Raw genomic sequence first — 57,671 nt, 5'->3', positions numbered from 1 at the left:
TCGAAGCAGGAATATGAAACGACCGAAGCTTCCTATTCGAATGCAAAGGCTGCATTCGAATATGCACAGAATCAGCTGGAACAAACGAAACTGCGTGCTCCGTTCGATGGATTTATCCAGAAGAAATATGTCGAGAATTATCAGAAGGTACAGGCCGGGCAAGGGATCGTTTGCCTGATTAACCCGAACAAGTTGCAGATCCAGTATACGATGCCTGAAACGAACATTACCTATTTCTCGACTCCTTATCAGATCTATGTGGAGTTTGATAACTACAAGGGAATCCGTTTCAAAGCGAAAGTGAAGGAATATGTGGAAGCGTCTCCCGATGGTTCCGGCGTTCCCGTTTTCCTATATATCGACGATCCCGAATTTAATCTGAACAAATACAAAGTGGCTGTCGGCTTCTCCTGTCGCGTGGTGCTGCATATCGAGAGTGCAAGCTTTAACGAGGGAGCGGTGTTGGCGCCTCTTTCCGCTATTGTAGCGAGTGAAGAAAATAACGACAAATTTGTCTTTGTCTATAATGCCCAGTCGCAAAAGGTGGAACGTCGCCAGATCGAAGAATCCGGACTGGTAGGAAAAGACAATGTTATAATAACCAAAGGGCTGAAAGCCGGTGACCAGGTCGTTTCCGCCGGGGCTACCCGCCTGGTTGAAGGACAACAGGTAAAAGTATTAACAGATTAAGCTGATAAATAATGAATCTTCCAGTATATTCTTTAGAGAATAAGAAGATTATATATTTCTTTTTGGCTATCATGCTGATAGGAGGTATATATTCTTTCTTTAAATTGCCGAAGAAGGAGGACTCGCCTTTCGTAATCAAGCAGGCTGTTTTGGTTACGCAATATCCGGGTGCTACTCCTCAGGAGGTAGAAAAATTGATAACGGAACCTATCGAGAGGGAAATTCAGTCCATGTCGGATGTTTTTCAGATCAAGTCTGAATCTTATTTCGGCATGTCGAAGATCTCGATTGAGTTGCAGCCGACTTTGGCCCCGGATTATATGCCGGTCAAGTGGGACGAATTGCGTCGTAAGGTGGCTAACATACAGCCTCGCCTTCCGAGTGGCGCCTCTGCCATCAATGTGAGTGATGATTTCGGGGACGTGTTCGGTATCTATTACGCCCTGACAGCCGACGAAGGTTTTACCTACGACGATATGCGCGATTGGGCGCAGAAGATCAAGACCGAGCTGACTCCTATTCAGGGTGTGCAGAAGGTCTATCTGTTTGCGGAACAGACGCAGGTCGTGAATGTGCGTATCTCGGTTCCCAAGCTGGCGAATTTGGGGATCGATCCGAATTCGATTCAGCAAGTCCTGCAAACCCAGAACCTGCTGGTCAATACGGGTGAGATCATGACCGGGACCTACCAGCTTCGTGTACGTGCCGAAGGTACTTATAAAAGTATAGAGGATATACGCGACCAGCTGATCGTGACAAAGGGTGGAGGCGAAGTACGCCTGGGTGATATCGCAACCATCGAACGAGGCTATATGGACCCGCCTTCCAACCTGATGCGTGTGGATGGCAAACGGGCCATCGGTATCGGTGTGGCTACGGGTGCGAAAGATGATGTGGTGGCTGTCGGTGACGCTGTTGCCGAACATTTGAAAGAGATGGAACAGCTTTTCCCGATCGGTATGGAACTGAAAACCATCTATCCGGAAAATCAGATTGCCAACGAGGCGAATAACGGATTTATCCTGAATCTGATCGAATCGTTGCTCATCGTTATCGTGATTATCTTCCTTGTGATGGGATCGCGTGCAGGTATGCTGGTGGGTAGTTCACTGCTATTCTCGGTTGGTGGAACGTTGCTGATTATGCTGATCTGGGGTGTCGGGCTGAACCGTACGTCTCTTGCTGCTTTCATCATTGCGATGGGTATGCTGGTGGATAACGCGATTGTGGTGACCGATAATGCGCAGGTCGGTATCAAGCGCGGTCTGTCACGCTATCAGGCGCTGGTCGATGGGGCCACCAAACCGCAGTGGGCGTTGTTGGGTGCGACCTTTATCGCTGTTTGTTCTTTCTTGCCGATGTATTTGGCGCCAGCTTCGGTGGCCGAAATTGTCAAGCCATTGTTTATCGTGCTTGGTGTATCCTTGGGGTTAAGTTGGATATTGGCTTTGACGCAAACGACGACTTTCGGGAATTTCATCTTGAAGGAGGCGAAACCGGGTGAATCCAAAGATCCCTATGACACCAAACTGTACCATAAGTTTGAAAATGTGCTGGGACGTCTGATCAAACGTCGTTATCTCACGCTTACTTCGGTGGTGGCAACCTTGTTCTTGTCTTTGTTCATCATGAGCATTATGCCGCAGAGCTTCTTCCCGATCATGAACAAGCCCTATTTTCGTGCCGACCTGATCTTCCCGGAAGGGTATGGGATCGACGATGTGGAAAGGAATGTGATCAAGATAGAAGAGTATCTCAAGAATAATGATAAGATCAAATCCTATTCGTTCACGCTGGGAGGTTCGCCGGTACGTTATTATCTGGCAAGTTCGTCTATCGGTCCGAAGCCGAACTTCGCCAATGTCCTGATCGAAACCAAGGACGCGAAAGATGCACAGAGCGAGGAAAACAAGTTCTATGAATATATGGTCGCCAACTATCCGGATATTTTGACTCGTTCAGCTTTGTTTGCTTTGTCTCCTGTGCCTGATGCGGCAATTGAAATCGGGTTTGTTGGCGATAATATCGATACGTTGGTGGCTCTGACACAGCGTGCACAAGAAATCGCCCGCAAGAACGACATGGTGATGGAAGTGCGCAACAGCTGGGGAAACAAGGTTCCGGTATGGAAGCCGTTGTACTCGCAGGAAAAAGGTCTCCGTTTAGGTATCACCCGTCAGCAGATGGCTTATTCGCTTCGTTCGGCAACCAATGGCGTGCCTTTAGGCGAATATCGCGAAGGAGATGTGTTTATGCCGATCCTGCTGAAAGATGCCGATCGCGATTCGATGAACCTGAACGATATCAAGACTTTGCCTGTCTACAGCGCCAAGGGGCGTTCTGTCAAAGTGGAGCAGGTGATCGACGACTTCTCGCTTGATTATGAGTACAGTGTCGTGAAGCGTTATAATCGTCAGCGTTATATGATGATGCAGTGCGAGCCGAAACGCGGAGCCAATACGATGGCTGCTTTCAGCCAGTTGTGGCAGGATATCCAGCAAGAGGTGCAGGTTCCCGAAGGATACAAACTGCAATACTTCGGCGAACAGTCTGAACAGGATAAAGGTAACAAGGCGATTGCTGCCAATATTCCGTTGATGTTCGGTCTGATCTATCTCACCCTGTTGTTCCTCTTCCCGAAATACTACCGGAAGCCGGTCTTGATTATGTGTATGTTGCCTCTGATCTTCATCGGTGTGGTATTGGGGTTGCTGGTGTTTGGCAAGTCGCTCGATTTCTTTGCCATGTTAGGTCTGTTAGGTCTGATCGGTATGAATATCAAGAATGCGATCGTGCTGGTGGACGAAATAGGATTGCAGCTTGACAGTGGCCTGGCGCCGGTCAATGCGGTGATCGAGGCAACCAAGACGCGTATCGTTCCGGTGACGATGGCATCGGGGACAACGATTTTGGGTATGTTGCCATTGTTGGGCGATGCCATGTTTGCCGGTATGGCGGCGACGATCATGGGAGGTCTGTTCGTTTCGACCATCCTGACCATCTTCGTGCTTCCGGTGACCTATTGTATATTCTTTAAGATTAAATCGGTATAATGAGTATGAGAAATAAAATAATTATCGGTTGTATGCTGTTGGGGGCTTTATCGGTGGGAGCACAGGAAAAGCCCGTCACGGCTGCGGACTACAAGCAGAAAGTGCTTGAATATAGCCGCCAGATCAAACAGAGTGCGGAAGAGCGTATTGCGATGCAGCATGCTATCAAGGCGGCCAAGACCGCTTTCTTCCCGGCTGTCGATTTCTCCGGCAGCTACCAGTACCGTATCAATAAGTACGATTTGGATTTCGGCCCCGGCATGGCTGTCGAAATGGATCATAACACCTATAGTTTGGGAGCTACCGTAAGTCAGCCGATCTATGCCGGCGGACAAATCTACAACAATTACAAGGCCGCCCAGATACAGGGACAGATCGCTTCCGAGGCGGAAGACCTGACGACGGATAATATCGTGTATGCCGCCGACCTGAACTACTGGTCTGCTGCTGCCCGTAAAGGCATGTACGATGTCATGTGCCAGTATGTCGATATTGTGCAGGAATTGGCAAACGTGCTGACAACCCGTTTCAATGACGGGCAGATCAGTAAGACCGACCTCTTGCAGGTACAGTCCCGTTTGAAAGAAGCGGAATTGAACAAAAGCGCTGCGTACAAAGATTATCAGATCGCCTTGCAGAACCTGAATGTGCTAATGGGTGTTCCTCCTATGACACCGGTGGAGATTGCCGATGCCATCACGACGGTGCAGCCGTTGCCGATGCACATAGGGGAAGAGGCCGCTTTGCAGAACCGGCCGGACTTTACGATCTCCCGATTGAATGTTGAATACCAGAAGCGGCAGATCAACTTGTCAAAAGCAAAGTATAATCCGACACTGGCTATCGGTTTTCAGGGAACCTGGGGCACTCCGATGTTGAACGTGAAAGGATCCGACCAGCTTTGGACACCTGCCGTGTTCGCCTCCCTGAAGATACCTTTGTTTCGTTGGGGAGCCCGTTTCAAAGAGGTGAATTCTCAGAAAGCTATCTTACGCAGTAAGGAATATGTTATGGATTACACCCGCGACCAGATTTCCCAGGAGGTAGCCAATTCCTGGACCAGCCTGACGGAAAACACGAAGCAGATCGATGTTGCCGAAGAAGCCTGCAAGATCGCTGAGGAAAATCTCGACCTGAATACGTTCAGCTATAAAGAGGGAAAACTTCCGATCCTCGATGTCCTTTCCGCCCAGCTTTCCTGGATTCAGTCCTATAGCAGCTTGATTCAGACTTGGTATCAGCAGAAAGCGTCTCTCGCCCAGTATAATAAGGCGGTGGGCATTCGTCGCTTGCAGTAATCGGAAAACACCTTTATCACAATCTTTTTAGGCACGGATTTCACGGATTTACACGGATGAATTTATTTTTTCCGTGTTTTCCGTGAAATCCGTGCCTAAATTATATCTATTAGTAAGCAAAATTTTGCTTCGACACAGCTCCCTGCCAAGAGCAGAAACAAATGCAAATATTATTGAAACTCCTTTTTCAGTTTCGCCACCCATTTCAGTATCCGTTCCTCCGTTTGTTCGGACTGATTCTCGATATCGAGGGGAAGTCCCAGGAAATGCCCTTCCTTAACGGCCCGTGATTGGGTGAAATGGTAGTCGTTGACAGGCATGAAACCGATCAGTTCCGCATTGCTTTTGGTAAAGGCTTCCGCCAGAATGCCGATCCCATCGACGAAATTGTCGGGATAGCGTTCTTGGTCTCCGAGCCCGAATAGGGCGACTTTCTTGCCCGTCATGTCGATGGATTCTATTTCCGGCATGAACTCGTCCCAGTAAGTCGGCAGTTCTCCGTCGAACCAGGTGGAAGTTCCGGCAATAATATTGTCGAACGATTCGAACTCCTTGCGTGTCGCCCCTTCTATCGGGATCAGGACGACTTCGTTTTCTGCGAATGCTTCTTGTATTTTCAAGGCGACTACGGCTGTTTTAGCGGTTGTGCCACCATAGAATAAACCTATTTTCTTCATTTTGTATGTTGTTTATAGAAGGTGTGTCAAAACTATCCTGTTCCCGCGCCCCTCGCGGGATCGCATTAAAACCGGCCCTATAAAATCTGATTGATAAGGTCTGTCCTTTTGCAGCCCCGCATCAAGTGCGGGGACAAGGAGATTTTGACATACCCTCTTCATTAATATTCCAATAATGCTTTTGCTGCGTTGTAGATCCGTTCTTCTCCGGGCAGGATCGCCTTTTCGAGGACCGGATGGAAACCGACAGGCGTAAAGGTAGAACCGACGCGTTGGATCGGAGCATCCAGGTATCGGAACATTTCCGTGCCGACGATACCGGCTATTTCCGCTCCGAAACCTGAGAACACTTTGTCTTCATGTACGATCAGCACCTTGCCGGTTTTTTTCACGGAAGCGAAGATCGTTTCCGTATCGAGTGGGATCAGCGAGCGGATGTCGATGACTTCCACGTCCCAGTTATGCTCTTTCTTCAGCTTCTCGGCGACACTGAGGCAGAAATGCGTGGTATTGCCATATGTGATCATGCTCAGGTCGCTGCCCGGCCGGCGGATACGGGCTTTCCCGAAAGGAACTTCGAAGTCTTCCGGCACAAAACCGGCTGCTTCGACCGAGTTATATTGCGCTTTCGGTTCGAGAAAGATGGTAAAGCCCTTCGAACGTATGCTGGTGCGCAACAGTCCTGCCGCATCATCGGCAAAAGAAGGATAGACGATGCGGGCTCCCGGAATGGAGGTCAGCGCCCCTTCGATCGTTTGCGAATGGTAGAGCCCTCCGCCGATATAACCGCCCGATGCCAGGCGGAGTGTCAGGTTAGGGGTGAACTGTCCGTTGCTTCGCCAGTATTCGTGTGTACATTCGACATATTGCTCGATGGCCGGCCAGAAGTAGTCGGCAAATTCGGCTCCTTCCACCACGACATGTATTTTCGGGTCGAAGCGGCACATGCCGTTGGCCGTGCCTACAATGTAGTCTTCGGCAATGGGAGCATTGAAGATACGCTTCGGCCCGAACTCCTGTTGCATGCCTTTGGTGACGTTGAACACGCCGCCTTTGTCTTTGTTGGCCACGTCCTGTCCCCACAGGAATGTATCCGGGTTATGGCGGAATTCTGCTTTCAGTGTTTCGTTGATTGCGGTTACCAGTGTTTTCTTTTCGCCATTTTCTTCTTTGTGTGTGCCGTCTGTATATTTCTGCGGCAGGTAAGGTTCGGGCAAGACATAGTCAAAGATCGTTGCAGGATCGGGTTCGGGAGCCGCCATCGCTTTGCGGTTGGCTGTGCTCAGGTCTTTTTTTGCCTGTGCTTCTATCTGCTTCAGTTCCTCTTCGGTCAAGCGGTTGTAACGGAGCAGCATACGGCGGAATTTTTGCAGCGGATCGGCTGCTTTCACGTAGGCAAGTTCGTTTTCATCGCGATACAAAGTCTGCTTGTCGGAGTTCGAATGGGAGCCGATGCGTACGCAATTTGCATGGACGATCACCGGATTATGCGTATTGATCGCATGTTCGCGGGCTTCGGTCATGGCGTTCATCGAGTCGAAAACGTCTTTTCCGTTGCAGTGGATGATGCGCAGGTTCTTGAAGCCTGAGAAGTTGTCGGCTACCTTGCGGTTGGCCGTCTGATCCTTTTTGGGGACGGAGATGCCGTAGCCGTTGTCCTGCAAGACAAAGATAACGGGGAGCTGCTCGTTGCTCGCCCCGTTGATGGCTTCGTAGACGTAGCCCTCGGAAGTGGCGGATTCACCGTGCGAGGTGATCGCAATGCCTTTATGGTCGTAATAAACCATTGCACGGGCGACACCTACGGCGTGCAGGTCGTGTGTCCCGGTCGCCGAGGATATGTTCTCGATATGCCACTCCGGCTTGGCGAAGTGGTTGGACATATGCCGTCCGCCGCTGGACGGATCGGTCGCTTTCGAGATGCCGTTCAGGATGATTTCTTCCGCCGTCATTCCGGCAGACAGGACGGTCAGCATATCGCGGTAGTAGGGAAAGAGGTAATCCTCTCCCCGGTGGAATACCTGCCCGATGGCGAGCTGGATGCCGTCATGCCCGGCATAAGGGGCATGATAGGACCAGCCTAAGGACTGGAGCAGGTAAGAAGGCGCCTTTTCATCGAGCGCCCTGCCGAGACTCATCAGGTAATACCATTTGCGGAGGGTCTCGGTATCGGTCGTTTTTATATCGTATCGTTTCATACTTGATTATTTTGTGTGTTGTTTTAATTGTTTTGTGATATGTTACTTTTGGCTTGACCCAAAAGTAACCAAAAAGTCAAGGCTTAACCGTCCGGTCTACTCCGGGCAAAGACTACGCTGTCGCCTGCGAAACTCGCTTCGCTCAAACAGGGCAGGCTCCGGACGCTTCGTCTTTACCCTCCGCTTGACGCCCGTCCGCTTAGGCCTTTCCAAGAAAGCTCCGCTTTCTTTTGGGATTGCCGATACTGATCGTTCTTTTGCGGCCCCGTGCGGGGCACGGGGACAAGCCTGTTCCCGCACTTGATGCGGGATCACAAAGGAGCAGGCAGCATTGGCAATCCCTGAAGAGCCGTCAGGCTCTATTTCCGGCCTAAGCTGGTGAGCGTAAAGCGCAGAGACCGCAGTGAGCGTCCGGAGCGTCTGCTGTTTGAGCGAAGCGAGTTTCAGACGCGACAGCGAACGGAGGGAACGAAGTAGCGAAGCAGCTTAAGCCTTGATCTTTTGGTTACTTTTGGATCAAGCCAAAAGTAACAGATAAATCATCATTTATCCCAGTTCTCCAGATAATCCGCTACGCGTCGCAGGAACTCTCCACCCAGTGCTCCGTTGATGATCCGGTGGTCGTACGACAGGGACAGGTACATCTTGTGGCGAATTGCGATTGTATCTCCTTCGGGTGTCTCCACGACGGCCGGTTTCTTTTCGATGAAGCCGACGCCTAAGATGGCTACCTGTGGCTGGTTGATGATCGGCGTACCGAACAGGCTCTTGAACGAACCGAAGTTGGTGATCGTGAAAGTTCCGCCTTGTATATCGTCTGGCATCAGCTTACCCGTGCGTGCTTTGGCGGCAAGAGTGTCGATGTTGGCAGCAAGGCCGTTCAGATTCAACTTGTCTGCATCATGAATAACCGGTACGATCAGGTTACCGTCGGGTAGCGACACGGCGATACCCAGGTTAATATGCTTTTTCAGAATGACTTTGTAGCCGTCGACCGAAGCGTTCACGTGCGGGAATTCAGCCAGTGCCTTTGCTGTAGCTTCCGCTATGGCAGGCATGAAAGTGAGTGCTACACCTTCACGTTTGAAAAATGCGTCTTTCGTGCGGTTGCGCCATTTTACCAGACGGGTGACGTCGGCTTCGACAACAGTTGTAACGTGGGGAGACACTTTTTTCGACATGACCATATGGTCTGATATGATACGGGCAACGCGGTCCATTTCGACCGTTTCGTCTTCGGTGACAGATGCCGGGTTGCGTCGATCGTCGATGGTGGGCTGCGTCGGTTGGTGATGGTGGACACCATCGACCGGAGATGGTGGGTTACGTCGATCGGAGATGGTGGGCTGCGTCGACGGTTGACGCAAGTTTTCGGTATCACTTTGTGGGGTGATGCCACTTTTCTTGGTCGTGATATAATCTTTAATATCTTTTTTACTGAGTCGTCCTTCATAGCCGGTTCCCGGAATCGCGTCCAGTTCGGCTTGCGATATTTTGGCTTCCTGTGCTAATTTCAGCACGATGGGAGAATACCATCTTCCGTCTTCTTCCTTGGATGATTTGACGGGCTGGGCGGGTTCTGCCGGTACAGACTGTACCATTGTGCTTTCGTCGCTTTTAGCTGCGGCAGGAGTGGTACTTTCGGGTGCTTCTCCCTCTTCGCCTTCCAGCTGGATCAGGGCGACGGTTGTACCGACGGCCACCGTATCGCCTTCGGAAAACAGCAGTTCGAGCACCTTTCCTGCAACCGGAGAGGGTATTTCCGCACTGACTTTGGCGGTGCTCACTTCAAAGAGGACATCGTCTTCTTGAACAGCGTCGCCTACTTTGACGGACCAGGAGACAATCGTCCCTTCCGTGATGCTTTCGCCCAGTTTGGGCATTTTTATTTCAAATGTCGACATAGTTTAAATGTGTATTTTATGTTCTGATATTGAAGTTCCAGGCCGACGTCGCGTATTTGTTGTCACGTAGGGACCGGATGGCGTTCAAATCGTCTTCAGTGAATGAATAGGGACGGGTGTCCGTCTTGTTTTCTGTAAAATAGTTCAGGAGTGCGTCTCTGAATTCTCCGATAGATACCGCTTTACGGGTATAGGTGCATATGTTGGTGACCGGGCTTCTTACGGATTTGACATAAAAAGGAGCGGGCTTCATTTCTTTTCTTTCCGGTCTCCGTTCTGTACTTTTGAGGGCGGTCGTCAGGCGATACAGGTCGGTGGAGAAAAGGAGGGTGGCGTGGTGCAAGATCCTTCCTTTGTGGATGGATTGCGCACTGCCCGATATTTTCAACCCGTCGATCGTGAGTGCCTGCCGTTCGTCAGCCTCTGCCCGGATGCCGAATGTGGCAAGGAAGGCGATCAGCCGGGCTGTGAATGTGCCGGATGCGAGTTCCTTGCTGTTTTGTATAAAAGTGATATTCAGGTTGCCGGAATCGTGATAGACGGCTCCGCCACCGGAATAACGGCGTACGACTTTGATATGCTTCTCCTGAATATAGTTTCGGTTTATCTCGTCCCATACGTTCTGGTGCTTACCGATGATGACGGACGGTTCGTTCTGCCACAACATGAAGATGTCGTCCGAAAAGTTCTTGAGCAGATACTCCTCGGCTGCCAGGTTGAACCAGGCATCCGTGTATGGATTGTTGATATAAAGCATTATCAGAGGTAGAGACTTTCATGTATCGCCTCTCCGACAGTCGGATGGGGAAATACGGTTTTCTTGAATTCATCGACCGTATAACCGTGCTCGACGGCGATACCGGCAATGACGATGATCTCCGATGCCGGATTTCCCACCAGATGGCAACCGATGATCTGGCCGTTCACGTTTGTCAGGAGCTTGCATAGCCCGTTGCCGGTTTCGTTTTCGGCGACAAAGCGGCCGGAATAGGTCATCGGTATCTTGACAAGGTTGTAATATTCTCCACTTGCCTTCAATACCTCTTCCGTCTTGCCCACACCGGCCACTTCCGGATTGGTGTAGACGACGGCGGGAATAGCCCTGTAGTCCATCCGTTCCTCATTCCCCAGGATATGGTTGACAGCAACCTCACCTTCCCGATAGGCCGTGTGGGCCAGTTGCGAGAACCCTGTGATATCTCCGGCTGCATAAACGTGCGGATGGGAGGTCTGCATATATTCGTTCACTCGGACGCCCCGGCGGTCCGTCTCGATGGAAAGGCTTTCCAGACCTAAATTTTTGGTAATTGCCCGACGGCCTACGCTGACCAGGATTTTGTCTGCGGGGATCGCATTCGTCTTGCCGTCTTTTTCGACAATGACCTCTTTCGGGTTGACTTCGGTCACTTTTGTGTTCAGATGAAATTCCACCCCTTTCTTGGCGTATTCGCTCCGGAGCATGGCGGAAGCCTCTTTGTCCATCGCGCCGAGTATTTCCGGCATCATCTCGATCACCTTTACTTTTACTCCCATGCTGGTAAAGAATGAAGCAAACTCGATCCCGATGACACCGCCGCCTATGATGGCAAGTTCTTTGGGAAGTTCTTTGCTGTCGAGCGCTTCCCGCGAAGTCCAGTAATCTGTATCCGAAAGTCCCTTGATTGGAGGAATTACCGTTTCGGAGCCGGTACAGAGGAGGACGTTTTTGACGGTGAAAAGGGCGTTTCCGCATTGTATACGGATCATTCCATCCGTTTCCCCGTTCAAAACGGCTGTCCCTTCGACAATCGTGATTCCACTTGAAGTGAGCCGCATCTTCACACCGGATGTTAGCTTTTTGACAGTCCGGTTCTTCCGCCTGATGATCTTGTCCATGTCGAAAGACGGTGTTCCTTCCGGTGAAATGCCATATTTGAAGGATGTTTTGAAACTGTCCAATATCTTGGCGGAGTATAATAACGTTTTTGTGGGAATACAGCCTTCGTTCAGGCAGACGCCTCCAATGGCGTTCTTTTCAAAGAGGACGGTTTTCAGGCCTCCTTCGGCTGCCCGTTCGGCTGCGGTATAGCCGGCCGGTCCTCCTCCTATGATTGCAATATCGTAATTCATGCTTGTGTTCTTTTACTTGAAAACCAGGACTCTTTTGTCTAACGGTTTGATCTCTTTCGGTCCGGGTCCCTCCGTCGGCGTTCCGAAAGGCATCTGTGCCACCAGTTCCCATTTCGGGTCGAGTTTCCATTCTGCATATACCGTTTCGTCGATCAACGGATTATAATGTTGAAGGGACACGCCTAAGCCGGCATCTTCCAACATTGTCCAGATCGCCAGCTGGTGCATGGCAGATGTTTGCTGTGCCCAAACCGGAAATTTGTCGTAATAAGTAGGGAAGGAGTCTTGCAGCTGTTCAACTACCGTTTTGTCTTCGAAGAACAGGATCGTTCCGTAGCCGGCAGCCAGACTTCCGTCTATTTTAGCTTCCGTCCCTTTGAAGACTTCCGCTGAAACAAGCCTCTTCAATGTCTCTTTCGTTATCTCCCAAAGCTTTTTATGATTCTTGCCTAACAGCAATACGATGCGGGTAGATTGCGAGTTGAAGGCAGAAGGGACGTTCATGACTGCGAAGTCTATGATTTCTTTGATCTGTTCGTCTGATATCGGAGAACTGTTCGTGATGTGGTAATAAGTTCTGCGGTGTCTCAATGCTTCTTTAAAATCTCGTGTCATATTAAATGCGTTTTTATTTTATGTTTCTTTAAAAATGAAACCATCCCAAGTTTGATTTTGTTGCAAATACGTCCCGTTGTTTCTCGAATGAACAGATAGAATTAATTTATCACGGGCGGATTACCGGTGAAAAGGCTGTATCTTTGTCTCCCAAAAAGAGCAAAAGAAATGATAGGGAAAAAAATACCGGTCGTTTTTCGGATCATGTTTGTCATATGGGTGATCCTACAGGTTTGCCTGGTAATAAAATACTGGGATATGCCCAACCACGATGATGCCCAGGCTTATGTGAAACTGGCTTCGGAATGCATCGCGAGGGGCACTTGGTATCCGGACGTGCATAACCAATATGAGGATTTTATTTTCGGTCCGGGGTATGTAAACCTTTTGATCGGGATCTATCATCTTTGCGGATCTTTCTCCTTTGTCCGATTGCTGAATTTATTGATGAATATTGCAATGGTATTTGAAATACGGAAGTTGGCCGGACGGATGTTTTCGAATAAAACGGGGTATTACGCTGCTATTTTATATATGTTGATTTTTTCGAACCTATATGCTCCGATAGCTGTATTGACTGATTTGCCTTTTACTTTCCTACTATTGACAGCCCTGCTGCTATGCAACGTTCGCCGGCTGTTTCCTGTGGCTGTCGCCGGCGTGCTGATCGCTGTGGCTAACTGGTTCCGTCCTCTGGCAATTGTCTTTTTATTCGTGATTTTGCTCCTTTTCATCGTGCAAAAGCGCCGGTGGCAGTCTTATGCAGCATTGGCCTTGCCGCTTGTCTTGACTGTTTTCCTGATCGGGCGAAGTGCGAAGGAGAGAACCGGCCATTTTGTCTATCAAGCGGTGTCCGGAGGCTATAACTTAGCGATGAGTTCTTTTGATGAAGCAAACGGTTTAGTCAATTTTAACGGCTTCGATGATCCGGACAATTATATTTGCCTTCCTCCCGGAGATTATACCTACATGGAGCGGGACAGCCTGCTGAAGCGTGCGTCAGTCCGCTGGATATCGGAGCATCCGTTTAAGTATGTTTCCCAACTGCCCTTCAAGTTGGCTGCTTTGTATTGTGAAGATACCTGGACGGAGCGTGTAAAGCCGGATATGGGATTTAGAGTAGTTCTTTCAAAGGCGGAGGGTAATAATATGAAGATGATGGAGTTAATCGTTTCCCTGGCGTTGAAAAGCATTGTCTATTACACGGTGCTTTTACTATTCTTTTATTACGTTTGGACGAACCGGCGCGATCTGTTACGAGAGCGGAATATCTATCTTCTGATCCCTGTTTTAGGCACAGCAGTAACGGTTTTGTTCGTGATCACTTCCCGTTATCATTATCCTTATTTGTTTGCGATAACAATCTATGCGGCAGCGGGTCTTGACGCCTTTATACAGAATAAATTAAGGAAAAATAGCAGAAAGTGTTGATTTATTTGTAGATTTCTTGTGTGTGAATCAAAATAATTTGTACCTTTGTGCCCCGTAAAAGAAGAGAAACTCTATTAGAATCTTTGTTTTTGTTCGTGATGCAGTTCAAAAAGGGAAGACACATAGCAGGAGTTGACTTAATTTCGTAATATTAAAAAGTAAAATTAGCAATGTCGAAAATTTGTCAAATTACCGGAAAAAAAGCAATGGTTGGCAACAACGTTTCTCACTCTAAGAGAAGAACGAAACGTAAGTTTGATGTGAACCTGTTTACTAAAAAGTTCTACTGGGTAGAACAGGATTGTTGGGTTAGCCTGAATATTTCAGCCGCTGGCTTGCGTACTATCAATAAACTTGGTTTGGATGCAGCAATTAAGAAAGCTGCTGAAAAAGGTTATTTAAACGCTTAATTTGAGGAGGAAATAAGAAATGGCAAAGAAAGCAAAAGGTAACAGAGTTCAGGTGATTCTTGAATGCACCGAGCACAAAGACAGTGGTATGCCGGGTACATCTCGTTATATTACAACAAAGAACAGAAAGAATACAACTCAGAGATTGGAGCTGATGAAGTATAATCCTATCCTGAAGAAGATGACGTTACACAAAGAAATTAAGTAAGAGGAGATTAAACAATGGCAAAAAAAGCGGTTGCAACATTTAAGAAAGGTGACGGTCGTACCTACTCTAAAGTAATCAAGATGGTTAAGTCCCCGAAGACCGGTGCTTACATCTTCCAGGAAGAAATGATTCCTAACGAAGCTGTTAAAGATTATTTCGCTAAATAACGGAGCGTAATATCAAGATATGAAGAGAGGTCCTTTTCCATAGTGGGAAGGACCTCTTTTTTTGTCTTCATTCGGGTGGTTATATGGAATATTTTCATACTTTTGTGTGGGCGAATCTGCAGCTATCCGATTGGGAGCAGTCTGTGAATCGAACCTACAACACGTTGATAAATAATAAATAGAAACAAATTAATAATTAAGAACCATGAGATTTGATGTATCCAGCACAGCGTTGTTATCACGTTTGCAATCTATTAGCAAAGTTATTGCTTCTAAGAATTCATTACCGATCCTGGACAGTTTCCTTTTCAACCTGGAAGGTAATAAACTTACTATAACAGCTTCGGATGCTGAAACACGTCTGGTTACATCCGTTGACGTGATGAATGCACAAGGAAGCGGACTTTTCGCGGTTTCGGCAAAAATCTTGCTCGACCCGTTGAAGGAGTTGCCCGAACAGCCGCTGACTTTTGATATTAACGACGATAACCTGGAAATCTTTATCCATTTCCAGAATGGTAAATATAATTTTATCGGACAGAAGGGAGATACATATCCGCAGCAGAAACCTCTGAATGAGAATGCAATCTCTATCATGATGGACGCGCAGATGTTGTTGAACGGTATCAGCCGTTCGTTGTTTGCAACGGCTGACGACGAGCTTCGTCCGGTAATGAATGGTATCTATTTCGATATTCACACGGACGATTTGACATTCGTGGCTTCCGACGGTCATAAGCTGGTGCGTCTGCGCAATCTTTCGGTAAAATCACCGGAAAGAGCTTCTTTCATCTTGCCGAAGAAGCCCGCGAACCTGTTGAAAGGCCTTTTATCAAAGGAAGGAGAGATGGTCAGCATCAAGTTTGATGATAACAATGCTTATATCAACTGTGCTAATTTCGAAATGGTATGCCGCCTGATCGAAGGTCGTTATCCGAATTACAACAGTGTGATCCCGCAGGAAAATCCTTTCAAGGTGACAATCGACCGTATCTCTTTCCTGAATGCCTTGAAGCGTGTTTCCGTTTTCTCCAATCCGGCCAGCAGTCTTGTCAAGTTGCAGCTGAAGGAGAACGAAATGCTTGTTTCCGCACAGGACATCGATTTTTCTACTTCCGCAGAAGAGAAAATTGTTTGCAGTTTTGACGGAACCGAATTAAGCATCGGTTTCAAGGCAACTTATCTGATTGAAATACTGAGCAACATCAATTCGGAAGAGGTGATACTCGAATTGGCTGATCCTTCGCGTGCTGGTCTGATCGTTCCTTCTGAAAATGAAGAAAACGAGGATTTGCTGATGCTGCTGATGCCTATGATGTTGAATGATTAAAATATAAGAAATGCAGTTAAACCTGAAAAATCCGTTAGTCTTCTTCGACTTGGAGACGACGGGTATTAATATTGTCAAAGATCGTATCGTGGAAATCTCTTTTGTCAAGGTTTACCCGAATGGAAAAGAAGAATCTAAAACGAGACGGATCAATCCGGAAATGCCCATTCCACCAGAGTCGACCGCTATTCACGGCATCACCGACGAAGACGTAAAAGACTGTCCTACCTTTAAAGAAATAGCCAAATCGTTGGCAGCCCAGATAGAGGGGTGTGATTTGGCAGGATATAATTCCAATCGCTTTGATATCCCTTTGTTGGCAGAAGAATTTCTGCGTGCAGGTGTCGATATCGATTTGAACAAACGCAAGTTTGTAGACGTACAGACCATTTTTCATAAGATGGAACAGCGTACGCTTGCGGCCGCTTATAAGTTCTACTGTGACAAGAGCCTTGAAAACGCCCATACGGCGGAGGCCGATACGATGGCGACTTATGAAGTGTTGAAAGCGCAGTTGGACCGGTATCCGGAGTTGCAGAATGACATTAATTTCCTTTCCCAATATTCGAGCTATACGAATAATGTGGACTTTGCCGGACGTATGGTATATAACGACAAGGGGGAAGAAGTGATAAACTTCGGTAAATATAAAGGCCGCCTGGTAGAGGAAGTACTGAAGAACGATCCCGGATATTATTCCTGGATTATGAATGGTGATTTCCCTCTGAACACCAAGAAAATACTGACTGAGATAAAATTGAGAGGTTTTAATTCGAAATAAGGACCATGAATAATTTTGAGTTTTGTAACCCTGTAAAGGTTGTTTTCGGCAAAGGTTCCATAGCCCGTTTGTCCGCTTTGATTCCGGAAGGAAGTAAAGTGCTGATGGTGTATGGCGGCGGTAGCATAAAGAAAAACGGCATCTACGGCCAGGTGACGAAGGCGTTGGAAGGATTTGAAGTGACCGAGTTTCCGGGAATCGAAGCAAATCCGCATTACGAAACCTGCATGAAGGCCGTGGAGGTCGTCAAAGAGAAGAAGATCGATTTTTTGTTGGCTGTAGGCGGAGGTTCGGTGATCGACGCTACGAAGTTCATCGCGGTGTCTGTCGGTTTCGAAGGCGATCCGTGGGATATTCTTTCGAAAGGTGGCGAGATAAAGAATGCCCTGCCTTTGGGTACGGTGCTTACATTGGCCGCGACCGGTTCGGAGATGAACGAACGTTCGGTCATCTCCCGTGTATCGACTTGTGAGAAACTGAATTTCGCCAGTCCGCTGGTATTCCCGAAGTTCTCCGTACTGGACCCGGAAGTGACCTATTCGCTCCCTGTGCGTCAGGTGGCAAACGGGGTGGTCGACTCTTTTATTCATGTAGTGGAGCAGTATTTGACTTATCCGGTCAATGCAAAAGTACAGGATGCCTTCTCGGAAGGACTGATGCGTGTCATTCATGAAGAGGGGTTGAAGGTCTTGGACAATCCGAACGATTATGATATCCGTGCCAACTTGATGTGGGCGGCAACCAATGCGTTGAATGTCTGGATTGGGCAGGGGGTTCCGCAGGACTGGTCTTCCCACCGCATGGGGTACGCGCTAACGGCGCAGTTCGGCCTGGATCATGCACAAACATTGGCGATTCTCTTGCCGGGTGTCATGACTTATATGTTTAAGGAGAAGCAGGTCAAACTGGCTCGTATGGGGGAAGTTGTTTTTGGTATTACGGATGGAACGGAAGAGGAAAGGGCGCGTAAGGCAATCGTCGCCTGTGAGGATTTCTTCCGCCGGATGGGACTGAAAACGCGCCTCGGTGAATGTGGCATTGCAGAAAAGGATTTGGATGCCCTTGCCGCTCCTGTGGACAAACAGGGGTGGAAATTGGGTGAACATCACAATATAGATAGCCGTATGGCGCGTGAGATAATGGCGTTACGCTTGTAATAAAACATGGAACAAGGAACTTCTCTTTCAAAACATATATGTTTCGTTTTCAAAACACCTATGTTTTAAAATCAAAACACCTATGTTTTAAAAGAGGGGTACTACATATCGAATAAAATGCTGAAAGGTAAACATATCATATTGGGGATAACAGGGAGCATCGCTGCCTATAAAGCCGCCTATATTATCCGTGCCCTCGTGAAGAAAGGGGCGGAGGTACAAGTTGTCATTACCCCTGCGGGAAAGGAATTCATTACGCCGCTTACATTATCCACGTTGAGCAGCCATCCGGTGATCAGCGAGTTTTTCTCGAATCGCGACGGCACGTGGAACAGCCATGTCGATCTTGGTCTCTGGGCTGATGCCATGCTGGTAGCACCGGCTACTGCTTCGACGATCGGAAAGATGGCGAATGGCATTGCTGACAATATGCTGGTCACGACATACTTGTCATGCAAGGCTCCGGTTTTTGTCGCTCCGGCGATGGATTTGGATATGTTCGCACATCCTTCCACAAGGCAGAATTTAGACCGGCTCCGTTTGTTCGGCAACCGTATCATCGAACCTGCCGAAGGGGAACTTGCCAGCCATCTGGTGGGTAAGGGGCGTATGGAAGAACCTGATAAGATTGTGGCGGTCCTGGAAGATTTCTTCGCTTCCCAAACCCGGCTTGAAAAAAAAAAGATTGTAATAACAGCCGGTCCGACATATGAAAAGATAGATCCTGTGCGTTTTATAGGTAACTATTCTTCTGGAAAGATGGGGTTTGCATTGGCGGAAGCGTGTGCGGAGCAGGGAGCGGAAGTGACATTGATCGCAGGACCGGTGTCTTTGACGGTAGTTCATCCGAATATCAAACGGATCGATGTCGAGTCGGCCGAAGAGATGTATCAGGCGGCCATAACTGCTTTTCCGGAGGCGGATGCCGGTATTCTTTGTGCCGCTGTGGCGGATTATCGCCCGGATGAGCAGGCAAGCGAAAAGATCAAGAGGGAAACGAAAGGAGAAATGTCGCTCCGTCTGGTTCCGAATAAGGACATCGCAGCTTCGTTAGGGGCGATCAAGCGTGAAAACCAGATCTTGGCAGGTTTCGCATTGGAAACAAATAATGAAATGGCCCATGCGGAAGGAAAGATGAAGCGGAAAAACCTCGATTTTATCGTGTTGAATTCTTTAAAGGATGCAGGTGCCGGTTTCCGTTGCGACACGAATAAGATCACGATCATCGACAAGGAAGGCGGGACGATTGCTTATCCGTTGAAGAGCAAACAGGAGGTGGCCGTTGATATTGTAAATAAATTGGCAACATTATTAAAATGAGAATGATTAAGAAATTGTTATGCATATGCTTGTTGGGAGCTGCTCCCTTTATAGGTAAGGCGCAGGAGCTGAATGCCCGCATCACTATAAACAGTGATAAGGTACAGAGTACGAATAAACAGGTATTCAAAACCTTGCAGGATGCATTGAATGATTTCGTCAATAACAAAAAGTGGACGGATGCTACTTTTGCCATGAACGAACGTATCGACTGTTCCATGACTCTCATCATCAACGAAATGGTATCGGACAATAGTTTTAAAGGCGAGATACAAGTGCAGGCCCGCCGTCCGGTATATAATTCCAGCTATACGACTACGTTGCTGAATTATCGTGATACGGAACTCTCTTTCGACTATACCGAATTCGAACCGTTGGAATATACGGAAAATACATTGAACAGCAATCTGATTGCAACGGTTGTTTTTTATATCTATACGATCCTCGGACTGGATTTCGACAGTTTTTCTCCGAAAGGTGGCACTGCTTTCCTCGAACAGGCCATGCAGATTGTGAGCCTGGCACAGGCGCAACCTACATGGACAGGATGGAAAGCTTTTGAAAACGACCGTAACCGCCATGCTTTGGCAACGGCTCTGACGGACAATACTTCGGAACTGTTCCGGGACATGTGGTATAATTATCATCGTAAGGGGCTCGATGAAATGGCTGCAAATCCGGATCGTGGACGTACGACTATAATCGGTCTGCTCCCGGTTCTGGAACAGGTGAAAAGTGCCCGGCCGACATCTCCGTTGCTTCAGATGTTCGCTGATTCCAAACTGGATGAAGTCGTTTTGATCTATTCGAAAGCAACTACACAGGAAAAGCAGGAAGGTTATAAAATGTTGTCCAATCTGTATCCTGCTCTCACGACGCGTATGGAATCGCTTAAAAAGTAATCTGGAATAGCTATGCTGAAGTCTTTATTTATACGTAACTTTGTTCTGATAGACAGCTTGGACATTAAGTTTGATAAAGGTTTTTCTGTGATAACCGGCGAGACGGGTGCAGGAAAGTCTATTATATTGGGGGCCCTATCCCTGGTCTTGGGACAGCGTGCGGATGGAAAGAGCATTAAGAACGGTTCTGAAAAGTGTGTGATAGAAGCAGTCTTTGATGTCTCCCGATATAAATTGGAAGAATTTTTTCTTACGAATGACTTGGAGTATGATGCGGAGATTTGCATTCTTCGCCGGGAATTGTTTGCATCAGGTAAATCCCGTGCTTTCGTAAACGATTCGCCTGTCCCGCTTTCTGTAGTGAAGGAACTGGGAAGCCGGCTGATCGATATCCATTCGCAGCACCAGAATCTTTTGTTGGGAGATAACCGGTTTCAGCTGAAAGTAATCGATGTAATGGCCGAAAACGATATCCTGCTGATTCTTTACCGAAAGGAATACAGCCGATACCTGTCTCTGAAAAAGGAACTGAAAGAGTTGACCGAAAAGGCTCTCCAGACCAAGCAGGAGGAAGACTATGTACGTTTTCAGTTGGAGCAGTTGGCCGATGCCGGTTTGGTTGCCGGTGAACAGGAAGAACTGGAACAGGAGCTGGAAACCCTTTCCCATGCCGAAGAGATAAAAGGTTCTCTTTATAAGATAACCCGATTGCTGGACGGGGAGGAACAAGGAGCTGTCCAACTGATAAAAGAGGCCCTTTCCACCGCAGACAGTCTGGAACGTTATTATCCGAAAGCGAAAGAAATAGCCGAGCGTCTGCGTTCTGCCTATATCGATATGAACGACCTGGCTTCCGAAACGGAAGTCCTGAAGGAGGACATAGAATTTAATCCTGAGCGCTTGGATTGGGTGAACGAACGTCTTAATACGTTATACACCTTGGAACAGAAACACCGGGTTTCCAAAGTCGAAGAGCTGATGGAGTTGCTGGATAAATATAATAAGCAGCTGAAGGAGATCGATTCTTTTGATGAACAGATCGAATCGTTGAAAAAGCAGTTGGAAGTCTCTCACCAGGAACTGCTTCAACAGGCAGCCGTATTGAGCGAGCAGCGTAAGATCGCCTCGAAAGCCATCGCTTCCCAATTGGTAGAAATGGTTGTCCCGTTAGGCATGCCGAATATGCGATTTGCGATCGATTTCGTACCTAAACAGGAACCGGAAAGCGATGGAATGGATGAAATCCGGTTTATGTTTTCCGCCAATAAGAGTGCGGAACTGCAACCGGTGGCCCAGACGGCATCCGGAGGCGAAATCTCCCGCCTGATGTTATGTATCAAGGCGATGATTGCCGGATTTACGGCGTTGCCTGCCATTATCTTTGATGAAGTGGATACGGGGGTTTCCGGGGATATAGCCGATAAAATGGGGGATATCATGCAGGAACTAGGTACGAAGATGCAGGTTTTTGCCATTACCCATCTCCCCCAGATCGCAGCAAAAGGGAAAGACCATTATTTTGTTTATAAGGAGGATACGGATGAAAGGACCGTAACCCGTATCAGGAAAATGAATAAAGAAGAGCGTGTAAAAGAGATTGCGCGTATGCTGAGCGGTGCTTCGTTGACCAGTGCTTCTATTGCAAATGCGAAAGAGCTGTTGAAATCAAAGATTTAAACCTTTTCATCGCGATCCGGTCATAATAGCAACAGAATGTAAGTGCTAATTTAAAATTGAGAGACATGAAGAAATTGAGTATTCTATTAATAGCGATCCTTTTTTGCAGCTTGCAGGGACATGCACAATTTTGGATCAGTTTCGGATGGAATGAACCCCATTGCCAGAACTGCCTCTGGATGGAACAGGCAATCCGCATGACGAACCGTCAAGCTGCCGAGTATCATAAGATCATTCATCGGTACGGAGAGAAGATCGAGCGTGAAGCACGCAAGCATTATCGCTATTGGGATCAGTCTGCCCGGAAGATATATAAGTTGCGTATGGAACGGGACCGGAAATTACAGCGTATCCTTTCGCCTTCGCAGTTTCGTTTGTATGTGCGTTTCGTCCGTGAGGCACCGACACGCATTCATGACTGGAGAGGTTGGTACAATAATCCGCATTATCCGCACTACCGTCCGTCCAATGCGTGCTATCGTTATGAAGATCATTATTGGCATTGCCAATGGGAATATACGAACAATAGATGGTTTGACCGTTTCGACGACGGCAAATGGTATCCCGGTAAATATGATCGTCCTCAACCACATCATAACAATGGCCGTCCACATCATGACAATGGGCAGTGGAAGCCCGGCAAATACGATCGTCCGAGCCATCAGGGAGGCCGTCCCGGTTCCGATCATCACAAGAATAAGCACGATAAGGACAAATTTGACAAGAAACGTCCGGATCGGGATAAAGACAGGCATTACGATAGGGACAAACGGTCTGACAAGGATCGCACGAATAGCCGCCAACGTACGAGTGACAGGCGGAGCATAGAGAAAAGTATCTGATAATGGAATTTAGAGTAAACCGGCGCACCCTGCTTTTAATAGCCGGATGCGTTTGGATCATAGCTGGCATCAATATCTTAAGGATCGGCATCATCACGTGGTTGAACGATGCCCATTACTGGCTGTTTAAAGTTGGAGAGGCAATTGTTGTTTTCCTGCTTTTCTTCCAGTTTGTCTTTCGCCGTTTGTTTGTTAAACATTCCGAGCGGATTTCCCAGAAAGGGGAAAAGAACTGTCCTTTTTCATTTTTTGATGTGAAAGGCTGGATCGTGATGATCTTTATGATTACTTTCGGTGTTACGATCCGTCATTTCCAATTGCTTCCCAACTCCTTTATTTCGGTATTTTATACCGGACTTTCATCTGCTTTGATTATTACTGGTATTTTATTCTTGATCCGGGCTTATTCATCGTCACGGCATAAGCTGAAAAGCAATAGCTAATATATACGAGAGTATATAATAAAAGCGTAAATCTTTTGTATCTTTGTCCGCATAAAGCCGGGAAAAATCGAAATAGTCCGGTGATGAAAACGGAAAAGATATAGAATAATGAAAGAAAACGAAATGGTGTTCGGCATCCGTGCCGTGATCGAGGCAATCCAGGCCGATAAGGAGATTGATAAAATATTGGTGAAACGTGAACTGCAGGGAGACTTGTCTCGTGAATTGTTTGAAGTTCTGAAAGGACGTGATATACCTGTACAGCGTGTGCCTGCCGAACGTCTCGACCGTTTGACACGTAAGAATCATCAGGGAGTAATCGCTTTTATCCCGGCTATCACATACGAACGGCTGGAGAATATTATTCCGTTTGTGTATGAGCAGGGAAAGAATCCGTTTATCGTGTTGTTGGATGGGGTTACGGATGTCCGTAACTTCGGTGCGATTGCCCGTACCTGCGAATGTGCGGGTGTGGATGCGATCGTGATTCCTTCAAGGGGAAGCGTAACGGTGAATGCCGATGCGATTAAGACCTCGGCCGGTGCGCTCCATGTATTGCCTGTTTGCAAGGAAAAAAGTATTACGGAGGCCATCCGTTTCTTACAGGCGTCCGGAGTAAAAGTCTATGCTGCCAGTGAAAAAGCTTTTGAGAATTATACGGCTATTAAATATGACGGACCTGTGGCTATCGTAATGGGAGCCGAAGATACGGGAGTTTCGATGGATAATCTTCGTATCTGCGACAGCATGGTGAAGATTCCGCAGTTCGGTACGATCGGTTCGCTGAACGTATCGGTCGCCTCTTCCATCCTGATCTATGAAGTGGTTCGCCAGCGGATGAATGAACAAGGCACAATAACGTTATTAAAATAAAGAAACAATGAAGAAAGTTATCGCAACAAAAAACGCACCTGCCGCTATCGGTCCGTACAGTCAGGCTGTGCAAGTAGGAAATATGCTGTTTGCTTCCGGCCAGTTGGGGCTTGACCCCGCAACAGGCAATTTCGCAGAAGGAGGAGTGAAAGAACAGACCGTACAGGCATTCAAGAATGTACATGCAATTCTGGAAGAAGCCGGCCTTAGCATCAACGATGTCGTAAAGACAACCGTATTCCTGGCCGATATGAGTGATTTCGCTGCTATGAACGAAGTATATGCTTCTCAGTTCGAAGGTACTTTCCCGGCCCGTTCTGCTGTCGCAGTCAAGACATTGCCGAAGAATGGCCTGGTGGAAATCGAAGTGATTGCCGTAAAGGAATAAAACAATTGTCTTTGATTACGAATATAACTGCTTTTGATTTCAAAGACAGTTATATTCGTAATCAAAGACAACTTTTGTTAAATGTATTTCGTGAACTTGTATCGGTCACGCAATTTTTTTGTTCCTCTTCGCTCAAAGAAGTGAAATTACTTTCCGAATAGCTTTCCGATCAAGTCTTTCTTTCCTATCTTCTGCAATGCTTGTGTGATTTGGCGGCGGAACTCCGGTTTATACCAGAAAAAGAACTGACGTTGTGCCAGTTTTTGTTCTTTCGTATGCGCCGTATATACCTTTTCCAATGTATAGGGATGATACCCTGTGTAGTACATCTCCGTTGCCAGTGTCATGGGGGTAGGTGTAAAATCCTGTACCTGTTCGAGTTGAAAATGCAGCTTCTTAGTCTGGATAGCCAAGTTTGCCATATCCGCCTCGGTACAACCGGGATGGCTGGATATGAAATAAGGGATTAATTGCTGGTTCAATCCGTGTTGTTTGTTTACACGGTCGAATATCTTTTTGAATTGCCCGAAAAGCTCGAATGAAGGTTTGCGCATCATCTTCAGGACATTGTCTTCCGTATGTTCGGGTGCGACTTTGAGGCGGCCGGAGACATGGTGAGCTATCAGTTCCTCCATATAGGTATGGGCTGCCTTGTTCAGATTGTCATCCGCATACCGGTGCAAGAGCAGGTCATAGCGAATGCCGCTACCGATAAACGAACGTTTGATTTCCGGTATGCTGTCCACTTCTTTGTATATATCTAACAACGGCGTATGATCTGCATTCAGGTTTTTGCAGATGACAGGGGAGATGCAAGAAGGTTTCTTGCACTGGGCGCAGATATCCGGATTCTTCCCTTTCATCCGGTACATATTGGCCGAAGGGCCGCCCAGGTCGCTCAGATATCCTTTGAAGTCCGGCATTTGGGTGATCTCCTTAACTTCTTTCAATATGGACTCTTTACTTCGTGAGGCGATAAACTTTCCCTGATGCGCCGAGATCGTACAGAAAGCACAGCCCCCAAAACATCCCCGGTGGATGTTTACCGAGAACTTGATCATCTCGAAAGCCGGTATCGTCTTCCCTTTGTATTTAGGATGGGGCAGGCGGGTGTAGGGCAGGTCGAATGACGCATCTATCTCTTCTTCCGTCATAGGCGGGAAAGGAGGATTGACGACTATCGTCTGTTTGCCTACCTTTTGCAGGATGCGGGAAGCCTGCTGCTTGTTGGATTCTTCCTCTATATGTTTGAAGTTCTTGGCCTGTTTCAGCTTGTCGCGCAGGCATTCTTCATGGGAAAAGAGATTGATATCTTCTGGTAGCGGTTCTACCGTATCCGCCAAATAAGCCGTTTGCCGTATATCTTTAATCTCATGGAAGGGAGTTCCGGCTTGTAACCGACTGACCAGTTCTTTCAGGGGAAGTTCTCCCATGCCGTATATCAGTAAATCCGCCGGGCTGTCTTTCAAGATTCCGGGGAGCAGCTTATCCTGCCAGTAATCGTAATGTGTGACTCGGCGCAGGGAAGCCTCTATACCTCCTAATACGACGGGAACATCCGGGTAGATTTCTTTCAGTATCTTCGTGTAAACGATGCTGGGATAATCCGGGCGCATGCCGGCACGACGGTCCGGAGTATAAGCGTCGTCACTGCGTAGGCGTTTGTTGGCCGTATAGTGATTGATCATCGAATCCATCGCTCCGGCAGAAACTCCGAAGAACAGGCGAGGGGCTCCTAACTTCTTGAAATCCCGGTAGTCTCCACGCCAGTCCGGTTGCGGAACGATTGCTACACGCAGTCCCATCGCTTCGAGTGTCCGCCCGATGACGGCGGCTCCGAATGAAGGATGGTCCACATATGCGTCACCGCTGAAAAGTATCACATCTATATAGTCCCATTCGCGGGCTTCAACTTCTTTCTTTGTTGTAGGCAGCCATGCCTCCGGTCTGAATGTTCTCATGACTGCAAAGATACAAATTATATTCTGTCTGTCATGACGGGCTCAAGTTATAACTTTTGCTTATGGGTGATAGGAATTAATGATGTACAAGGGGTATGGAAATCTTTTACCTTTGCAAATAAAAGGAAAAATAAAGTTTGCAAGCGAACTTTATAGTAGCCGGAAATGTTTTAATAGAAAACATATCATTAAAAAACAATACAATATGAAAACATTGACAGACGAAAAGCTCACGATCGTAGGGGCAGCAGGTATGATTGGTTCGAATATGGCTCAGACAGCCATCATGATGGGACTTACTTCTAATATTTGTTTGTATGACCCGTACGCTCCTGGTTTGGAAGGGGTGGCTGAAGAGTTGTTCCATTGCGGTTTCGAAGGTGTTAATATCACTTTTACTTCCGATATCAAAGAAGCGTTGACTGGTGCTAAATATATCGTAAACTCCGGTGGGGCTGCCCGTAAGGCAGGAATGACCCGTGAAGACTTGCTGAAAGGAAATGCCGCTATCGCCGAAGAATTCGGTAAGAACGTAAAGGCTTATTGTCCGGATGTCAAGCATATCGTAGTTATTTTCAATCCGGCCGATATCACCGGTTTGATCACACTGTTGTATTCAGGTTTGAAACCTTCGCAGGTGACGACTTTGGCTGCTTTGGACTCTACCCGCCTGCGTAGCGAACTGGCTAAACATTTCGGCGTATCTATGGATGTTGTAGAGAACTGCCGTACATACGGCGGCCATGGCGAACAAATGGCTGTTTACGCTTCTACTGCGAAAGTGGAAGGCAAATCGTTGGCTGGCATGATCGGCACGGATGCCTTGACTAAAGACCAGTGGGCTGAAATCCAGACGAAGGTGACAAAAGGTGGCGCCAATATCATTGCTTTGCGCGGCCGTTCTTCTTTCCAAAGCCCGTCTTATGTTTCCATCGAGATGATTGCTGCCGCTATGGGCGGTAAACCGTTCCGCTGGCCTGCCGGCGCTTATGTCTCCAATGGCAAGTTCGACCATATCATGATGGCGTGGGAAACTTCCATTACAAAAGACGGCGTAGCATTGAAAGAAGTAAAAGGAACTCCGGAAGAAGAAGCTGCTTTGGAAAAGAGCTACGAACATCTTTGCGCATTGCGCGACGAAGTGATCGCAATGGGTGTTTTGCCTCCGATCTCCGAGTGGTACGCATTGAATCCGAATATTAAATGAAGGGATAGGTAAAAAGATTTAGGTTATCAGGTTATAGATATTTATTAAAAGAGTATGCCGAAAGGATTTTCCATTCCTCCTTTGGCATACTCTTTTTTATTGATTACAGTGCAGTTTGATTATCCGATAATTTCCGGATAAGTTCAGCAACGTTTCGTCCGTCCATAAGTCCATGATGTGCACAGACCGAAATGGGCAACAAGTATTTGCTATTCTCCTGCATCAATTTCCCTGTAGAAATACGCGGAACGGAATCTCCGTTCTTAAAAGATGTGGCATGCTTCATTTCGGAAAAAGCGAACCAAGGTAATGCCGAATAGCGGATAACATCTTGTCTACTTGTATTTTTGGAAAAAGACAATCCTGTTCCGTTCTTAACCCTTTCTATTTCCTGTGTTGCTTTTTGGATAAACAGATCGATATCCGGATCGTATTCAAAAAAGCCGAAACCGAAAGTCCCGTCTTCACGCCCAATAGTCGGAGAGATATGGATCGTATCATAACGGACTACCGAGTCTTTTTCTATTCGTAATTTGAATGCATCGGTTTCGTTTACACACTTCAGTAAGAAATGAAGGGAATAAAGGAAAAAAGAAACATTCTGTTCTTTACTTTGTCTGTAGACATCAGTAAAATCCACAAGAGTTGTAACCCCGAAAAAAGGGTCGTCGAATGCAGAAAAGAAAGCGAAATGCTCTTTTCTGTTCCAATTGTCTAAATCGATAACTTGCTTCATCTCATTCTGTTTTATAAATGCCTTTCCGGATAAAGCGCATCCCACCATTGCGGTTCGTCTTTCAGGTATTTGGCGAACCAGGCAAAGATGGTGTTCTGCCATTCGAGACGTTTCTTATAATCCGCAACACCGTGATCCTCTCCGTCTACCTGTACGAACTCGACTGTTTTTCCAAGTAGTTTCAGAGCCAGGAACATCTGGATGCTTTCCCCGACGGGCACGTTCGTGTCTGCATTTCCGTGAAGCAAGAGGAGAGGTGTTTTTATCTTGTCGGCATTGAATAACGGACTATGTTTGGTATAGAACTCCGGATTATTCCACGGATAAGTGCCTGTATTGGCAACCGAGCAATATCCATATCCCCAGTAACCTTCACCCCAATAGCTACTCAAGGCACTGATGCCCGCATGACTGACAGCGGCTGCAAACAGGTCGGTCTTTGTTTGCAGGTATTGTGTCATGAAACCGCCATAGCTGGCACCGGCGCAACCGATTTTCTTAGGGTTGACGAACGAATGTTCTTTGCAGAACTGTTCTGTTCCCTGGATGATTTCATCGGCGGTCTTGTCTCCCCAGGCGTTTACGTGACGGGCGGCGAACTCTTGTCCGAAGCCGGTCGTGCCGCTTGGGTTCAGAGTGTAGACCACATAGCCGAGGGCTGCATACATGTGCATGGAGTAGCTGAATTCCAACGCACGGTTAGTGGGAGAGGTTCCGCCATAATAATAGACGATCATCGGATATTTCCGGGATGCGTCGAAGTTGGGCGGGAGATAATAGCGCCCTTGAATGATGGTCCCGTCGGTAGAGGTGAAATTCCAGTCGTGCACTTCTCCGAATTGGATGTCTTTCAGTTTGTCAGCCGACAAGTCGTAGATCAGTTGTGTCTTCTTACTCTTGGTGTTGTAGCTGTACAGGCGGTTGGCGTTGGATACGCTCTGTCCGTAGTAATACATGACCGGAGCGGCTTCGGCTAGCGAGTAGTTGTAAATGACGTCTTCCGGCAGGTCGAGGCGGCGGATTTTCCCGTTGGCCGGATTGCAGGTATAGACACGCTGGTAATCCTGGTCTTCCGTCAACATATAGATCTGTCCGTCGAATTTGTTCCATTGTGCACTTGTGACGTTCGGATTGAAGTCTTTGGTAAGCGCTTTCGCTTTCCGCGTTGCCGGATCGTACAGGAAAAGCTGTCCGTCGTAGGTGTTGGATATCTGCCCCTTTTTGATGTTCAGGCCGATATTGTCGAAGGCATTGCCGGAACCGAATACCATCAACCGCTTGCCGTCCGGTGAGAAGGTCGCCCCATTGATGTATTTGGCTCTTTCCCATAAGGTGTCGACCGCCATGCTCTGCAAATCCAACTTATACATGGAATTGCTGGAGTGGGGCAGTGAAGTGTAATCCTGCTCATTGGTACTGAACAGCAGGTAACGGCTGTCGGCACTGACATCATTGATAAAGGTATTGTTATGCCCGTATGTCAACTGCTCGTATAAACCGGTTTGAAGATCGTAGCGCCAGATCAAGTAACGGTTGCGGAACCCCGGCAGACGATCGTTCGGTTCCAGAATACGGAGCATATCCGGTCCGTCTTTAGGTCCCTCTTCCTGGATGGTATAGAGCAATGTCTTTTCATCCGGAGTAAAGCTGAAGCTGCCTTCCGGCAGATTTTCCGCCAAGATTTCCTCCTGCATGGTAGCCGGGTCAACGGTTACCAACTCTTTCCCGTTCATTCCGGTACGGGTGAAATACATCTTGCTGCTCGTCGGCATCCAGTCGGCAGTTAAGATAAACCCTTTGTCCTGCAATAAAATCCGTCCGGTCGCAGCATCCCGCAATTGGGCGTATTGTTCGCTTTTCCCACCTTCCATACGGGTGTAATATTTTACCAATACATATTTTCCATCAGGTGAAACGCTCGTTCCCCGGAATTGCGTTCCTTCCAGGATATCGCGTGGCGTGTACCGCTTTTCAGGATCGAGGGAGGCTATGACCTTTGCTTCCTCTTCGCTCTTAAATTTGGCTGTCAGCGTGGACGGACAGGTATCGGTGTCGGCTGTCAGATATTTGATTACCACTTCATAACGGTGCGGTTCCAAAGCCAACTCGGAAGTGGCGCCGACCGGTTTATTGTTGACGAACACTTCGAATGTACCCGCCCCGGAAACCTCCAGCGAACCTTTCGTGTAACGGTCGCTGTTTAGGTAGAACGAATAGAGATGCAAGGCATATCCTTTTTCGGGCGTCGGGACGGTAATCAGTCCGGCGGTATCCGCGTCGATAACGGCTGCATTGCCGAGGGCACGGCCGAACGGGATAGTCGACTTGACCAGGTTTTTCGCTTCGAAAGGTTTGCCATCGACGTTCAAGCTGTCTGTCAGGATCGGTTTGTTGACCGTAATCGGCCCGGCATGGAGGTACTGCATCACTTTAACGTCTTTTGCCGCTTGTGTGGCGAAAGCCGAAAAGAGGAGTAACGGGATAAGTTTAATCTTCTGATTCATGTATCATGTATATTTAGAATGTCTGTTTGCGGGTGGCGCTAATCATATAGAGTCGGTCACTGTCTTCCATCGTGTTGACAGTGAAGAAAGGGGATAACATGCGTGCCAATTCTTCCACGGGAGGCAATCCTTCCGAGAGTTTTCCGGCATGCTTGTCATGGTGTCCGTTGATCCTGTCGCGGCTTTCGCTGTGGCAGACCACCAGTTTGCCGCCAACCAGCAGTAGTCCGGCTAAATGGGAGATCAGTTTCTCTGGTTCCTGGAAATGGGGGAAAACACTGTAGGCGATGATATAGTCGAAAGATTCTCCCCGTATGTCCCGTACGTCCTGGCAACGGAAGTCGACGATAGGTGTCGCGTATTTGCTTCGTGCCTTTTCGATCATCCCCGGAGAGATATCCACTCCCACGATTTGTAAGGGGGAATAGGGCAGGAGATAACTTTCCAATACGCCTGTCCCGCATCCTATGTCCAATATACGGAGTCCTTTCCGCAGGCCGGTCCGTCGCAGGATGTCGTTCAGCTTTTCCGGATCATGGTAGCAAAGCTCGTCCCACCGGTCGGCAAGGGTGTCGGAGAAATCCGCTACCTTGTTCATGGCAGTTGTCCCTCCCAGACAAAACAATCGGCAAACAAGCCTTTGAGGTCTGTCGCCTCTTTGAACAGTCCGAACACGGAAGAGCCGGAGCCGGACATAGATGCATAGACGGCTCCCTTTTCATACAGCGTTTCTTTAATCCCTGCAATGACTGGATGTTTCGGGAATACGCTTTTTTCAAAATCGTTTACCATCAATTCTTTCCATTCTCCGACAGGTCTCCGGATGATTTCTTTCAAAGAGATAGCCGGAGCTGCGGGCGTCACCATCGAATAGGCTTCCGGTGTCGAGACGGCAACATCCGGCTTGACTAGACAGAGATGGTAGTCTGCCAGCGACAATTCCACCGTTTCGAAGATATTTCCCGTGCCGGATGCGAATACCGGCATATTGCGGATAAAGAACGGACAATCCGCTCCGATGGAGGAGGCAAGTTCTTCCAAGCTGTCTTCCAGGATATGAAGTCCGCAATAGTCGTTCAGCAACTTCAGCATAAAGGCAGCATCGGCCGAGCCTCCGCCAAGTCCGGCTCCGAAGGGAATAGCTTTCAGCAGATGGACTTCCAGTTCCGGGATTTCGTACTGTGACTTCAGCAGATTCAGTGCTTTGACAACCAAGTTTTTTTCTATTGGAGCATCTACCGGTATTCCCGTTTGTGTGAAAGAGAATGTATCGGCTCTGACTATTTCCAGCGCATCTTTCACCGGGATCGGATAGAAGATAGTTTCGATATTATGGTAGCCATCGGGACGTTTGCTAACAACATTCAGCCCCAGATTTATTTTGGCATTAGGAAAACTGATCATACGTTTCTTTTTTAATGATTGGCAAATGTAAGTATTAATACAAACTTTTCCATACAAATCAAGTGGTAACTGTGGCAAATTATGGTTGATAGAATGTGAATCTGACAAGTTTGCAGAAGAGAGGAATACTGACTTAGTTCGTTATGAACTACGGTCATACTGTTGGCAAAGATAGTAAATATCCTGTAATAGCTTATATATAGTTGTTATTTATCAGGGATTTTCTGTGTTTATTTTGCCTGTGGACGGATTAAATTATACTTAGAATCTCCGGTTTGGGTATAAACAAGGGTGACTAACCGCTGGTATTTTATCGTCTTTCCCTTTATTGTAGCCGATTTCAAGAGACATATCAGGCCTTGATTTTTAGTAATCGACTTAGTTCATAACGAACTAATTAAATTAAAATATCATGGTAAACGAACCTAAAAAGCGCAGTATCACAGGCAAATTGGTAGCTAACGTACTGACCGAACGTGAGGATGACTTCACATACAATGTAACCTATGTCGCAAACCGCTCTATCAAAGACCTTTGCCGGATAAGGGCAGCCAAAGGGAGCAAATACACTGCTGCCGAGTATGAGAGCATGTGCAACGATCTAGAAGAGACGGCGAAAGAAGAGATGTACTCTGGTTCTACCGTGGAATTAGGCTTTATGAACAACTCCCTCGGAGTCGACGGGCCGTTTATCGGGCCGGGAGCCACTTTTGATCCTGCAAAGGAGGAAAATCTACCCACAATCACTGCCGTTACAGATGTCGTGACCGCAAAGGTCAACTCGCAACTCACCCCGTTAGTAAAACCGTCCTTAAAGAGGTACGCCGTAATCGCTTCCCTTATAAACTGAGGGTAGGTGAGGATGAAGAAAGGCCGGGCGAACTCTGATGTTCCCCTTTTTATACGATGGCCGTAATAAAACAAGTATAAACTACATAATAATTATAGCATATGAAAAATAGGTACTTAAAGAGTTTGACAGCGCGTGTGACGATATTGATGCTGTCTTTTTTATGTCTGGCAGGAAGCCAGGGAGCTGGGGCACAAATCCCGATGGAGAGAAGGAACAGCTCTTCAACCAGTGTTGTGTCGTCACAAAAGCCGGTAATGCCCCGTATGACTAAAAGCGGAGGTAATGCTGTTTCGGTAAATGGTACGGAATACGATACTTGGGCTAATGCTGTTGCGGCGATCAATTCAAATGCGACAGAGACTTCGTTCGATATCGTATTGTTGAATCATGTAATGGATGCAAAGATAATGCCATCTAAAGCGTGTACGATTAGTGGGAGTACGTCTTTGATCAATTTCGCCTACATTAATGAAGATAGCTATCTTACGAGATTGCAAATGTTGGCTCCATTGACGTTTAAGAACATTACGCTTCAGGTATGGCAGATAGCTGCGAACGGGCATGCGTTAACGTTTGACGAAGGAGTTACTGTTGTGAGTAAATATACTTCTGGAGGAAATGATATTGCCGGTATTCGGAATATCTGGGGAGGAACAGATTCATCGAGTGATGTGGCAAGTTCCGACATTACGATCAAAAGTGGCCAGTTCGGCTGGATATGTGGCGGTAGCGGTTCTACCGGAGCAGTCATTGGAACTGCTAAAATAACAATGAGTGGCGGAACGGTTAACGGATCTATTTTCGGAGGGGGGTATGAAGGTGCATGTGGCAATACGGAAGTCGTTATGTCGGGAGGTACTACCTGCTGGATTTATGGAGGGGGTGAAAAAGGGAATGTGACCGGCATTTCCAAACTGACTATTTCCAACACGGCTGCCATTACTGAAAATATATTTGGAGGTAGTGATTCCGGTACTTGTGGAAATACGGAAGTAAATGTTTCCGGTGGAACTTTTGCGTATGGCATATATGGAGGTTGTTTTACTGGGCAGGTAACAGGACTTTCTAAAGTGATCGTGACCGGAGGCAATTTTTCCGGTACGATTTACGGAGGGGGATTTGGGAAAAAATGTGGGCAAGGCGATAGCAGGGATGCGAATCTCGGCAAAGTCGGAAAAACGGAAGTACATGTGTCTGGGTTGACGAATGGAGAAGTTTCGGTTTTTGGAGGAGGTTTGTATGCGGATGTGACAGGGAATACCCAAGTTACGATAAATACAGGAAAATACAATCATATATATGGTAGCGGGTATGTGGAAAGCCCTTATAATCCAGCCCATATCGGAGGTGATGTGACTGTCACGTTCAATGATGGAGAAACACAGATCTTAGGAGCGATAAATGATCAAATTGCAGGTGCTTTGGATGGCGTTGTTGCAGGAAGTATGAATATCGTCATAAAAGGAGGTACGGTCACGGCTGGCCTTCAGTCTGGGAACAGAGCTTCTGTTTCAGAGAATGTCTACGAAAGCTGTACGTTGACGTTTGATGGAGTAGGGAATGAAAGCACTCCATATGTAACTCCTATGATTGAGGGTTTTACAGATATCGTCCTCAATAATTCGGTTGTCAACTTTAAAGAACCTCAGGCCATAGAGAACGGAATGTTCCTTTTGCATGGTTTTAGTCTTGATCCCGCACATCCGGTAAACATAAGCGGGAATGGCAAATTGGTCGGGACCGGAATCCTGCTTCACAAAATCAGGGAGGATTTCTCGGTTAACACACCGTTGGTAATTGCAAGCAATCTTCCCAAAACCACTACATTCGCCAAATATGTAAAGATGGAAGCTGGCAGTGTCATTACTGCCCCTGTCTACAAAGCCGGAAAAACCTATCGTCTGAAAAAGGATGGCGAAACCCTTTATACGGTAAACATCACGGAACCGGACCGGAAACTCGGAACTTTGTCTGTCGTATGGGATAAGTTTAAAGAGCAAGATGTCAAGCTGGAAGATGGCGACCAGGCTCCGGAGAATACCCAGTTGACCGTTACTGTCGCTTCCGCAGATGCGGGTATTACTGCCATTCTCAAAAATAACGGTCAAACGATAACGAGCGGTGAAAAACTGACCTTGTCCGCTGATGCTGATATAACGGTGGAAACAGAAGTCCAACCGTTGGATTTGTCCCAGCGGAGCAATGATGTCACGATCTCGAAGGATGGTGATGATTGGAAATATACGGAAGCCGCCATTACAAAAACCGCTACGGCAGCAACCTCTTTCAACGGTACAATCAAGAACACCCTTGCCGATGGTAAACGCATGTTGATCGATAACACCGCACAGGGTGTTTTGATCTTCGAGAGCGCAAAGATCAACTCGACATCGACCGCAGCTCCGGCTCTGACAATCGAGAACGGAGCGAACGTCTCTTTTAGCGGCAACTTGGAAGTAAAGACAGGAAATGCCGACCAATACGCTATCCGGAACGACGGAATCCTGACCATTACAGGTGCATCGACAACGATCACATCGACCAATACGAATGGAAGTAGCGATAAAGGGATTCAAGTCGGCAATGGTGCGGTCATTGTGTCCGAGACAAACACTACTCTTACCACTTCCGGCCTGAGTAATGAAGGGACTGTTGTCGTGAAAGAGGGTGCGGAAGCCAAAACCGATGGAGGACAGGATTTACAAAAGACCTACCTGGTTACGGTCGTCGATCCGGGCAACGGCCATACCTTTACGGTAAAAGCCGGAGATATCGAAGTCAAGTCTAACGACAAAGTTGCCGATAAGACGGTATTGGCAGTCCAGGCAATCCCGGCAAATGGCTATCGGTTGGAAACAATCACTGCCATTCCCAAAGATGGGCTGACTGTGGCATTGGCAAACAACGGAACCTATGTGATGCCTGAAAATGAAGTGACCTTCAAGGCTACCTTTAAAAGTACGTATGTTCCGCCTGCCCCGACTTACTATACCGTTACCCTCCCCGAAGTGGAAGGTGTCACCACCAATCCGAAAGCCGGTACACGGACCGTCGAGGAAGGCTATTCGTTCAGCTTTGCCCTGACGATTCATGAAGGTTACGAAAGTTCACAGCCAGTAGTAAAAGCCAACGGCATAGTTGTGGAACCTCGTGAAAGCGATGGCAAATACATCATCCGGAATATAGAGGAAGATACGGAAATAACGATCGAAGGCATCATAAAAGACGATCCGACGGGCAATGCAACGATTGAAGGAGAGACAAAGGTTCAAGCTATCGGTTCTACCCTGCATATCTATCTCCCGAAAGCGGAAACCATCAGCGTCTATACGCTTTCCGGACTTCTGTACGAGCAACAGGATGTATCCGCAGGAAGTACGCAGATACATTTGAGTAAAGGTATGTATCTTGTGAAGATCGGAGAGGGTACGTATAAAATCGTAATCCGGTAATAAAAAAGGAAGGTGTTCCAAAACACCTTCCTCATAATCTTTTAGATAAGGATTTATCCTTATCTCTGCCCTTCGCCAATCATTTCTTCAGCCAACACTTTGTCTGCATCTTTCTGAATGTTAGGGAGTTCGAGTCCGTATCCTTTGATACGGTCTTCACGTTTCAGCAACAGGGAGATTACGAGTGCCAGGACTCCGAAACCAGTGAAGATCAACATCGGGATCGTATAGTCGTAGGTCGGTTTACCGTTGATCTCTCCGGAAATACAATATTGATCCAAAACGATACCGATTATATACGGAACTCCCATCAATCCCCAGTTCTGTACCCAGAATATCAGCGCATAGGCTGTTCCCAATTTGTTTTCCGGGATGATCTTTGGAACGGAAGGCCACATGGCGGAAGGAACCAGCGAAAATGCGATGCCCAACAGCAGGATCAGTATCAGAGCGACCAGCCAGTTGTCCAGCATCGGAATGGAGAATGTGAAGTGGATAAATATCAGCATAATGGAACCGATAATCATGATAGTGGCTCCTTTTCCCTTACGGTCGTACAAGTTTCCGAAGAACGGAGTTAAGAGAATATTGCCGAATGGCAGCAAAGCCGGAATGACACCGGACCATTCGGGATCGATACCGAATTTGTTAATCATCAGGTTCGGGGCATATTTCAAGAAGGGGAAGACGGCTGAATAGAACAGTACGCAAAGGAGTGCCATATACCAGAAGCCTTTTAATGTAATAATATCCAAGATATCACCGAAACGGAACGGCTCTTCTGCTTCTTCTTCTCCGGTAGCACCGGCTGCATCTTCTGCATCACGTTTCTTGTCCATAACTACGAATACGATGAAGGATAACAGGCCGATACAAAGCAGAATCAAGCCGATGAAGATCGGCATGCTGATGGAATTGCCGAATGCGCGGCTCAACAAAGGCGTAACACCAATAGCTAACCCTGTACCGATACGGGCACAAGCCATTTCCAGCCCCATTGCCAGGGCCATTTCCTTGCCTTTGAACCATTTTACAATGATCTTGGAAACGGTGATACCGGCGATCTCAACGCCTACGCCGAACAAAGCATATCCTAATGACGCAATTACCAATGGATATCCATACTCCGAACCGAAAACGGTAACGGTTGCACCGTCAAAGTTGTGTGATATACCGAACCATTTGATGAAAACGCCGATAAGCATGATGCTGGTCGCCATCAAACCAGTGAAGCGTACGCCCATCTTGTCCAGGATCATACCTCCGAAGATCAGCATCAGGAAAAATACATTGAACCAACCGTAAGCACTGGTGAATTTACCGTATTCATTGGCTGTCCATCCCAGTCCGCCGCCTTCGACGGGGGTTTGTAGTAAGTCCTGTAGCGGAGCCATCATGTCCGTGATGAAGTATCCGCAGAGCATTGTGAATGCGACGAGCGCCAGTACGGACCATCTTGCCGTCTTCGATTCGCTCAGTTTTCTCTGAATTTGTTCTGTCATGATATTTGTTTTTGAATTATGTTATTTGTCTCTTTTCAAGAACAAGGGTAGGGCGTCCGCCACGACGAAAGTGCTTCCGCCAATAAAGATGATGTCGTCTTGTCCGGCTCGCGCCAATGCTTTTTCCACGGCTTCCTGCACGGAATCGCAGATTGTGCCCGATAAACCGTGGAAGATTGCTTTTGTTGCAAAATCTTCCGCAGGCATTGCCCGTTGCACGGATGCTTGCGTGAAGAAGTAAAAGGCTTTTTCCGGCATCAGGTCCAACACGCCGTCGATATCTTTGTCGTTGACCATGCCGACGATCATAAAGAGGTGCTTATGCCGCTTCAGTTCTTCTTCCAGTTGGATGTTCAGATATTGCCATCCTCCGACGTTGTGCCCAGTGTCGCATACGACTTTCGGATTCTCCTGCAAAACCTGCCAACGCCCCATCAGCCCTGTCAATTCGACCACATGTTCGAAACCTTCCCGTACTGCTTCGGTCGGAATGTTTACACCTATTGTATTCAGCAAATTAATGGCCCCCAATACGGTTGTGGCATTCCTGAACTGCACGACGCCACCCAGTTCACCGAATAGCTGTCCGTATTCCGCAGAATCCAGATACCATTCGCCTGTATCCATCAGATATGACTCTTTCAGCAGCCCTTCGTCCTGAGCGAAATAAACCAATGTGCCGGCTTTGACTGCTGCGTCTGCAAAAACTTGTGCCACACTGTGCCGGTCTATTTCTCCGACCAACGCCGGGACATCCTTTTTGATGATTCCGGCTTTCTCAAAGGCAATCTTTTCGACCGTATCTCCTAAGAACTGGGTATGATCCAGGCTGATGTTCGTAATGATACTTAGGATGGGAGTGATGATATTGGTACTGTCCAGACGGCCGCCCATGCCTACTTCGATTACGGCATAATCCACCTTCTCGGCACGGAAATAGTCGAATGCCATGCTGGAAGTCAGTTCGAAGAAGGAAGGATCGAGAGTCTCAAAGAAAGAACGATGGCGTTCTACGAAGTCGATGACATATTCTTCCGGTATCTTTTGTCCGTTTACCCGTATCCGTTCGCGGAAGTCGACCAGGTGCGGAGAGGTGTAAAGCCCGACCTTATATCCCGATTGGCGCAGGATCGCGGCCAAGAGATGGCTGACGGAGCCTTTCCCGTTCGTACCGGCTACGTGTATTGTTTTGTATGCTTTATGCGGATTGCCTAAGTGATCGTCCAGTGCAATGCTGGTTCCTAATCCGGGTTTGTAGGCTGAAGGTCCGGCATTCTGAAAAACGGGAATACTGGTATATAGATAGTGTAGCGTCTCTTCGTATGTCATGCTGTTGTTATTTATTTTCGCAAAGTTAGGTACAAATCTTTTAGGAAAAAAGGAATTACTTAAAATGATAGATGGAATAAACAAGAAAAGGATATCCGGTTCCGGGTATCCTTTTTGATTTAACTTTTATAATTCTGTGAATTTAATTTCTTGGAAGTGCTTCTTTTACAACCATCTGACGGCCTTCGTAAGTGGCTCCGTTCAAATCTCTGATTGCGTTTTGTGCTTCGGAATCTTCCGGCATTTCGACAAATGCAAAACCTTTAGACCTTCTTGTATCGCGATCGATGATAAGTTTTACAGAATCAACTGTTCCAAACTCTTCCATTACATCTCTTAAATCCGATTCCCTAACGTTATAGCTAAGGTTACCAATATACATGTTCATAAATATAAAAATAAAAAAATTAATAATTCAATAATCGAATGTAAGGAAGTTATTTATCAGAGATGAAAATGCTCAATATGTAATTGAGAAGATACATGTGAAAAATCAAATCGATATAATCTCTCATTGTTTGTTGATACAAAGGAAAGCATTCTTTTCGGATAATGCACTATGCTTCCCGATATATATTGAATAATTTATTTCTTTTGTGAAATTAGGTCAATACTTAAGGATTGGTAGTTGTCTTAAATTTCACTATCTTTGTGCCCCGTTACATGAATTATAATGGAAGTAGAAAAGGATGAATAGACAACGTGTTACTTATACTCCGACTGGTGGGGTATGTTCTAAAATGATGATTGTCGACTCGGAGGACAACGTGATTAAAAATGTACAGATCATTGGTGGTTGCCAAGGAAATACACAAGGTTTGTCCAGACTGCTGGTCGGAATGGAAATCGGCGAGGCTATCCGGCGTCTGGAAGGCATTGATTGCCGCGAGCGTGGAACGTCATGCCCGGACCAGTTGGCACAGGCATTGAAGCAGATCAGTCGATGATCAGCTTATAACCGATCCCGCGTACGTTCAGTATTTTGATTGATTCGTCTTTTGACAGTTTATGTCTTAACTTAGTAATGAATACGTGCAGGCTGCGGGCATTGAAGAACGAATCGTCTCCCCAAAGTTCCAACAGGACGTCTTTCATGGGCAGCACATGGTCTTTGTTTTCACATAGGCGTTTCAGTATTTCGGATTCGCGGTTGCTCAGCAATTGCTTTTCTCCGCAGTACTGGAGCGTTTGTGTGATGGAATCGAATGTATATTGTCCGAGCGTGAAGTTGCTGCTTTCTTCCTTACGGACACTTATTTTATTCAATAATGCCTTGATACGGATAATAAGTTCCGCCATGCCGAACGGTTTTTTCAGGTAATCGTTACCCCCTAGTTCGAAACCTTCGACCACGTCGTTGGCTGCGGAACGGGCGGAAAGAAAAAGAACCGGTATCTGTCGATCCGTTTTCCGGATGTGCCGGACCATCGTGAAGCCGTCGATTTTCGGCATCATGATGTCTGTGACGATGATGTCCGGCTTTGCTTCTCTATATCGTGACAATCCTTCTTCTCCGTTTGCGGCGAGAATCACTTCAAATTCTTCACCGTCCAAAGTGTCTTTTATAATCATGGCGAGTGTCGGCTCGTCTTCTACCAATAATACTCTGATCTTATCCATTGTCGTTAATTTTTAAAATGAAGGGTGAATGTGGAACCTTTCCCCAGCTGGCTTTTAACCGTTACGCTCCCGTTGTGTTTAGACATCATGTCGCTGACGTAGTACAAACCTAGACCGAAGCCTTTCACGTCATGCAGGTTGCCGCTGGGCACGCGGTAGAACTTATCGAACACCCTCTTTTGGTTAGCTTCGCTAATACCGATCCCTTCGTCTGTGACCGAGAGAGTCATTTCCTGGGACGATACTGTTCCTTTGAGGATAATGCGGCAGGTCTTTTCTCCGGAATACTTGATTGCATTCCCGATCAGGTTGCTGAGCATGTTATACAGATGGGTACGGTCGGCCGTTACGGTCATATGCTCCGGTACTTCTGTCGTGATGTCGATCGGTTTATCTGTTTTTAGCTTGAACTGTTCTATAAGCGGAGTCAGTAGCTCTGCAACCTGTATCGTTTCGAGATGAAGGCGGAAAGTACTTCTGTTCTCAACGGAAAGAGTGAGGATTTGTTCGACCAAACCGGATAGATGATTCAATTGCTCCCGCACGATATCCAGATATTTCTTTTGCTTCTCGTTTGTCGTACTGCTGTAGTTCAGCAATACATCATTGGCGGCATAGGCAATGGAGATCGGGGTTTTCAGCTCATGCGTCATATTATTGGTGAAATCCGTTTTAAGTTCTTCCACCGTCTTTAGTCTCAGTATTGTGTAGAGCAAATAAACGAAAGCGACCAGGATAACCATAAAAAGCAGGAAAGATGAAATCAATATACCTGCCATCTGCCGGAATACAACCCGGTCAGGAGATTGGAGTTCCAATTCGTAATAATATTCCGGTTCGATCACATGTGTGAAGTGGACAGCGTCTTTCCAGGATTCCCCTTTTTCGGAAGCATCCGTATAGGCATATAATACGGAGTCTTTCGCTTCTTTCCGGATTACCTGCAGGCGGTACGGGACGGTGATGCCCTGTTTCTTTAATCCGTTCTTTAATAGTGTATTGAATTGTGCGTAATTGACGGGAAGTAACGTGTCTATCTTTTGATGCATGAGCATCTGCACGTTCCTTTCCAGTGTACCGATAATCTGCAAATATTCATTTAGAGTTTGGGCAGCTTCTATATATTGGATTGTCGAATTCGGCGATGATATCGGCATATTATCTGTTGAAAGGGAATCTTTCCTCTTTTCCCATGCCGTGTCTTGGCTAAAGCTGAATTGAGGATTTATCTGGCTGTGAAAATTGTTATTGCTTAGAGAGTCCAGGCGCAGGAACAGTTCCATATAGTCGGCCATCCGCATGGCTTCCTCTATATTATCCCACGTGCTTTTCTTACTAGACACATATAAACCTTTCAGCCAGTATCCTTGTGAAATCAAGAGTCCGGCAAGCGAAAGGCAAATAAGCACAGCTATTATCTTAAATCGGAGGCGCGTTTTCATATCCTTTTATATTTACAACAAAAGTATATGTTCCGATTCAATTTATTGCGAATCCGGTAAGACTAAATAACACTTAGAGCCTGTTTAAATTTCTCTGAAATAAATTTTGCATAGCCCTCATCGGCCTGCTTTATCTCTTTATAGGATTATTTTGAAAAACAACTGTCATACTATCACTAATTTCCTTTTATCAATTGAATATCAATAAACACAAGCAATGATAGTAGGTATGATAGATGCCTATTCCATCTATCATACTATCACTAACCGCCTGTTTAAGATTCTTCTTCACATGACTTATTTTCAATAACATAATAAGATAAGCCCATTGACACCCGGGTCTCGACATCATTCACACTCGGGTGTCAAGACCGTTCACATCCGGGTGTAAAAAGCCTGTAAACGGGAATCTTCGGCACTTTTTCTGCCTGTTTGAAGCAAAATAAGTCACGTGTTTCAACAAAAAAGACGGCATCTCCTACAGAAAAACATCCTCAATACAACTCTCACAACCAACAAATGCAAAATTTAAACAGGCTCTTAGTATATTAGAATGAGCGCTCGGCATTGTTCGTAAATATTAGACTCTCCGGAAGTTGAGGTTTATCGCATTTTCCTGTTTCCCTCAGTTTGGCTGACAAAACGGGGTCGGTAATCGGATAAGCTACCGGTCTTATTGCTCCTTATCTCAGCGATAATACTAAATAACACTCCGTAAGCGAGTGATAACACAGTTTCTCCTCGGAAGGCTTTTCCTTTGCAGTGTCAATTGAAAAACGAATGAAAATGAAACGAATACTTTATTACTCTCTGGTTTTACTTACTGCCGGTAATGGGATGTTACAAGCGCAGAATTGGATTCATGGAAAAGTGGTCGATAAAGAAGAACGACCGGTAGACGGGGTGGCTGTCGTGTTGCAAACATTGGATTCTACTTATATAGATGCAGTCGTTACGGATAGTCTCGGGGCATTCATGTTGAACAAGGAAGCCGGTCCGAACTATCGTTTGTTGTTCCAGCATCTGCTGTACGAGCCGGTTTGTAAAAAAATCTCGACTGCTGATGCCGGTACGATAAGCCTGACTGAAAAAGATTATGAACTGGAAGGCGTTGTGGTAAAAGCCGAACGTCCGCAGGTCAAAGTGGAAAACGGCGCTTTGAGATACGACGTGCCCCAATTGATGAAAGATAAGGCGGTCAGTAATGCGTTCGAGGTGGTGAAACAGATACCCGGTGTGATCAGTACGGACGATGCTGTCCAACTGTTGGGAGCCGGCAGTCCGAGCATTGTGATCAATGGGCAGTTGACCACGATGTCGGTCGATCAGTTAGTCGGTTTGCTGAAGACAATTCCTGCTTCGCGGGTATGTAACGTAGAGATCATGTATAATGCACCAGCCAAGTATAATATCAAAGGAGCTATGATCAATGTCGTATTAGATAAGGAAACTGTCGAAAAGAATACTTTGCAAGGAGAAACCGGTGTCGATTATTTGCAGCGCCATTATGCGGAGGGGAAAGTCCATGGCAACTTGCTTTACTCCACATCTCGTTTCAATATAGATTTCTTAGCCAATGGGGCTAAGGGACGGAACTATATGGGAGAGGAGATCCAGGCCCTCCATACCCTGAAAGATCAGGTAACGGAGGTCAACCAATCGGGACGTGGCACCCGGAGCGGCATAGATGGAACGATGCGTTTAGGTATGGACTATACTTTCAAAAATGACGACAGGCTCTCTGCCGCCTACTATCTTACGGCCGGCAAATCCGATCTTGAGCGGACGGCCGTTACAACCTTCCAGGCATTGAAATCCGGACAGCCGGTGGAAGAACGCCTGAGCCGTACATACATAGAGGGAAACAGTGCGTTGCACAATGTCCGTATTCAATATGACGGTAACTCCGGACTGATGGCGGGTGCGGATTTTACACGTTATCATTCACCCGGCTTCCAGACATTTGTCGATCAAAGCCATGAAACGACAGTGACGGATATGCAGAATAATTCCAAGCAGGATATTTCACAAGGAGCACTATTTATTAACCATAGCCACACTTTTGAAACCGGGTGGGCACTGAATTACGGTGTCCACGGCGGTTTCACCTCTTCGAAGACTTATATCGATTATCTATATAATAAAGGTAACGGCTATGAATCGGCTCTTGATGAACTTGAAAATAACCGCCAGAAAGAGTATAGTGGAAATGCCTTCTTGGAGGTGTCCAAGGATTTCGGTTCGCATTTCTCTGCAACAGCTTCTCTGAAAGTTGAATACTTTAAATCGGATTATACCTCTAACGGGATGAAATCCACACTTTGGAATGATTGGACCTTATTCCCGAATGCGACACTCAGCTATACGGTCAATCCGATGCACATCATCCAATTGGACATAAGCAGCGACAAAACCTATCCGTCCTATTGGGATGTGACGCCGCAGGAAAGCCCGATCAACTCTTATTCCGTTATCTTGGGCAATCCTTCCCTGAAGCCTTACCGTTCTTATAGCGGGCAGTTGATTTATATCCTGAAGCAGAAATATACGATTCTGGCTTTTTGTGACTATGTGCCCGATTATTTCGCCCAGTTGCCTTATCAGAATACCTCGGAACTGAAAAACGTTTTCCGGTATGAGAACATGGACTACCAGTTGCAATTCGGTGTAGGGGTGATCGTTCCTTTCCGGGTCGGCGAGTTCTGGAACAGCCAAGTGACTTTGTCCGGTCAGCGTATGCAGGAGAAGTTGGACCATTTTCATGATCTGTCTTTCCATAATGAGAAATATACCGGGCAGTTCAAGATGGATAATACGTTTACCCTTTCCAAGTCTCGTCCGAATTTGAAGCTGGATTTGAATGGCTATTTCGTTACCGGAGCCGTGCAGGGAATCTATGATCTCGGTCATCTCTATGATGTGTCTTCTGCATTGAAATGGCAGTTTGCCGACGATCGTGCTACTCTGATTCTGAAATGTAACAACATCTTCCGTAGCAATATGCCTCATACGATGGAAATCAACCAGTCCGGCCAATACAGCCGCCTCTGGAAACTGGACGACCAACGTTGTGTAACGGTTTCTTTTGTCTGGAAGTTCGGCGGTTATAAGAAAAAGCAACATGAAGCGGTGGATGCTTCCCGATTCGGCAAATCGATGTGATCTGTTCTTTTGACATTTAGATAGGGAAAAGAGGGTTGAACATGCTTGTATATTATTGTCGTATTCTAATTTGAGTGTCTCTCAAATAGCCGATGAATCAGGCTATGGTAATGTTCCATACTTTATCAAGCAATTTGAAAGTATAACCCGGCAAACTCCAAAGGAGTATCGTATTTCTCTTTTGCAAGGTTCGGAGAACCGGATAAAAAGTAGTACATTTGATGCCCGATAACAATTAGAACAAATGGCAGAAAGAGGAAAAAATACTGGAGGAAAAGGGAGGCAGAAACAGGTTGTAGTACCCGATATGGGACGTTTGCAACCACAAGCCCGTGAGTTGGAAGAGGCGGTGTTAGGTGCTCTGATGCTTGAAAAGGATGCCTACTCCATCGTTAGTGAAATATTGAAACCGGAGAGTTTCTATGAGAAGGCACATGAGAAAATTTATGCAGCTATCGTAGATCTGGCGATCAGCCAGCGTCCGGTGGATATGCTGACCGTCACTGAGCAACTGAAGAAGCGAGGCGAATTGGAAGAGGTAGGTGGCCCGTTCTATATTTCCCAGCTGACCAGCAAGGTTGCCAGTAGTGCCCATATCGAATATCATGCTCGTATCATCGCCCAAAAATATCTGGCGCGTGAGTTGATCTCCTTCACTGCTATGATACAGGGCAAGGCTTTTGATGAGTCGATCGATGTGGAAGACCTTATGCAGGAAGCGGAAGGAAAGCTCTTTGAGATTTCTCAGCGCAATGTGAAGAAAGATGTTACCCAGATCAATCCTGTCATCAAGGAAGCGATGGTTATGCTTGAGAAGGCTGCCAATCAAAAAGAAGGGTTGAGCGGTCTGCGCACCGGTTTCGAAGGATTGGACAAAATGACGTCCGGATGGCAAAATTCCGATCTTATCATCATTGCCGCCCGTCCTGCGATGGGTAAGACGGCTTTTGTCCTTTCGATGGCTAAGAATATGGCGGTAAACCATAACACGCCGGTGGCTCTGTTCTCTCTTGAAATGAGTAACGTCCAGCTTGTCAACCGTCTGATCGTGAACGTATGTGAGATTCCGGGCGAGAAGATCAAGAGCGGGCGTTTGGAAAACTATGAATGGGAACAGTTGGACTTTAAGATAAAAGAATTGTATGATGCACCGATTTATGTAGACGATACGCCGAGTCTTTCGGTATTCGAACTGCGTACGAAGGCTCGTCGTCTGGTGCGTGAGCATGGTATTAAGATCATCATTATCGACTACCTTCAGTTGATGAATGCAAGCGGTATGAGCTTCGGCAGCCGTGAACAGGAAGTAAGTACTATTTCACGGTCGTTGAAAGGATTGGCGAAGGAACTGAACATTCCGATCATTGCCTTGTCTCAGTTGAACCGTGGTGTCGAGGCACGTCAAGGGGCGGAAGGAAAACGCCCGCAGTTGGCCGACTTGCGTGAGTCCGGTGCTATCGAACAGGATGCGGATATGGTTTGTTTTATCCACCGTCCTGAATATTATAAGATAACGGAAGACGAACGTGGTAATTCCTTGATCGGTCTGGCGGAGATTATTATCGCCAAGCATCGTAACGGTGCGGTCGGAGATGTACGTCTTCGTTTCAAGAGCGAGTTCGCCAAGTTCATGAATGTGGACGAAGATGTTCCGGTCCGCGAGTTCTCCTCTAATATGAATAGTTCAGGCCCGATGGAAACAATGCCGCCCATACCACCGGCCGGTACCGATTTCTTGGCTCCCGGCAATAATGAGGTTCCGTTTTAATAATTCTATCCTCTTTTCAAAACATAGGTGTTTAGTATAAATAATTATTTAGTTTAATGGAGTGATATGGCAATTTGTGTTTTCAGCAATTTAATGCCTTTTTATTCTCTTCGTTAACCGGGTTCTTTCCTTCCGGTGTGTAGAGATGGTCGATGCGAGAGGCATATGCTTTTTCTATTTTCCCGCGGACGATCTTCATCGTGCTGTTGACCATGCCGTTCTGTTCGGTGAATGGCTCCGGCAGGATAGCAAAAGCTGCAGGCAGCCAGCGATCGGGGAAAAGGGCGGACAGGTCGCCTCCCTTGCGGAAACGGTCTATCTGGGATTGGATGATCCGGATTGCCTCTTCGCGTCCTTTATCGGATGAAAGATCAAGATACTGGTGCGTCAGATGCTTCTTCAGCCGGTCTTTGTTAGGGACGACGAGGGCAACGGTATAGGGACTCTGGTTGTTATACAGGATCAGCTGGTCGATGCAGGAAGAATGTTCGACGAGTGCCTCCTCGATCCCTTCCGGACTGTATTTTTCCCCGTCACTACCGATCAGCAGACTTTTGAAACGTCCGAGGACGTAGAGCAGACCGTCATGCCCCATATATCCCATATCCCCAGTGTAGAGCCACCCGTCGCGTACGGTTTCGGCAGTTGATACCGGGTTCTTCCAGTAACCGGCCATCACATTCTCGCCCCGTATGACGATCTCTCCTTTTTCGCCTGCCGGGAGTTCTTTTCCGTCGGCATCGCATATTTTCAGGTCGAGCGGACGGACCAACATACCGCTGCTGCCGAAGGTATGCCGGTGCGGGCCGTTGGTGGAAATTACGGGAGTCGCTTCGCTTAGTCCGTACCCTTGGTACATAGGAAGTCCGATTGCGTAGTAGAACTTTTGCAAGTCTTTATCGAGCAATGCGCCACCGCCGATGAAAAACTTCAATTGTCCGCCGAAGTTTTCACGGACTTTCGTGAAAAGCATGTGGTCGAACAGGCTCACGAGCGGTTTCAGCAGGAATCGGGCACCACGTCCCTTATCTTCTCCGCCGTCTCCGTTATAGATGTAAGCCACTTTGAGGGCAAAGTAGAACAAACGGGTTATATTCTTGCCCTGGGCACGGATGCCTTGTTCGATATTCTTTTTGAAATTTTTGGCCAGTGCCGGGACGCTCAGGATCAAGTAGGGCTTGAACTCTTTGATGTTGACCGGAATGTTCTTTAATGTTTCCAGTCCTGTCCGTCCGACTTGTACTGTTGCTACGGATGCTCCTTTCGACATGAAGATATAGAAACCGACCACATGCGCGAAACAATGGTCGAGTGGGAGGATTATTAATGTGCGCCATGTATCGTCGATATCGACACAAGATAGGGCTTGCTCCACGTTCGCCGTATAGTTACGGTGCGTCAGGATGACACCTTTCGGGTCGGCCGTCGTGCCTGAGGTATAGGTAATCGTCGCATAGTCGTTATTCTGTAAGGATTGTCCGACAGCAAGGAAGTCTTCCAGAGAATGAGATGCCAGATATTCTTTCCCCATCCGGAATACTTCGGACCAGGATATTTCTTTTTCTTTATATTCCGGCAGTTCGTCTATCACAATTATTTTTTCGACTAAAGGCAATTTATCCATGATAGCCCGTATCTTTTTGAGCTGGTTGCCGGAAATCAGGATATATTTCACATCGGCATGCACAAGACGGAACAGCAGGTCGTTCGCTTCTTCGAGCTTGATGGAAAGCGGGACGTTGGTCGCGCCGGCATAGAACATGGCCAGTTCGCCGATGATCCAAGCATTACGGCCTTCCGAAAGGAGCGCCATATTGTCGCCCTTCTTCACTCCGAGAGCTATCAGTCCGGCACCGGCAGCGTAGACTTGTTGCTGAACTTCCTTGTAAGTGGTCGGTTCGAAGGCATCCCTGGTTTTTTCCCACAGGAAAGGATTATCGGGATATTGTTTTACCGAATTTTCGAAAAGGTCTATAATTGTCTTCTTCATATTATTTATTTTTGTATTTGTACTTTCCCGATTTCATCCAGGTAATTACAAGCCACCTCTACCATTGGTACATTCTTGATCACGATACTGCGTTTTCCGTTCTGTTCGCGAAGCGTGCATTCGCGTGGATGCTTTTGGATGAAGCCGAGCAGCTTGTCGAAGGCCTCGCTTTCGTAGTAAGGACTTTCGGGATTAGTGACGAGAAAAATGCTCATCTGTCCTTTTTTCAGAATGACTTTTTCCATACCTAACATCTTTGCCATACGGCGAAGGCGAACGACACGGATCAGTTCTTTCCCTTCTTTCGGCACTTTCCCAAAACGGTCTTTCAGACGTTCGGTAAAAGCAAGTATATCACGCTCTTCCTCCATCTTGTCCAGTTCACGATAGAGGGAGACACGTTCGGAGTCATTCGGGATGTAGGCCGGAGGGAACATCAGTTCCAAATCGCTTTCGATATAGGTTTCACGGACATATTCGCTACCGGTGTCGGGGCGATTTTCGGTAGCGTTGGAATACAAGTCGGCAAATTCTTCCGCTTTCAGTTCGTCAACGGCTTCTTCCAGGATTTTCTGGTACGTTTCGTAGCCCAAGTCGGCGATGAAACCGCTTTGTTCGGCACCTAACATATTACCGGCACCCCGGATGTCAAGGTCCTGCATGGCGATATGGATGCCGCTTCCCAACTCTGAAAAATTCTCGATCGCCTGCAGACGACGGCGTGCTTCCTGCGTAAGACTTGACAAGGGTGGAGAGAGGAGATAACAGAAGGCTTTCCGGTTACTTCGTCCGACACGACCGCGTAGTTGATGCAGATCGGACAATCCGAACTGTTGTGCATTATTGATGATGATCGTATTTGCATTCGGTACGTCGATGCCACTCTCCACAATGCTCGTGGCGATCAGTACATCGTATTCGTAATTGACGAAATCCAGAATGATCTTTTCCAGCTTCTCCGGTTCCATCTGCCCGTGACCGACAGCGATACGGGCATCCGGCACTTCACGTTTGACAAGTGCTTCCATTTCATAAATATTTTGGATGCGATTGTTGATGAAAAAAACCTGTCCGTTACGGCTCATCTCGAAATTGATGGCTTCTCGGATGATGTCCGGGTTAAAACGTTCTACCTCTGTTTGAACCGGATAGCGGTTGGGTGGGGGAGTCGTGATGCTCGACAAGTCACGGGCTCCCATCAACGAGAATTGCAGGGTACGAGGAATCGGAGTGGCGGTCATGGTGAGCGTGTCGACGTTGGCTTTCAGCTGGCGTAGCTTCTCTTTGACGGATACGCCGAATTTCTGTTCCTCGTCGATAATCAGCAGACCGAGATCTTTGAATGTGACATCTTTTCCGACGATTCGATGGGTGCCGATGATAATGTTGATATTTCCTTCTTTCAAGTCTTTCAAAGTTTCCCTTATCTCTTTCGCCGTACGTGCCCGGCTGATATATTCGATTCGGCAGGGAAAATCTTTCAACCGTTCGGAAAATGTTTGATAGTGCTGGAATGCTAATACTGTAGTCGGGACCAGCACGGCAACTTGCTTGTTGTCCGAAACGGCTTTGAAAGCGGCACGAATGGCTACCTCTGTTTTCCCGAAGCCTACATCTCCGCAAATCAGTCGGTCCATCGGACGGTCGTTCTCCATATCGGCTTTGACATCGACTGTTGCTTTCATCTGGTCAGGGGTATCTTCGTAGATAAAGCTGGCTTCCAGTTCGTGCTGCATGAAACTGTCTGGACTGTAAGCGAAACCTTTTTCCTGTTTTCGTTTGGAGTAGAGGAGAATCAAATCGCGGGCGATATCTTTTACTTTTGACTTGGTGCGTTCTTTCATCTTCTCCCAGGCTCCTGTTCCGAGTTTACTCAGCTTGGGCGGTTCCCCACTGTCCTTGCCTTTATACTTGGATAGCTTATGGAGAGAGTGAATGCTGACGAATATAATGTCGTTGTTCTGGTAGATCAGTCTGATGGCTTCCTGCATTTTTCCGTTTACTTCCGTACGGACTAGCCCGCCGAATTGTCCGATACCATGATCGATATGTACGATATAATCGCCGGTCGTGAATTGGTTCAACTCCTTCAACGACAGAGAGAGTTTTCCACTTCTTGCTTTATCGCTTTTCAAGTTGAATTTATGAAAGCGGTCGAACAACTGGTGATCCGTGAAAAGGCAGACACGCAAGGTCTCGTCGGCAAAACCTTCATGGATGGTCTTGTTGACGGAGGTAAAAGGTATGTCGTCTCCCCGATCCTCAAAAATGGCCCTGATACGGGTTGCTTGCTTTTCTACATCGCTCAGTATATATAATGTATAGCCGTCTTCTAAATATTTATGGAAAGACTCGCTTACCAAATCGAAATTTTTATGATAGATCGGTTGTGCTTCCATTGAGAAAGTCAGGGTGGCATCGGCTACTCCTGTAGGCCGCGTACCAAAATGGAGCCGGCAGAAACCAAGTGCCGCATGTAGAAAATCCTCTCCGGTAATTAATTTGGCCCGCAGTTGCTCGATGTTGGCAAACGATTCTTCGTCCCCGGTGATTGGTTCTTCATTCCAGATACTGCCGATACGTTCTTTTACCCATGCCATGTCTTTGCTAGCGAGCAGTGTCTCGGATGGCAATGAATCTAGTAAGGATGAGTTGGTCCGGTTTCCTTTTGTCATTTCGGGCACGATATAGATGCTGTCCAGTTTTTCTTTGGATAGCTGTGTTTCCACATCGAACGAACGGATCGTCTCTACTTCGTTTCCAAAGAAGTCGATACGATAGGGAAATTCATACGAGAACGAGAACACATCTAAGATACTGCCGCGCATCGCATACTGCCCTGGCTCATAAACATAATCTACCTGCTCGAAGCCGTATTCGTCCAGTACGTCAGAAACAAACATATTGTCCAACCTTTCGCTGACACTGATCTTCAGCGTGTTTTCTTTCAAGATCTCCCGTGAAATTACTTTCTCCGCCAATGCTTCCGGATAGGTGACAATGATGAAGGGAGCAGTCGGATCCTGCAGCGTGCTGAGAACTTCTGTCCGCAGGATTTCGTTGGCTGGATCCACATGTCCGTACTTGATAGCACGTCGGTAAGCGGAAGGAAAGAAATAGATTCCGTCACCTCCTGTGAGTTGCACCAGATCGTGATAAAAGTAGCCGGCATCCTCTAGGTCATTCAACACACACACATAACTTCCTCTTCTTTTTGAAAAAAGAGAAGCTATTATCATTGCGGCCCCTGAACCGTTCAGTCCTTTCAGAAATATATTGCGGGACGTTTTGTTTTTTAACAGGGTATTTAATGCCGCCACTTGCGGATGGGCGGCATATTGTTTTAGTAAATCTTGTACCTCCAACGGATGAATTGAAAATTGATAATTATATATGCGCAAAATTACGGAAAATGTTACAATAATCTTCCTAAAACCAATGAAAATATCTACCTTCGCGCTTGGGTTGTCAATTGAAATGAGCAGGATCTTCTCATTTTCAATTCTCAATTCTCATTTTTCAATTAAACAGTGGATTATGTCAGACAGTATTGTTAACTGAAGCATATTCTTTGTAATGCTAATCTCCCATAACTGATTATTAAAAAGGTTATTGTGGCTGTTTGAGATATAATGACTTAGGACTATTTGACCAGTTTTTACCTCCTTACATTGCTGGTTTAACATGGAAGTCTTGCCAGAATAAAAGGCTCCGTTTACAAATAGTTTACAGTGATGGCTTATTTCAAAGTTTGTGTCAGGGGGAAAAGAAAAGATAATACATATCCTATTTATATCAGGGTAACTCACCTTCGTCAAGTAGGATATATCAAGACAAATAAGGTATGCAAAGCTAAGTTTGTTCGGAATGGTGATATAACAGACCCTTATATCATTAAAGATGTGTATGTCCAAATAGAAACTTATTTGGATCGTTTGAATCGTGTCAATACGGAAGGATGGGGTTTGGAGAGGGTTATGAATTTTCTTAAGAATGACCGGGACTCTATTTCGTTTTCTGACTTTGGCCGAGAGTTTATCTTGAAAATGGAGAATGAAGGCCGGGGAAGAAGTGCGAAAAACTATCTGTTAGCTCTTAAGAGCATGGAGAGTTACTTTGGTAACCCAAATATATCTTTTTCCGATATAACGTCCTTTTTTCTGAAGGATTGGATTTCTTCTATGAAAAACAGCAGGCAGAAAAAGAATGCCTATCCGAATTGCGTGAAAACCATGTTTAGGGCCGGATGTGATAAATTTAATGACTACGATACCGGTGAGATGCGCATTAGGCATGATCCGTTTCGTGTGGTAAAGATACCTCCTAAGAATATTGCAGACAAGAAGGCGCTGCCGGTAGATGTTCTCAGGCGTTTTTTTGATGTTGATATTACCTCTTTGAAACCAAGTAAGCGAGGTATGCCACCAAGAGCATATATCGCCAAAGATGTATCATTGTTGGTGTTTTGCCTGGTTGGAATAAATACGGTGGATCTTTACAATTTGGGTAAAGGTTGTTATAAGGATGGAAAACTCTGCTATAATAGAATGAAGACAAAGGGGCGGAGAGCTGATGAGGCCTATATTGAGATAGAGGTTCCGGATTTAGTAAAACCTTTGTTTCTTAAATATCAAGGAAGAGGGGACTGGCTGTTTAATTTCAATGAAATATATGCTTCGGATAAAACTTTTAATGATTGCGTGAATAGAGGAATAAAGGATATTGTGAGATTGGGTGGTTTACCTCCTGTTTCTACATATTCATTCCGGCATTCTTGGGCTACAATAGCTCAGGTTGTTTTTGAAGCAGGGCTAGATGTTGTTGGGTTATGTCTAAATCATGCGTCTCCGCTCCGGGTTACGGCTGGTTATGTAAAAACAGACTTTAGTATCATTGATCGTTTAAATATTAAGATACTGAGGTATGTCTTTGAAGAAAAAATAAAAAAAGGCGGAAATAATTTGTAGATTAAGAAAAAGCCTCTATATTTGCGGTTGAAATAGCGAGTTGGATTTTGAACGAAAGTTTGAGGTCCAACTTTTTGTGTTTATATATATTGTCTTAAACTTTCTTGTAAATATCCGATAAATAACCACTTACCTGGTGCCTTCCATAAAATTAGGCACAATGACAATATCTGTTTCAAAAAATATGTTGCTTGCGAAATTGCAGCAACTTTCTCGAATAATTCCGTCGAAATCTACGACTCCGATAGTATGCAACTACCTGTTCGAAATAAAAGATGGACGGTTGTTTATTACGACTGCCAATGACGAAGGCAGGATTACGGCCAGTTTGGAATGTATGGCAGAGGAAGATCTTTCAATCTGTGTTCCTGCCTCCATTCTTGATGGGCTGAAAACATTGCCGGAGCAGCCTCTTGATATTTATATCAATCCGGACAATAAATCGATTCTTATTAAATATTATGGAGGTAAATTCGAGGTCGTCGGATATGATTCGAAGCCTTTCCCGCAAAAGAAAAAGACAGAGATTCTTGACGAAATCCGGACTACGGCGGAAGAATTCAATAACGGTATCTCCAAAGTGATCAATTTTGCAGCTGCAGACGAACTGCGCCCTATTATGAACTCCGTATCTATTGAAACGGCTCCGGGAGAAATCATCTTTGTTTCTTCTAATGGACATGGGCTTGGTTTGTTTAAGAGAAAAAAACAATGTTGCACAGAGACCTGTTCGGTAATCATCAGCCGACAGATCGCATCTGTTTTGAAAGGGCTGATTCCGTTATCTGAAGAAGAACTAACAATTAAAGTAGGAAGCGATTGGTCGGAAATCTCTTTCGAGGATTACGAAATTTCTTTTCGTAATGTGGAAGGTCGTTATCCCAATTGGCGGGCTGTTGTTCCGAAATCCAACAATCTTGAACTGAAAACGGATACCAAATTACTATTGGGAGCCATAAAGCGCACTTCTGTATTTTCAAGTAAAGTATCATGCCTTATAAAGTTGAGTGCCCGTTATGATAAGCTTGTTGTATCGGCCCAGGACTTGGATTATTCCACTTCTGCGGAAGAAACCATTCCGGTAGAATTTGGAGAAAGGGAGTTTATTATCGGTGTGAAAGCGACTTTGATACAAGATATGATTTCTTGTATTGACGGCGATCGTTCGATACTTTCTTTCGGCACTCCCAGTACCGCTATTCTCATTGCCCCAGAGAAGCAAGCCGAGGGCGAAGAACTTACCTATTTATTAATGCCTATGACAATCCAGTAAGTTATGAAAGAGTTCAAAGATACAATACAGAAATATTTGGAGCAACGAGTTGCAGAAGATCCCTTGTTTGCTCCCAAGTTTGAAAATCCTAAAAAAAATATAGATGAATGCTGTCGTTACATTTTAGGAGAAGCCCGTAAACGGGGAACTTCCGTCGTAATGAGTGATGCAGAAGTCTTTGGGATGGCCGTACATTATTATGACGAAGAGAATATCAAGATAGAAAAAGTTTCTGCCGGTTGCTCTATTTCTTCTAATCAAAAGGTAGAGTTGACGGAGGAGGATAAGAATGCGGCCCGTGAAGCGGCTATCAAACGGTTGGCCGAAGAGCAATACCGATTGCTCAAAAAGAAGCCTGCAAAGAAAAAAGCAGATGCAAATGTCCAACAAATGAGTCTGTTTTAATATGAAGCCGAGAACGAAATTGGAAAAACGGGTGACGGAGTTAAGTGGAAAGCTGCCTGCCATCACGAAGGAACAGAAAGACTGGGCCAAAAAGCATCTGTTTGACCATTTTGCCTACAAATGTAAGGATGAGCTATGGTGTTCCGAATGTGGTAAGATGTGGGTCAATACGAGTAAAGATAAATTGGGTGACAAAATCGAATGCCCTTATTGCCACCATCAATTGGACGTAAAGGTTAGCCGAAAGCAGAAGAATCATGAAGAAACATATATGTCTGTCTTGCAAGTGAAAGGAGGTTTTCAGGTGATCCGGCATATACTATGTTGGAAAAATGCCAGGAAGGCAACTTCTCTGATTGGACAGCCGGACTGTCATCCTGTGAATTATAATTTCATCGAAATGGCGCAGGAGTGGATCTGTGAGGACGGTAAACGTACGATCATGGCCCGACCGATGAACACGGGATGTAACGGATGGATATATGGTAAACCTCTCAGTATTAAAAGCGAATATGGTAGTAGCTATTGGAATTATCGTGGTGATATATATGCGATATGGGGAGGACTATGTCCAAAGAAAGAGCTGTTACCTGAATTGAAGAAACGGGGACTGAATAGACGGTTCCCGGATGTCAATCCTTCGAAGCTAATACGTGATCTCTTGAAAGGCGGAAACGATGTGGAACTATGTCTCAAGACCGGGCAAATATCCATGTTGAAACACATGTATAAAACTGGCTTCTCCCAACTTCGCTATAAACCGTCGTTCAACATCTGCAACCGCAACCATTACATCATTAAGGACGCTTCTATGTGGGAAGATTATATGTCTTTGCTGTCTTACTTTGGTAAAGATATGCGTAACGCCCACTATGTCTGCCCTAAGAACCTGAAGACTGTACATGATAAACTACTAAAGATAAAACAGGAACGTGAAGCCAAGTTGAGACAGGAAAGGAATCGAGCACAAGCTATCAGTAAGCGCGAAAAGTTAATGAAGGATATAGCCGGCTTCTACGAGCGGATGGAAAAGTTCTTCGGATTGAGAATCGAAGAAGAGGATATAATCATCCGCCCTTTGGAAAGTGTCACCCAGTTTTATCAGGAAGGTAAGGTCATGCACCATTGCGTATATCAGAGCGGATACTACAGACGGCCGGAATGCCTGATATTGTCGGCAAAGGACACGGCTGGAAAGCGATTGGAGACGATAGAGGTAAACTTGAAGACACTGGATATCGTCCAGTCCCGCTCCTTCTGTAACGGCGTAAGCGAGTATCACGACCAGATAGTAAAGCTGGTGAAGAAGAATATGAACCTGATTCGTCAGAAATTGATAGCATAAAAGATTTAGTTGAATGGAATATATAGAATTTCTAAGAAATAAGATGGCTATCAGCCATCAAACAGGATTTGAAATTAATTCGGAAGAAATTACCCCGACATTATATCCTCATGTAAAAGATACCGTTCGTTGGGCGGTTGCCGGTGGATGCCGTGCTATATTCTCCAGCTTCGGTATGCAAAAGACAGTCACCCAGCTGGAAATACTTCGGGTAATCTTGAACCATAAAGGAGGCAAGGGATTGATCGTTTGCCCTAAGCGTGTGGTAGTCGAGTTCC

Annotated in this window: 45 protein-coding genes and 2 pseudogenes (1 of these 47 running past the window's edge); 29 read left to right on the top strand and 18 right to left on the bottom strand. The window is 46.4% G+C overall.

Annotation, left to right across the window (positions count from 1 at the left end; translation table 11 throughout):
- The 3 genes in view from KTG12_RS08835 to KTG12_RS08825 are tightly spaced (at most 11 nt apart) and all read left to right on the top strand, a layout consistent with a single transcriptional unit that may run on beyond the window.
- Positions 1 to 690 carry the 3' portion of an efflux RND transporter periplasmic adaptor subunit gene (locus KTG12_RS08835; RefSeq protein WP_036723672.1) on the top strand. Its footprint begins 360 nt before the window's first position, so the window shows 690 of its 1,050 coding nt (coding positions 361-1,050); the start codon falls outside the window, past its left edge; it ends in the stop codon at positions 688 to 690.
- Positions 691 to 701: 11 nt separating this feature from the next.
- Positions 702 to 3,743, top strand: a complete 3,042-nt coding sequence (locus tag KTG12_RS08830) for an efflux RND transporter permease subunit (RefSeq protein WP_005638160.1) — start codon at positions 702 to 704, stop codon at positions 3,741 to 3,743.
- 5 nt (positions 3,744 to 3,748) lie between these two features.
- The gene (locus KTG12_RS08825) at positions 3,749 to 5,041 is read left to right on the top strand and encodes a TolC family protein (RefSeq protein ID WP_036723673.1); all 1,293 of its coding nucleotides are present in this window, start codon (positions 3,749 to 3,751) and stop codon (positions 5,039 to 5,041) included.
- Between the two features lie 170 nt (positions 5,042 to 5,211).
- Here the strand turns inward: KTG12_RS08825 and KTG12_RS08820 are convergent, their stop codons facing one another.
- From KTG12_RS08820 to KTG12_RS08795, 6 genes are all read right to left on the bottom strand, one after another.
- Positions 5,212 to 5,718, bottom strand: a complete 507-nt coding sequence (locus KTG12_RS08820; RefSeq protein WP_022322044.1) for a flavodoxin — start codon at positions 5,716 to 5,718, stop codon at positions 5,212 to 5,214.
- 161 nt (positions 5,719 to 5,879) lie between these two features.
- Positions 5,880 to 7,916: a thiamine pyrophosphate-dependent enzyme gene (locus KTG12_RS08815; protein ID WP_155143725.1), complete on the bottom strand. Its 2,037-nt coding sequence runs from the start codon at positions 7,914 to 7,916 to the stop codon at positions 5,880 to 5,882.
- A 542-nt stretch (positions 7,917 to 8,458) separates the two neighbouring features.
- Positions 8,459 to 9,820 carry a dihydrolipoamide acetyltransferase family protein gene (locus tag KTG12_RS08810; RefSeq protein ID WP_005638147.1) on the bottom strand — a complete coding sequence of 454 codons (1,362 nt, stop codon included), beginning with the start codon at positions 9,818 to 9,820 and terminating at the stop codon, positions 8,459 to 8,461.
- Positions 9,821 to 9,836: 16 nt separating this feature from the next.
- On the bottom strand, positions 9,837 to 10,577 hold the full coding sequence (locus KTG12_RS08805) for a lipoate--protein ligase family protein (RefSeq protein ID WP_122203152.1): 741 nt from the start codon (positions 10,575 to 10,577) through the stop codon (positions 9,837 to 9,839).
- 2 nt (positions 10,578 to 10,579) lie between these two features.
- Positions 10,580 to 11,929 carry a dihydrolipoyl dehydrogenase gene (gene lpdA, locus KTG12_RS08800; RefSeq protein WP_155143723.1) on the bottom strand — a complete coding sequence of 450 codons (1,350 nt, stop codon included), beginning with the start codon at positions 11,927 to 11,929 and terminating at the stop codon, positions 10,580 to 10,582.
- 12 nt (positions 11,930 to 11,941) lie between these two features.
- Entirely contained in the window at positions 11,942 to 12,544 is a 603-nt protein-coding gene (locus KTG12_RS08795; protein WP_022322673.1) for a nitroreductase family protein, read from the bottom strand.
- Positions 12,545 to 12,712: 168 nt separating this feature from the next.
- On the opposite strand from KTG12_RS08795, the gene KTG12_RS08790 reads away from it, so the two are divergent.
- The 14 genes from KTG12_RS08790 (at position 12,713) to KTG12_RS08725 (ending at position 24,473) form a co-directional block, all read left to right on the top strand.
- Positions 12,713 to 13,975, top strand: coding sequence for a hypothetical protein (locus KTG12_RS08790; protein WP_138272503.1), 1,263 nt, complete (start codon positions 12,713 to 12,715; stop codon positions 13,973 to 13,975).
- A 170-nt stretch (positions 13,976 to 14,145) separates the two neighbouring features.
- Complete coding sequence (gene rpmB / locus KTG12_RS08785) at positions 14,146 to 14,385, top strand: 50S ribosomal protein L28 (RefSeq protein ID WP_005638129.1); 240 nt, start codon at positions 14,146 to 14,148, stop codon at positions 14,383 to 14,385.
- A 19-nt stretch (positions 14,386 to 14,404) separates the two neighbouring features.
- Positions 14,405 to 14,593 carry a 50S ribosomal protein L33 gene (gene rpmG / locus KTG12_RS08780; RefSeq protein ID WP_005638127.1) on the top strand — a complete coding sequence of 63 codons (189 nt, stop codon included), beginning with the start codon at positions 14,405 to 14,407 and terminating at the stop codon, positions 14,591 to 14,593.
- Between the two features lie 14 nt (positions 14,594 to 14,607).
- On the top strand, positions 14,608 to 14,760 hold the full coding sequence (locus KTG12_RS08775) for a DUF4295 domain-containing protein (protein WP_005638125.1): 153 nt from the start codon (positions 14,608 to 14,610) through the stop codon (positions 14,758 to 14,760).
- Between the two features lie 205 nt (positions 14,761 to 14,965).
- Complete coding sequence (dnaN, locus tag KTG12_RS08770) at positions 14,966 to 16,090, top strand: DNA polymerase III subunit beta (RefSeq protein ID WP_005638111.1); 1,125 nt, start codon at positions 14,966 to 14,968, stop codon at positions 16,088 to 16,090.
- Positions 16,091 to 16,100: 10 nt separating this feature from the next.
- Positions 16,101 to 16,871 carry a 3'-5' exonuclease gene (locus KTG12_RS08765; protein WP_005638110.1) on the top strand — a complete coding sequence of 257 codons (771 nt, stop codon included), beginning with the start codon at positions 16,101 to 16,103 and terminating at the stop codon, positions 16,869 to 16,871.
- 5 nt (positions 16,872 to 16,876) lie between these two features.
- Positions 16,877 to 18,028, top strand: coding sequence for an iron-containing alcohol dehydrogenase (locus KTG12_RS08760; protein ID WP_138272504.1), 1,152 nt, complete (start codon positions 16,877 to 16,879; stop codon positions 18,026 to 18,028).
- Between the two features lie 117 nt (positions 18,029 to 18,145).
- Positions 18,146 to 19,348 carry a bifunctional phosphopantothenoylcysteine decarboxylase/phosphopantothenate--cysteine ligase CoaBC gene (gene coaBC / locus KTG12_RS08755; RefSeq protein WP_122205007.1) on the top strand — a complete coding sequence of 401 codons (1,203 nt, stop codon included), beginning with the start codon at positions 18,146 to 18,148 and terminating at the stop codon, positions 19,346 to 19,348.
- Positions 19,345 to 20,250, top strand: coding sequence for a DUF4835 family protein (locus tag KTG12_RS08750; protein WP_005638107.1), 906 nt, complete (start codon positions 19,345 to 19,347; stop codon positions 20,248 to 20,250). The genes coaBC and KTG12_RS08750 overlap by 4 nt, the downstream gene beginning before the upstream one ends.
- 12 nt (positions 20,251 to 20,262) lie before the next feature.
- Positions 20,263 to 21,927, top strand: a complete 1,665-nt coding sequence (gene recN / locus KTG12_RS08745) for a DNA repair protein RecN (protein WP_005638106.1) — start codon at positions 20,263 to 20,265, stop codon at positions 21,925 to 21,927.
- A 65-nt stretch (positions 21,928 to 21,992) separates the two neighbouring features.
- Complete coding sequence (locus KTG12_RS08740) at positions 21,993 to 22,769, top strand: hypothetical protein (protein WP_022322678.1); 777 nt, start codon at positions 21,993 to 21,995, stop codon at positions 22,767 to 22,769.
- 2 nt (positions 22,770 to 22,771) lie between these two features.
- Positions 22,772 to 23,212: a hypothetical protein gene (locus tag KTG12_RS08735; RefSeq protein ID WP_005638103.1), complete on the top strand. Its 441-nt coding sequence runs from the start codon at positions 22,772 to 22,774 to the stop codon at positions 23,210 to 23,212.
- Positions 23,213 to 23,320: 108 nt separating this feature from the next.
- Complete coding sequence (gene rlmB, locus KTG12_RS08730) at positions 23,321 to 24,085, top strand: 23S rRNA (guanosine(2251)-2'-O)-methyltransferase RlmB (protein WP_122342870.1); 765 nt, start codon at positions 23,321 to 23,323, stop codon at positions 24,083 to 24,085.
- A 7-nt stretch (positions 24,086 to 24,092) separates the two neighbouring features.
- Positions 24,093 to 24,473, top strand: a complete 381-nt coding sequence (locus tag KTG12_RS08725) for a RidA family protein (protein ID WP_005638101.1) — start codon at positions 24,093 to 24,095, stop codon at positions 24,471 to 24,473.
- Between the two features lie 146 nt (positions 24,474 to 24,619).
- Here the strand turns inward: KTG12_RS08725 and KTG12_RS08720 are convergent, their stop codons facing one another.
- The gene (locus KTG12_RS08720) at positions 24,620 to 26,434 is read right to left on the bottom strand and encodes a YgiQ family radical SAM protein (protein WP_138272505.1); all 1,815 of its coding nucleotides are present in this window, start codon (positions 26,432 to 26,434) and stop codon (positions 24,620 to 24,622) included.
- Between the two features lie 205 nt (positions 26,435 to 26,639).
- On the opposite strand from KTG12_RS08720, the gene KTG12_RS08715 reads away from it, so the two are divergent.
- Positions 26,640 to 27,641: a malate dehydrogenase gene (locus KTG12_RS08715; RefSeq protein ID WP_138272506.1), complete on the top strand. Its 1,002-nt coding sequence runs from the start codon at positions 26,640 to 26,642 to the stop codon at positions 27,639 to 27,641.
- A gap of 103 nt (positions 27,642 to 27,744) precedes the next feature.
- On the opposite strand, the gene KTG12_RS08710 is transcribed toward KTG12_RS08715, so the two are convergent.
- Genes KTG12_RS08710 through ispE form a run of 4 tightly spaced genes read right to left on the bottom strand, consistent with a single transcriptional unit; the run spans position 27,745 to position 32,285 of the window.
- Positions 27,745 to 28,377, bottom strand: a complete 633-nt coding sequence (locus KTG12_RS08710) for a chloramphenicol acetyltransferase (protein ID WP_022322683.1) — start codon at positions 28,375 to 28,377, stop codon at positions 27,745 to 27,747.
- 11 nt (positions 28,378 to 28,388) lie between these two features.
- The gene (locus KTG12_RS08705) at positions 28,389 to 30,881 is read right to left on the bottom strand and encodes a prolyl oligopeptidase family serine peptidase (protein ID WP_138272507.1); all 2,493 of its coding nucleotides are present in this window, start codon (positions 30,879 to 30,881) and stop codon (positions 28,389 to 28,391) included.
- Positions 30,882 to 30,894: 13 nt separating this feature from the next.
- Entirely contained in the window at positions 30,895 to 31,479 is a 585-nt protein-coding gene (locus KTG12_RS08700) for a bifunctional 2-polyprenyl-6-hydroxyphenol methylase/3-demethylubiquinol 3-O-methyltransferase UbiG (protein WP_138272508.1), read from the bottom strand.
- Positions 31,476 to 32,285, bottom strand: a complete 810-nt coding sequence (gene ispE / locus KTG12_RS08695) for a 4-(cytidine 5'-diphospho)-2-C-methyl-D-erythritol kinase (RefSeq protein ID WP_138272509.1) — start codon at positions 32,283 to 32,285, stop codon at positions 31,476 to 31,478. Before ispE ends, KTG12_RS08700 begins: the two co-directional genes overlap by 4 nt.
- 412 nt (positions 32,286 to 32,697) lie before the next feature.
- Here ispE and KTG12_RS08690 point away from each other — a divergent pair, with 412 nt between their 5' ends.
- Positions 32,698 to 33,135, top strand: a complete 438-nt coding sequence (locus KTG12_RS08690) for a DNA-binding domain-containing protein (RefSeq protein WP_022322688.1) — start codon at positions 32,698 to 32,700, stop codon at positions 33,133 to 33,135.
- 101 nt (positions 33,136 to 33,236) lie between these two features.
- Positions 33,237 to 36,590 (top strand): T9SS type A sorting domain-containing protein, encoded by a 3,354-nt coding sequence (locus tag KTG12_RS08685; RefSeq protein ID WP_155143721.1) that lies wholly within the window; start codon positions 33,237 to 33,239, stop codon positions 36,588 to 36,590.
- A 59-nt stretch (positions 36,591 to 36,649) separates the two neighbouring features.
- Here KTG12_RS08685 and KTG12_RS08680 read toward each other — a convergent pair whose 3' ends face one another.
- The 3 genes from KTG12_RS08680 to KTG12_RS08670 form a co-directional block, all read right to left on the bottom strand.
- Positions 36,650 to 38,092, bottom strand: coding sequence for an MFS transporter (locus KTG12_RS08680; RefSeq protein WP_005643009.1), 1,443 nt, complete (start codon positions 38,090 to 38,092; stop codon positions 36,650 to 36,652).
- A 21-nt stretch (positions 38,093 to 38,113) separates the two neighbouring features.
- Positions 38,114 to 39,421 (bottom strand): folylpolyglutamate synthase/dihydrofolate synthase family protein, encoded by a 1,308-nt coding sequence (locus KTG12_RS08675; RefSeq protein ID WP_122115743.1) that lies wholly within the window; start codon positions 39,419 to 39,421, stop codon positions 38,114 to 38,116.
- A gap of 142 nt (positions 39,422 to 39,563) precedes the next feature.
- Positions 39,564 to 39,809 (bottom strand): RNA-binding protein, encoded by a 246-nt coding sequence (locus tag KTG12_RS08670; RefSeq protein WP_005638083.1) that lies wholly within the window; start codon positions 39,807 to 39,809, stop codon positions 39,564 to 39,566.
- A 301-nt stretch (positions 39,810 to 40,110) separates the two neighbouring features.
- On the opposite strand from KTG12_RS08670, the gene KTG12_RS08665 reads away from it, so the two are divergent.
- Positions 40,111 to 40,368 (top strand): TIGR03905 family TSCPD domain-containing protein, encoded by a 258-nt coding sequence (locus tag KTG12_RS08665; protein ID WP_005648949.1) that lies wholly within the window; start codon positions 40,111 to 40,113, stop codon positions 40,366 to 40,368.
- Here the strand turns inward: KTG12_RS08665 and KTG12_RS08660 are convergent.
- Positions 40,358 to 41,041 carry a response regulator transcription factor gene (locus KTG12_RS08660; RefSeq protein WP_005638078.1) on the bottom strand — a complete coding sequence of 228 codons (684 nt, stop codon included), beginning with the start codon at positions 41,039 to 41,041 and terminating at the stop codon, positions 40,358 to 40,360. The two genes, KTG12_RS08665 and KTG12_RS08660, sit on opposite strands and share 11 nt — an antisense overlap.
- A gap of 5 nt (positions 41,042 to 41,046) precedes the next feature.
- Positions 41,047 to 42,483 carry a sensor histidine kinase KdpD gene (locus KTG12_RS08655; protein ID WP_005638076.1) on the bottom strand — a complete coding sequence of 479 codons (1,437 nt, stop codon included), beginning with the start codon at positions 42,481 to 42,483 and terminating at the stop codon, positions 41,047 to 41,049.
- A gap of 786 nt (positions 42,484 to 43,269) precedes the next feature.
- Here KTG12_RS08655 and KTG12_RS08650 point away from each other — a divergent pair.
- The 3 genes and pseudogenes from KTG12_RS08650 to dnaB all read left to right on the top strand — a co-directional run bounded on the left by KTG12_RS08650 (position 43,270) and on the right by dnaB (position 47,413).
- Positions 43,270 to 45,645, top strand: coding sequence for an outer membrane beta-barrel protein (locus KTG12_RS08650; protein ID WP_119216058.1), 2,376 nt, complete (start codon positions 43,270 to 43,272; stop codon positions 45,643 to 45,645).
- Between the two features lie 34 nt (positions 45,646 to 45,679).
- A pseudogene (locus KTG12_RS08645) lies at positions 45,680 to 45,877 on the top strand (helix-turn-helix domain-containing protein); the annotation flags it as partial.
- A gap of 12 nt (positions 45,878 to 45,889) precedes the next feature.
- A complete protein-coding gene (gene dnaB / locus KTG12_RS08640) occupies positions 45,890 to 47,413 on the top strand; it encodes a replicative DNA helicase (protein ID WP_005638069.1) in 1,524 nt (507 codons plus the stop codon).
- A gap of 82 nt (positions 47,414 to 47,495) precedes the next feature.
- Here the strand turns inward: dnaB and KTG12_RS08635 are convergent, their stop codons facing one another.
- Positions 47,496 to 49,403: a long-chain fatty acid--CoA ligase gene (locus KTG12_RS08635; protein ID WP_155144427.1), complete on the bottom strand. Its 1,908-nt coding sequence runs from the start codon at positions 49,401 to 49,403 to the stop codon at positions 47,496 to 47,498.
- 5 nt (positions 49,404 to 49,408) lie between these two features.
- The gene (gene mfd, locus KTG12_RS08630) at positions 49,409 to 52,768 is read right to left on the bottom strand and encodes a transcription-repair coupling factor (RefSeq protein ID WP_155144429.1); all 3,360 of its coding nucleotides are present in this window, start codon (positions 52,766 to 52,768) and stop codon (positions 49,409 to 49,411) included.
- 369 nt (positions 52,769 to 53,137) lie between these two features.
- Between mfd and KTG12_RS08625 the strand changes: the two genes are divergently transcribed.
- From KTG12_RS08625 to KTG12_RS08605, 5 genes and pseudogenes are all read left to right on the top strand, one after another.
- Positions 53,138 to 54,370, top strand: coding sequence for a phage integrase SAM-like domain-containing protein (locus KTG12_RS08625; RefSeq protein ID WP_129943913.1), 1,233 nt, complete (start codon positions 53,138 to 53,140; stop codon positions 54,368 to 54,370).
- Positions 54,371 to 54,530: 160 nt separating this feature from the next.
- Entirely contained in the window at positions 54,531 to 55,643 is a 1,113-nt protein-coding gene (gene dnaN, locus KTG12_RS08620) for a DNA polymerase III subunit beta (protein WP_036657379.1), read from the top strand.
- Between the two features lie 3 nt (positions 55,644 to 55,646).
- A complete protein-coding gene (locus KTG12_RS08615) occupies positions 55,647 to 56,048 on the top strand; it encodes a PcfK-like family protein (RefSeq protein ID WP_155144431.1) in 402 nt (133 codons plus the stop codon).
- A gap of 1 nt (position 56,049) precedes the next feature.
- Positions 56,050 to 57,393 carry a PcfJ domain-containing protein gene (locus tag KTG12_RS08610; protein WP_155144433.1) on the top strand — a complete coding sequence of 448 codons (1,344 nt, stop codon included), beginning with the start codon at positions 56,050 to 56,052 and terminating at the stop codon, positions 57,391 to 57,393.
- 13 nt (positions 57,394 to 57,406) lie between these two features.
- Positions 57,407 to 57,671, top strand: a pseudogene (locus tag KTG12_RS08605) (DNA methylase N-4); the annotation flags it as partial.

It is taken from the genome of Parabacteroides sp. MSK.9.14 (assembly GCF_019041495.1).
Classification (GTDB): domain Bacteria; phylum Bacteroidota; class Bacteroidia; order Bacteroidales; family Tannerellaceae; genus Parabacteroides; species Parabacteroides merdae.
Note: the sequence above shows the minus strand (reverse complement) of the source record. Positions and strands in the feature narration are given on the sequence as shown.

Excerpts from the sequence above, each read along its gene's own strand:
- KTG12_RS08830 (WP_005638160.1), top strand. The coding sequence starts at position 702 with ATGAATCTTCCAGTATATTCTTTAGAGAATAAGAAGATTATATATTTC.
- KTG12_RS08825 (WP_036723673.1), top strand. The coding sequence starts at position 3,749 with ATGAGAAATAAAATAATTATCGGTTGTATGCTGTTGGGGGCTTTATCG.
- KTG12_RS08820 (WP_022322044.1), bottom strand. The coding sequence starts at position 5,718 with ATGAAGAAAATAGGTTTATTCTATGGTGGCACAACCGCTAAAACAGCC.
- KTG12_RS08815 (WP_155143725.1), bottom strand. The coding sequence starts at position 7,916 with ATGAAACGATACGATATAAAAACGACCGATACCGAGACCCTCCGCAAA.
- KTG12_RS08810 (WP_005638147.1), bottom strand. The coding sequence starts at position 9,820 with ATGTCGACATTTGAAATAAAAATGCCCAAACTGGGCGAAAGCATCACG.
- KTG12_RS08805 (WP_122203152.1), bottom strand. The coding sequence starts at position 10,577 with ATGCTTTATATCAACAATCCATACACGGATGCCTGGTTCAACCTGGCA.
- lpdA (WP_155143723.1), bottom strand. The coding sequence starts at position 11,929 with ATGAATTACGATATTGCAATCATAGGAGGAGGACCGGCCGGCTATACC.
- KTG12_RS08795 (WP_022322673.1), bottom strand. The coding sequence starts at position 12,544 with ATGACACGAGATTTTAAAGAAGCATTGAGACACCGCAGAACTTATTAC.
- KTG12_RS08790 (WP_138272503.1), top strand. The coding sequence starts at position 12,713 with ATGATAGGGAAAAAAATACCGGTCGTTTTTCGGATCATGTTTGTCATA.
- rpmB (WP_005638129.1), top strand. The coding sequence starts at position 14,146 with ATGTCGAAAATTTGTCAAATTACCGGAAAAAAAGCAATGGTTGGCAAC.
- rpmG (WP_005638127.1), top strand. The coding sequence starts at position 14,405 with ATGGCAAAGAAAGCAAAAGGTAACAGAGTTCAGGTGATTCTTGAATGC.
- KTG12_RS08775 (WP_005638125.1), top strand. The coding sequence starts at position 14,608 with ATGGCAAAAAAAGCGGTTGCAACATTTAAGAAAGGTGACGGTCGTACC.
- dnaN (WP_005638111.1), top strand. The coding sequence starts at position 14,966 with ATGAGATTTGATGTATCCAGCACAGCGTTGTTATCACGTTTGCAATCT.
- KTG12_RS08765 (WP_005638110.1), top strand. The coding sequence starts at position 16,101 with ATGCAGTTAAACCTGAAAAATCCGTTAGTCTTCTTCGACTTGGAGACG.
- KTG12_RS08760 (WP_138272504.1), top strand. The coding sequence starts at position 16,877 with ATGAATAATTTTGAGTTTTGTAACCCTGTAAAGGTTGTTTTCGGCAAA.
- coaBC (WP_122205007.1), top strand. The coding sequence starts at position 18,146 with ATGCTGAAAGGTAAACATATCATATTGGGGATAACAGGGAGCATCGCT.
- KTG12_RS08750 (WP_005638107.1), top strand. The coding sequence starts at position 19,345 with ATGAGAATGATTAAGAAATTGTTATGCATATGCTTGTTGGGAGCTGCT.
- recN (WP_005638106.1), top strand. The coding sequence starts at position 20,263 with ATGCTGAAGTCTTTATTTATACGTAACTTTGTTCTGATAGACAGCTTG.
- KTG12_RS08740 (WP_022322678.1), top strand. The coding sequence starts at position 21,993 with ATGAAGAAATTGAGTATTCTATTAATAGCGATCCTTTTTTGCAGCTTG.
- KTG12_RS08735 (WP_005638103.1), top strand. The coding sequence starts at position 22,772 with ATGGAATTTAGAGTAAACCGGCGCACCCTGCTTTTAATAGCCGGATGC.
- rlmB (WP_122342870.1), top strand. The coding sequence starts at position 23,321 with ATGAAAGAAAACGAAATGGTGTTCGGCATCCGTGCCGTGATCGAGGCA.
- KTG12_RS08725 (WP_005638101.1), top strand. The coding sequence starts at position 24,093 with ATGAAGAAAGTTATCGCAACAAAAAACGCACCTGCCGCTATCGGTCCG.
- KTG12_RS08720 (WP_138272505.1), bottom strand. The coding sequence starts at position 26,434 with ATGAGAACATTCAGACCGGAGGCATGGCTGCCTACAACAAAGAAAGAA.
- KTG12_RS08715 (WP_138272506.1), top strand. The coding sequence starts at position 26,640 with ATGAAAACATTGACAGACGAAAAGCTCACGATCGTAGGGGCAGCAGGT.
- KTG12_RS08710 (WP_022322683.1), bottom strand. The coding sequence starts at position 28,377 with ATGAAGCAAGTTATCGATTTAGACAATTGGAACAGAAAAGAGCATTTC.
- KTG12_RS08705 (WP_138272507.1), bottom strand. The coding sequence starts at position 30,881 with ATGAATCAGAAGATTAAACTTATCCCGTTACTCCTCTTTTCGGCTTTC.
- KTG12_RS08700 (WP_138272508.1), bottom strand. The coding sequence starts at position 31,479 with ATGAACAAGGTAGCGGATTTCTCCGACACCCTTGCCGACCGGTGGGAC.
- ispE (WP_138272509.1), bottom strand. The coding sequence starts at position 32,285 with ATGATCAGTTTTCCTAATGCCAAAATAAATCTGGGGCTGAATGTTGTT.
- KTG12_RS08690 (WP_022322688.1), top strand. The coding sequence starts at position 32,698 with ATGGTAAACGAACCTAAAAAGCGCAGTATCACAGGCAAATTGGTAGCT.
- KTG12_RS08685 (WP_155143721.1), top strand. The coding sequence starts at position 33,237 with ATGAAAAATAGGTACTTAAAGAGTTTGACAGCGCGTGTGACGATATTG.
- KTG12_RS08680 (WP_005643009.1), bottom strand. The coding sequence starts at position 38,092 with ATGACAGAACAAATTCAGAGAAAACTGAGCGAATCGAAGACGGCAAGA.
- KTG12_RS08675 (WP_122115743.1), bottom strand. The coding sequence starts at position 39,421 with ATGACATACGAAGAGACGCTACACTATCTATATACCAGTATTCCCGTT.
- KTG12_RS08670 (WP_005638083.1), bottom strand. The coding sequence starts at position 39,809 with ATGAACATGTATATTGGTAACCTTAGCTATAACGTTAGGGAATCGGAT.
- KTG12_RS08665 (WP_005648949.1), top strand. The coding sequence starts at position 40,111 with ATGAATAGACAACGTGTTACTTATACTCCGACTGGTGGGGTATGTTCT.
- KTG12_RS08660 (WP_005638078.1), bottom strand. The coding sequence starts at position 41,041 with ATGGATAAGATCAGAGTATTATTGGTAGAAGACGAGCCGACACTCGCC.
- KTG12_RS08655 (WP_005638076.1), bottom strand. The coding sequence starts at position 42,483 with ATGAAAACGCGCCTCCGATTTAAGATAATAGCTGTGCTTATTTGCCTT.
- KTG12_RS08650 (WP_119216058.1), top strand. The coding sequence starts at position 43,270 with ATGAAACGAATACTTTATTACTCTCTGGTTTTACTTACTGCCGGTAAT.
- dnaB (WP_005638069.1), top strand. The coding sequence starts at position 45,890 with ATGGCAGAAAGAGGAAAAAATACTGGAGGAAAAGGGAGGCAGAAACAG.
- KTG12_RS08635 (WP_155144427.1), bottom strand. The coding sequence starts at position 49,403 with ATGAAGAAGACAATTATAGACCTTTTCGAAAATTCGGTAAAACAATAT.
- KTG12_RS08625 (WP_129943913.1), top strand. The coding sequence starts at position 53,138 with ATGGCTTATTTCAAAGTTTGTGTCAGGGGGAAAAGAAAAGATAATACA.
- dnaN (WP_036657379.1), top strand. The coding sequence starts at position 54,531 with ATGACAATATCTGTTTCAAAAAATATGTTGCTTGCGAAATTGCAGCAA.
- KTG12_RS08615 (WP_155144431.1), top strand. The coding sequence starts at position 55,647 with ATGAAAGAGTTCAAAGATACAATACAGAAATATTTGGAGCAACGAGTT.
- KTG12_RS08610 (WP_155144433.1), top strand. The coding sequence starts at position 56,050 with ATGAAGCCGAGAACGAAATTGGAAAAACGGGTGACGGAGTTAAGTGGA.